The sequence below is a fragment of the Uliginosibacterium sp. sgz301328 genome (assembly GCF_041807905.1).
Classification (GTDB): Bacteria; Pseudomonadota; Gammaproteobacteria; order Burkholderiales; family Rhodocyclaceae; genus JBGVSA01.
Genome location: NZ_JBGVSA010000004.1, coordinates 173,015 through 228,894 on the forward strand (window position 1 = coordinate 173,015; position 55,880 = coordinate 228,894).

A 55,880-nucleotide genomic window follows, 5' to 3' on the forward strand; every position below is an offset into this window, starting at 1 on the left:
CGAGGGGCACATCATTAATGATGACTATCGTGTGCCCCTACGGTGTCTCTCCGACATTTTCACCCCCGTCTTGGGAGTAGAATCCGCCCCACAAGAATTTCAACCCATCTACCCAACTCATCCAGGAAACCGCGATGCCACTCGTTTCGATGCGCCAACTCCTCGACCATGCGGCCGAAAACACCTACGGCCTGCCCGCCTTCAATGTGAACAACCTTGAACAGGTCACGGCAATCATGGAGGCGGCCGCCGAATGCGATAGCCCGGTCATCATGCAGGCATCGGCAGGCGCCCGTAAGTACGCCGGCGAGCCGTTCCTTCGCCACCTTATCTCGGCAGCGGTGGAAGCCTATCCGCACATTCCTGTCGTGATGCATCAGGACCATGGTCAGAGCCCCGCTGTGTGTCAGGCCGCGATCCGTTCCGGTTTTTCGTCGGTGATGATGGACGGTTCGTTGAAGGAAGACGGCAAGACGCCGTCGGATTACGACTATAACGTTGCCGTCACGCGCGAAGTGGTCAAGTTCTCGCACGCCATCGGCGTGACGGTGGAAGGCGAACTGGGTTGCCTCGGCTCGCTGGAAACGGGCATGGCCGGCGAAGAGGACGGCATCGGCGCGGAAGGCGTACTGGATCACTCGTCCATGCTGACCGATCCGGAGCAGGCCGCCGACTTCGTCAAGCAGACCCAGTGTGACGCGCTCGCCATCGCCATCGGCACCTCTCACGGCGCCTACAAGTTCACCCGCAAGCCCACCGGCGACATTCTGGCGATCAGTCGCATCAAGGAAATCCACGCCCGCATCCCAAATACCCATCTCGTGATGCACGGCTCGTCCAGCGTTCCGCAGGAACTGCTGGCGGTCATCCGTGAGTTCGGCGGCGACATGAAGGAAACCTACGGCGTGCCGGTCGAAGAAATCGTCGAAGGCATCAAGTACGGCGTGCGCAAGGTGAATATCGACACCGACATTCGTCTGGCGATGACCGCTGCTATCCGCAAGTACCTGGCGGAAAATCCCAGCAAGTTCGATCCGCGCGATTATCTGAAGCCTGCCCGTGAGGCAGCCAAGCTGATCTGCAAGGCGCGCTTCGAAGCTTTCGGCAGTGCCGGCCAGGCAGCCAGGATCAAGCCGATCAATCTGGAAAAGATGGCCGCCCGCTATAAGGCGGGCGAACTGGCCCAACAGGTCAAGTAAGGTCCTGGGCGCCCGCGGAGGCGCTCAACCGCTGTTTTCAGGGCTCCACTCGTGGGGCCCTGATCGTTTCCGCCATGCCGGTTAGCCGCAGGATGGCAATACGGACCAGCCCGCTTTGTGCAATCATCGGCCCTTGGTGCTCCAGGGCGGATTTGCCACGGGGTTCGCAGCCATCACAAAGAACGCGCCGGCTTGAGCGCGAGCAGTGGAGGAGTTAAGTGGGAGAACGGGAACTGGTCCGGCGCGGCCCCAAGGGTTTGGGGTACGAAGTGCCGAAATCCACGGCGGCCCTGCTGCACGACGAACTGCGGCGCGCCATCATCGAAGGCCGCTTCAAGGCAGGGCAGTCCTTGTCCGAGTCGGATGTCTGTCGCCACTACGACGTCAGTCGACAACCGGTCCGCGAGGCGTTTGCCAAGCTCGCATACGAAAACCTCATTGAAGTGCTGCCCCAGCGCGGCACGTACGTGCGTCGCATTTCTGCACGCCAGGTGATGCAGGCACGGTTTGTCCGCGAGGTGATCGAGGTGGCCGTCGTGCAGGAACTGGCCTCGCATGCCGGTCGGGCCGACATCGTGGTCAGGCTGCGCGGCATCCTGCGCGAACAGGCCTCGGTTGCCGATGATGACCGGGCCGCCTTCAACGCACTCGACGAAGCATTTCACCAAGCCCTTGCGAACGGTTGCGACCGCGACTTTGCGTGGCAGGTCGTTGAAGACGTGAAGGCGCAGATGGACCGCGTCCGCTACCTGAGCCTGGAGCGCGAGACCCCGTTCAATCTGCTGGTCGACCAACACTCACGTATCGTCGATGCCATCGAGCTGGGGGATCCGGCCGCAGCGGGCGAAGCTGTCCGCGCCCACCTCCGCGAAATCTGGCGCACATTGCCCGAGATTGCCAAGCAACATCCAGAAGCCTTCGAGCCTGACGAGGCAGCACCGCAAGGCTGATCGGGGCAAAATGGCGCCGCACATCGAATGTGCGGCGCTGCGTGTCATCTGGCGGATCGTCAGACCAGCTGCGTGTCGATCTCGATATGCCCCGTCAGCGTCCGGTGGATCGGGCAGCGGTTGGCGATCCCGAGCAGGAACTCGCGCTGCTCTTCGCTCCGGTCGCCCACCAGCTCTATCCGGCGATCCATGGTGTAGACGCCGTCCCCCTCCTTGTGCGAGATGCTGACCCTTACGTCCTGCAATGGGATCTGCCGTCGCTGCGCAACCAACGTAACCGTCAGTGCAGTGCACGCCCCCAAGGCTGCATCGAGCAGCGCATGCGGGTCCGGCGCTGAACCGTCACCGCCATTTCCGGCTGCTGTATCGGCGAACAGCGTGTGGCCGTCCGCATCGATCTGTTGGCGAACCTTGCCGTCTTCGGCTTTGCGCACGTGAATCATGGTCGTCCTTTGTCGGGGTCAGACTGTAGAAAACTAGGGAATTCTCATTCTTTCTTAAGAGTTCGGGAGGTCTCTCCTAGGTACTGTCTTGGCTTGGGCCAGGGGGCACATCTTCTTACGCAATTCGTCCTATCTACTTGATCGATAACGTATTGACGCTGGGGCCGATACGCCACTATGCGCGTTCTTTCAGGGAGAAATCACTCTTTAAGGACGACGCATATGAAACCCTCCACCCTAATGTCTTCGCTGCTTGCCGTCTCGGTGAGCCTGTTCGCTCCTCTTTCCGGCGCTCAGACGCCGGCGCCTGCGCAGAAGGCCGCTACGGCACAGGCCCCGCAGACCGCTCAGGCCGTCAAGGCAGAACCGCTCTACATCCTCATGACCTCGCCGAAGGAAGTCAAAGGCTGGGATCGGACCACCGTCGGCACGGACACTGTCTATATCAACCCCAAGCCCTTACTGGGCAGCGCCGACCTGACCAACATCGATCCGATGGCGAATAAGGACGGCCAAGGTTTCATCGGACTGTACTTTAACGACGCCGGCAAGGCGAAGCTCGCCGACGTCAGTCGCGCGAACAGCGGAAGTCGTCTCGCCGTGGTCGTGGGGCAGGACATCGTGGCGATGCCTCTGCTCAAGGACCCTCTGCCCGATGGCTTCATGATGTTTGGTGTTGTGTCGCCGCAAGCTGCGCAGATCATCGCCCACAAGGTCGCAGGCCAGCCGCTGCCGCAGTAAGAAAACCCCTCTTCCACAGGGAAACGCCCGCCGTCACGTCAGTGAGGCGGGCGTTGTCGTTTGTGGCGCCCGATACCGCGGAGTTGACGTTTTGGAACTGCACGTATATCTTGCGATATACATCGTAAGATATAAAAAGGTAACGTCATGTTCAGATCAATTTTCCACTCCGCTCGCCCTCACAACGCTTTCCATTGCATGCCGGGCAGTCATGGAGGTCGTCGCGGCGGTTTCTTCGGGGGTTTTGGCGATGACGCCATGGGCTTCGGCGGGCGCGGATTCCCCAAGGCGCGAAAGCTGGCGTCGTCCGACCTGCAACTCCTCCTGCTGGCGCTGCTGGAACGCAAACCTTCCCATGGGTATGAACTCATCAAGGCGCTCGAAGAGCACTCTGGTGGCTTCTATGCGCCCAGCCCGGGCATGGTGTATCCGGCGCTCACCTACCTCGAAGAGATCGGCTATGCCGAGGTGAGTGCCGAGGGCAGCAAGAAGCAGTACAGCATCACCGACACGGGCCGTGCCCATCTCGAGGCCAATCGCGGCAATGCAGACGAGATGTTGCAGCGGCTTGGGCACATCGCCCGCAAGCTGGACCGTGTGCGGAAGTTCTTTGCAGGCGAGGCCGAAGAAGGCCCGACTGAAGGCACTCCGGAACTCGCCCAGGCCCGCCATGCAGTCAGATCCGCCGTACACGAAGCCGCCCACGCCGACGCCGACGAGCAGCGACGCGTGGCCGAGATCCTCATGCGTGCGGTGGAAGAAATCCGCCGCGGCCGAGAAGACACCCCGGCATAAGAAGTGCGGCAGACAACAACAACAGCACCCCAACGGAGTATTTATCGATGTTCCATATACACGACGACGAAGGCGCTGGTATGCGCCGTCCGGCTTCGCCCCCTGATCCCGCAATGCTGAGCGGCCTGCTTGACCGCCGTTCGGTCAAGCGTCTGCGCGCGCCTGTGCCGAGCGACACTGAACTGGACGCCATACTCGATGCCGCCGTGCGAGCGCCCGATCATGGGCAGTTGCGCCCGTGGCGTTTCGTGGTGATTCGCGACGCCGCCCGTCAGACGCTGGCGGACCTGTGTGCCGAGTCTGCTCGCATGGGCGAGCCCGACATTACGCACGACAAGCTCGAGCGCACACGCGCCAAGATTCTGCGCGCGCCAATGCTGATTGCGTTGGGCGCTCATCTGACCCAGGGCCACAAGGTCCCGGAATTTGAACAACTCATGTCCGTAGCCGCGGCGGGCATGAACATTCTCAATGCAGCGCATGCCTTGGGATATGGCGCTTTCTGGGTGACCGGCGCGCCGAGTCAGGACCCGCGCGTCGCGCACGCGTTGGGGTTCGACGCACCCGATCGTCTGCTGGGCTTTATCCATCTGGGTACGCCTGTCGACGTGTCCGAGCCTGTCCAACGACCGCCAGGCCGGCAGTTTGCACGCGAGTGGCCCTGAAAGTCCGGAGAGCGCGGCGCGGGGCATTCTGAAGGCATTTCTTCCGTTCTTGGCGGCGCTCGCGGCTTGCGAACGAACACCAAGGCAAGCGTGCGGCGCTCATCGGCGCCGAGTGGTGATGTTGTCAAGCAGCGACACAATGTCGTCTGCGATACTGCTGCCCTCCACCTATCCGATCCAGAGCTCCCGTGCCTCTCCATACTTGGCTCGCATTCTTCGTTGCAAGCTGGCTGATCAGCCTGTCGCCCGGCCCCGGCGCACTGTCATGCATGACGGCCGGATTGCGCTACGGCTACAGGCGGGCGGTGTGGAACATCTTTGGTCTGCAGGCCGGCGTGGTGATGTTGGTGACCGTCGTGGCGGCGGGGCTTGGCGCCATTCTTGCCGCGTCGGCGGTTGCTTTCGACGTCGTCAAATGGCTGGGCGCGGCCTATCTCGTCTGGCTCGGCATCCAACAGTGGCGGGCAAGTGCTGGCAACGACCCGCTCGAAGCCGAGGTGGCGGATTCATCCCGACGCAATCTGGTGCTGCGCGGTTTCCTGGTCAACGCCAGCAATCCCAAGGGCATTCTATTCATGCTCGCGGTGTTGCCGCAGTTCATCGATCCCAATGCGCCGCAGTGGCCCCAGTACGCGATCTGCGCGGCTACGCTGGTCGCGACCGACATGGTCGTGATGAGCAGTTACACCTTGTTGGCGTCGCGGGTCCTGCGCGCGCTGCGCGGCCGCCATGCGCGGGCCGTCAACCGGATGTTCGGCGGACTTTTCATCGGTGCCGGCGTGCTGCTGGCAAGCTTCCGCCGAGGCTAAGTTGTACGGCGCCAACAAGGGATTGCGTGCAAGCCTGCTGATTCTCGCGATCGCGTTCGCAGGTTGCGCCACGCCACCTCCGCCTGCACCCGAACCCGTCCCCGAGGTGGTCGAAACGCCAGTGCTTCCGCCGCCCCTTCCGCCGTCGGCGCCTGCCCCTGAACCGGCAAGGCCGGCGCCGGCCAAACCCGCGAAAGTTCCTCCTGCCAAGCCGATCACACTGGCTGCGGATTGCCATTTCCTGCGTGACAGCGGCGAAAGCGGCGATGCCACGCTGGAGGTGCGCGACGGAACGGTACGCCGCATGCGCACCGTGATCCAGGCGCCGGGCCAGGGCCAATGCGTATTCGAGCTGGCCGACATGAAGCAGACCCGCTCACAGCCTTACGTTGAATTGAGGGGGCGCCAGACCCGCTGTGTCGCTCGCATTCGCGACGACGGCAAGGGCGGCGTGACCATCACATTCACCAACTGCGCTGAACGTTGCACGCCGCCGTCCGTGTTCAGCAAAGTGCGACCGATCCGTTTTGACGGCCGCGGCTCGCGTTGCGAGTAGTCTTTTCGCGCCTGACTCATCCTCCTGAACTGCGCTATCGTGTCGGGTGTCGACACCGGGGCGTGCCCCGGCATGAACCACGACAGGAGACCCCATGCTCATCACTTTCAAATCGCGCGCCGCTGGCGACGTCATCATGTTCGGCAAGGTTGCGGAACGCATGCTCGACGCCATGGGCAAGGACCCCAACGACAGACGCGGCATCGTCACCGTAGAGCAGTTGCCGGCCGCGATCGCGGGGCTGCGCGCCGCTGTCGAAGAAGACCGCCGCGCCAATCCGCCGGAAACCGACGAGGACGATGACGATGAAGACAAACCGCGCGGCATGGCTGCCGCAGTGAGTTTTTCGCAGCGGGCGGCGCCCTTGCTCGACCTGCTCGGCTATGCCCAGCGCGACAGTGAGCCCGTCATCTGGGAGGGCTGAGCGATCGATACACAAGCTGCCCCTTCCGCGCCCCGCGTCGTACTGGTGACCGGCGGCGCCCGGCGCGTCGGCGCTGCAATTGTCCGCCGGCTGCACGAGGCAGGTTGCCGGATGGCGATCCATTGCCACGGATCGGTCGCGCCAGCGCACGCCCTGGCGGAAGAGCTCAACAGCGTACGTCCGGATTCTGCGGACGTTTTTCCCGCCAATCTGCTCGACGTGCCACTGCTGGCTCCGTTGGTCGGTGCGGTGGTGGCGCGTTTCGGCCGGCTGGACGGTCTGGTCAACAACGCGTCCACCTTCTATCCCACAGCGTTGGGGCAGGTCGATGAAGCGGCCTGGTCGGACTTGGTCGGCACCAATCTGAAGGCGCCACTCTTTCTGACCCAGGCTGCGGCACCCGCCTTGCGTGCTTCGGGCGGCGGGGTGATCAACATTGTGGACATCCACGCCGAACGGCCGATGCCCGGCTATCTGGTGTACTCGGCGGCAAAGGCCGGCCTGCTCGGCCTGACGCGGGCCCTGGCAATCGATCTTGCTCCGGCCGTGCGCGTCAATGGCGTGGCGCCGGGCCCCATCGAATGGCCGGAGGATGATCAGTTCCCGGCTGCCGAGCGCCAGCGGATCGTCGACCATACGCTACTGCGACGGACCGGCTCCCCGCGGGATATCGCCGATGCCGTGCGCTTTTTGTTGCTGGATGCGGGATATGTCACCGGGCAGGTGCTGGCCGTCGATGGTGGCCGCAGCGCACACCTGTCATAAACAGAGGTTGTTGCATGGCATTGGAATACAAAATCGTCCCAGTCACCGCATTCATGCAGAATTGCACCATTCTCTGGTGTACCGAAAGCATGGAGGCGGCCGTCGTCGACCCTGGCGGCGACCTGCCGCGCATTGAAGCGCAACTGGCCGCTACCGGCGCGCGGCTGACGAAGATCCTATTGACACACGGGCACATCGATCACGCAGGCGCCGCGGCTGAGTTGGCCGAAAACGCCGGTGTTCCGATCGAAGGGCCGCAGGAAGAAGAGCGCTTCTGGATTGAAAAGCTCGCCGACCAGAGCCGCATGTTCGGTCTGCCACCGTCGCGCTCCTTCGAGCCGAACCGGTGGCTCGATGACGGCGACACCGTCACGGTTGGCCGCGAGGCGCTGCAGGTGCTGCATTGCCCGGGCCACACGCCGGGGCACGTGGTGTTTTTCCACGCGCCGTCCAGGCTGGCCGTGGTGGGGGATGTGCTTTTCGCTGGGTCAATTGGACGAACGGACTTTCCGCGCGGCGATCACGCCGCCCTGATCGGCGCAATTCGTGGCAAGCTCTGGCCCTTGGGGGATGATGTTGATTTCATACCCGGCCATGGGCCAATGTCATCTTTCGGCGTCGAGCGTGCCTCCAATCCGTTCGTGGGCGACCGCGTGAGCGGAATGTGAGCGACTCAGTGGCGGCGCGCTAGAATCAAACAGAAGGACCATGGCGTATCCCAGCCCGGCCGGCTGCAGAATCGGGCAAGGACCGCCATGGAATACCAACTCCCATAGAGGTGACCAGCATGCGCATCGCACTGCTTGAAGACGATCCGACCCAGTCGGCGTTGTTTACCGCTTGGTTGAAGGATGCCGGCCACGACGTTCATAGTTTCGGCCTCACGCGCGACCTGCTTCGCTTCGCCTCGCGCGAGAGCGTCGACCTGTATCTTGTGGACTGGATGGTGCCGGACCTTTCCGGCGAGGCATTCGTGCGCTGGCTCCGCGATGAGCGTCGCGACCAGACCCCGGCGATCTTCGTGACCGCCCGCGAATCCGAAGACGACATCGTTGCCGGCCTGCAGGTGGGGGCGGACGACTACATCGTCAAACCCGTCGCGCAGCGGGTGTTGCTGTCGCGCATCGATGCCGTGTTCCGGCGCATCAAGCCGCGGGGCGTGGATGAGCCCATCGAAGCGCCCCCCTACGTCATCGATCTCCAGGCCAAGCGCATCAGCCTCAACGGCGAACCGGTCGAGCTGACCGAAAAGGAGTTCGACCTGGCGGTCTTCCTGTTCCGCAACATCGGTCGCCTGCTGTCGCGCGGACACTTGCTAGAAGCGGTGTGGGGCCGCAACCCCGACCTGGCGACGCGCACGGTCGACACCCACGTCTCGCGCGTGCGGGGCAAGCTGAAGTTGCGGCCCGAGAACGGCTATCGTCTGGCGCCGACTTACAACTACGGCTATCGACTCGAGAAGATCGAGCCGACCGAAGCGGCGGCCGAGTCGTCTGCCGATTCGTCCGCTGATGTGGACGACACCGACGCAGACGCAGAAAAGGACGAGTGATCGAATCCGGGGAGTCTTTTTCTTCTCCCAATGCATCACCCTGGCGCGTCGATGTCTCCTCCAAACGGAAAACATCGGCGCGCTGTCTTTTCCTATTCTGCCGCTCCACGCGGCGTAGTCCCCTGCGAGGGATATGGCGACGCATGTTTTCTCGTTTTTCCGGCGTCTAGTTAAAAACCCTTACATCGCTCTCGGAGTTGACCTGTTCGCTGTCGCGGCCCGCACAAGGGGGGTTGAATGGATGTCGATACATGTGTCCGCATGTATCGAACGACATAGGAGACAGGTTGATGATCGCAGGTCAGCTCAAGCACGCCATGCGCTATACCGCAGTGCACCCCCGATTGCAGAAGGCGTTTGAATTCCTGATGACGCAGGATCTGGAATCGCTCGCCCCGGGGGCCTATCCCATCGATGGCGTCAACATCGTCGCCCTGGTGCAGGAGTACACGACCGCAGCGCCCGACGTGGCCGAGTGGGAAACGCACGACTACCACATGGATGTGCAGTACCTGGTGCGAGGCAAGGAGCGCATCGGCTACGGTCGCCGTGACGGGACCATACCCGTCAAGCCATACAACAAGCTCAATGATTACGACATCATCGAGCCTATCCAGGGCAACTACTACACGCTCGAAAAGGACGGATTCATGGTGCTCTTCCCTGAAGACGCCCACCAGCCGCGCGTGTTTGCCGACGCACCGCAGGCCGTCAAGAAGATCTGCATCAAGGTCCTCGTGTAATCCTGCCTGGAAGTCGCGGGTCCGGCATCAAATCGTGGGCGCAGTCATCTGCGCCCTTTGCTCTTTTCTGGGGAGGCTCGAGTCATGAAACAACAGGACTGGTCCGTCAGGATGGCTGACGCCACCTTGGCCCGATGGCCGGCTCTGCCGCCGGCGTGGTCGCATGAGTACGGGGTTTTATTCAAGGCGCTGATGGCCGTGGCACGCAGTACCGGCACCACCCGCTATGCTGATTACGTACAGCAGCATGTGGACGCCGTCGTGGATCAACGCGGGCATATCCGCGGCTATGAGCGCGAGCACTACAGCCTCGATGAGCTCAACAGCGGCCGGCTCCTGTTTGAATTGTTCGACCGTACCGGGCAGTCGCATTACCTGAATGCTGCCGCCACGCTGCGTCTGCAGCTCGACACGCATCCGCGCACGCGGTCGGGCGGTTTCTGGCACAAGGCCAAGTATCCCAATCAGATGTTCCTCGATGGCATCTACATGGGAGCGCCCTTCTATGCCGAGTATGCGATTCGCAAGGGTGACGCTGCGGCGCTCGATGACGCCGTGTCGCAGGTATTGATGCCACGGGCAAATCAGCGTGACGACGAAACGGGCCTGTACTTCCATGGGTGGGACGAGTCGCGCGAGCAGTTTTGGGCCAATCCGCAGACGGGGTGTTCCGCTTCATTCTGGAATCGCGCCACCGGCTGGTATGCCATGGCGATCGTCGATGTGCTGGAACTGCTGCCTTCGAACTACCCTCGTCGCCAGGCATTGATCGATCTGCTCGGCGACCTGATGAAGGCACTGCTTGGCGTTCAGGACGAGAAAACCCGGCTATGGTGGCAAGTGCTCGATCAGGGCCCCCGCGAAGGCAATTACCTGGAGGCGTCGGGGTCCTGCATGATCATCTACGCGCTGGCCAAGGGCGCTCGCCTGAGATACCTGCAGGACGAGGCGTTCCACGTTGCCGCGCACCGCGCCATGGACGGGGCTGTCCGTCACCTCGTGACGAGCGAGGGTTCGATGGCGAGCATTCGCGACGTCTGCAAGACCGCAGGCCTGGGCGACACACCGCGCCGCGACGGCAGTTTCGATTACTACATCAGCGAGCCGCGGGTGGCAGACGACTACAAGGGCGTGGCGGCGTTCATGCTTGCCGCCGATGAGGTCGAACAGCTCGCGCGCGATTGGGCGGTGGCACCCGTCTGACGTTGCCCCGCGATGCGCCGTTCTTCGCGAGCGGCGCATGCATCGCCGCGCTCAGTGCGCGGAGGCCGGGCGCTGCGCGATCTCGGCCGAGAGATCGTCCCACCAGTATTTCTCGCTCAAGGGGGCGAGCGCAGACAGTTCCGGGTTGTCGAAGCGCAGCACGCGCCTGCCGGCAAGGCTGACGTTGCCCAGGACGAGCTTCTTGTAGGCCTGATAACGACGCTCGAACTCACCCGTGGCGACCAGCCGCATCAGCCCGTCGCGGATGCGTGCGGCCATGCGTTCGCCTTCGGGCGTGCGCGGCACGAAAAAGTACCGGGGCATCGGGTATTGCAGCATCAGGCCGCGTTCGACGGTCAGCCCCTTGATCTTGTCGCGATGCGCGAGCCATTCGGGTTCGATCTCGTTCACCCCACGCGAAAACAAATCGAAGCGGTGCGCACCGAGCATCTGGAACAGCCCTTCATAGTCTTCCGCCGTGACCACATTCAGACCTGCGCTGCGCAGCACTGTCACATCCGTCCACGTCGATGCCTGCCCGATCGAGAACGCCCGCAGATCCGCCAGCGTGCGCACCCTGTCGATACGCGCCTGCGTGTCCGGCATGATCAATAGCAGTCGATTGCCAAGCAGCCCCTTGTCGAGCGGGATGGGGATCGGCAGCAGCCGCTTTTCGAGTTCCAGATTGGTGGCGCGTGCAACGATGTTGACGCGCCCCTTGCCGGATTCCACTTCGGCCACTGCGCGCGGGAAGGTCATGGGCGCAGTGTAGGGGCGGGCCACATAGTCGCCGTACTTGTCGCGATTGGCGGCCAGTGCGGCTTCGAGCAATTGCCAGTAGTAGAGGTGTCGCTGGTCGCTGCCTGTTTCGGGCGGAGGGTAGATGAACGCGGCGGGCTGCGACGCATGGGCGGCAGCACAGCAGACAAGCAGGAGTGCAGCGAAGAGACGGCGCATCATGTTTCGGTGATGAGTGGCTCGCCGCTGCAACATAGGCGAGGCACTCGCCTCCAGGAATGCGTGCAAACCCCATTTCCGACGCGCGGTATCACATTGTTGCGATACCGCTCGCGCCAGGCGGACTACTTCGTCGGCGGCACGTAGCCGGCGGCAACATCGGCGCCCGCACCGAAGAAGTGGCGTTCCATCTGTTCGGCCAGGTACTTGCGGGCTTTCGGGTCCATCATGTTGAGCCGGTTTTCGTTGATCAGCATGGTCTGCTGACGTTGCCACTGAGCCCAGGCTTCCTTCGAGACGTTCTCGTACAGGCGCTTGCCCAGCTCACCCGGCATCGGCGGGAAGTCCAGGCCTTCGGCTTCGACGCCGAGCTTGATGCATTTGACGGTACGCGCCATGGCGTGATTCTCCTGTGATCAATCCGCCATTCTACTGCGCTGTCCAGCCGCCATCGACAGACATCAACGCACCGGTCACCGAGCGTGCGGCGTCCGATGCCAAGTAGCCCACCATCGCGGCGATCTCTTCGACCGTGACGAATCGCTTGGTCGGTTGCGCGGCCAGCAACACGTCGCGCTCGACTTGCTCGCGGGTGAGATTGCGCGCCTTCATGGTGTCGGGAATCTGGCGCTCCACGAGTGGCGTGCGCACGTAGCCGGGGCAGATGGCGTTGACGGTCACCCCGCTCTGGGCCAATTCCAGCGCGCACGACTTGGTAAAGCCGGCGATGCCGTGCTTGGCCGCCACGTAGGCGCTCTTGAAAGGTGAGGCAACCAGTGCGTGAGCGGAGGCAATGTTGATGATGCGTCCCCAGCCACGCTGGCGCATGCCCGGCACAGCGAGTCGGGTGGTGTGGAAAGCGGAGGACAGGTTGATCGCGATGATGTCGTTCCACTTGTCGAGCGGGAACTCGTCGACCGGCGCCACATGCTGGATGCCCGCATTGTTGACGAGGATGTCCACGCCTCCAAATTCGGCCTGCGCCAAGTCCATCATGGCCGCTATCTCGTCCGGCCTGCGCATGTCGGCGGGGTGATGCAGGGCACGCCCACCGTGGCTGCGGGCGGTGTTCAGCAGCGCATCGATGTGGTCCGCCTCGCCGAATCCGTTGAATACGATGTTGGCACCTTGTGCCGCCAGCGCTTCGGCAATGGCTTGGCCGATGCCGCTTGTCGACCCCGTGATGAGTGCGGTTTTTCCTTGGAGCATGTTCGGTTCTCCTTACGTGGGTGGGCGCACGTTGCCGCGTCGGACCCTGTTGCGCAATGCCTGTTTTCTCCAGTACCGCGCGGATTGGCGCCGCCAGACGGTAAAATCGCCGCTTGCTCAGGAAAAACACCGCATGACCGATCGTTACGCCGTAATCGGCAACCCCATCGCCCAAAGCAAATCGCCGCTCCTGCAGATGGCTTTCGCCCGTCAGACAGGGCAGGACATGAGTTACATCAGCCTGCTCGGGCCGCTCGACGGATTCGTGCCGACGGTGCGCGAATTCCAGCGCGCTGGCGGGCGCGGCATGAACGTCACCATGCCGTTCAAGCTTGAAGCCTTTGCATTGGCGGATGAACTGACGCCGCGCGCGCGCGCGGCCGGCGCCGTCAACACCCTCGTTTTCCGTGCGGACGGCTCGGTGTTGGGCGACAACACCGACGGTATCGGCATCGTGCGCGATATCAGCATTAATCTTGCCCGTCCGCTGGAAGGAGCGCGCGTGCTCATCGTCGGCGCGGGCGGTGCAGTGCGTGGCACGTTGTTGCCCGTGCTGGCCGCCAAGCCTCGCCAGGTCTTCATTGCCAACCGTACGGCTGCGCGTGCCGCCGAACTGGCCGCCGCGTTCGCGGACGACGCCGACGGGGTGCAACTGGAAGGCGGTGCGTTCGATGAAGCACGCGGTCATTTCGACATCATCATCAACGGCAGCGCATCCAGCATGAGCGACGATCTGCCGCCGTTGCTGCCCGAGGTGTGGGACGCCTCGACCCTCGCCTACGACATGGCATACAAAAGCGAGCCCACGCCCTTCATGCGCCACGCGCGTGAATGCGGTGTCCGGGAGTGCTCGGACGGCCTGGGCATGCTGGTTGAGCAGGGGGCCGAGAGCTTCTTCCTGTGGCGCGGCGTCCGCCCGGATACCGCCCCCGTGATTGCCGCGCTGCGCGTCGCGTAAGGAGCCTCAATGTCTGCTCCCGACCGTCGCCCCGCCCGTGCTGGGGGCAAGCCCCGGCCTCCTGCATTGCCTCCGCTGCCTCCCGACTCGCTGGCGGCCAGTCTGACTGCCGCCGCCGAAGCACTCGCCACCGTGCGCAGCGGCAGTGCGCTCAATGACGGCCTTGCCGGCCTGTGGCGGGCGCATCCCGAATTCGACGCGCGTGCGCGTGGCGCCGTCCAGGACATGCTGTTCGGCACCTTGCGAGACTACGGGCGGGGGGAGTGCATGGTGGGCGTGTTGATGCGCCAGCCGCTCACTGAACCGACCATCGACGCGCTGCTGAGAATCTGCCTGCATGAGCTTGAAGTGCGGCCGGATACCGCCCACACCCTTGTCGATCAAGCTGTCGAGGCTGCCGCGCGCATTGCGTGGGGAGGGCTTAAGGGGCTGGTCAATGCAGTGCTGCGCAATGCGCTGCGCCAATGGCCGCAATTGGTGTTCGAGTGCGAACGCAACGAACAGGCCCACTGGCGCCACCCGCAATGGTGGATCGATGCGCTGCGCCAAGGGCATCCGGACCATTGGCAAGCGGCGCTTATCTCGGGCAATCAACATCCGCCGATGAGTGTGCGGGTGAATCGGCGCCGCAGTTCGGTCGATGAAGCACAGGCCGCGCTGGGCGCCGCGGGCATCCAGACCCGGCGGCTGGGCGAAATGGGGCTTCTGCTCGAACATGCAGTGCCCGTGGCGCGTCTGCCGGGCTTCGCGGAAGGTCTGTTGTCGGTGCAGGATTGGGGCGCTCAACAAGCTGCCCGACTGCTCGACTTGCACGATGGGCAGCGCGTGCTGGATGCGTGCGCCGCGCCGGGCGGCAAGACGGCGCACATGCTGGAGTGTGCGGACATCAATGTCGTCGCCCTCGACGCCGATGCCCAGCGCGCACAGCGGGTATCCGATCAACTGACGCGACTGGGTCTGAGCGCCACGGTGCGGGCAGCGGACTGTCGCGACCCGGCCGCATGGTGGGACGGCCGGCCGTTCGATCGCATTCTGGTCGACGTGCCCTGTTCGGCTTCTGGCGTGGCACGTCGCCATCCGGACATCAAATGGTTGCGTAGATCAGACGATGTTGCGAATTTTGCAACCGTTCAGCGGGAAATCCTGAACGCACTTTGGCCCCTGCTGGCGCCAGGCGGCAAAATGCTTTATGTGACGTGTTCGGTCTTCCCGCAGGAGAACGGAGCACAAGTGGCACGCTTCGTCGAAGGACGGCCCGATTGCCGTCGGCTGCCATGGGCGGACGGAACGTTCGAACAACATTGGCTTCCCGCACCGGACCATGACGGTTTTTTCTTCGCGCTGCTCCAAAAGCTCGGCTGAGCGCCTGAATCCGTGGCTGGCCATGGCAATGGCCTGCCTCGTGGCGCTATTGCTCGTCCTGCCGCGCCCGTCGGCCGGTCAGGGGCGACCGACACTGGAGTTCATCTACACCGAAGTGGTGCCGTCCGAGTCGCAGTACGTGGTCAACGCTGCCGTGACCATGAGCGCCAACCCCCGCGTTGAAGAACTGGTCAACGCGGGCGTGGCGGTGCCGTTCGTGGCCGAATTCGTCCTCACCCGTTCGCGGTGGTACTGGTTCGACGAATCCATCGTCGAGCGCGTCATGGATTTCCGTCTTTCTTACCATGCGCTGACCCGTCAGTACCGGCTGACGGTGGGCAGTCTGCACCGTAGCTTCGACAGCTACGACGAGGCCCTTTCGGCGATGCTGTCGATCCGCAACTGGGCCGTGGTGGATCGCTCGCGCCTGCGGGGGGGCGAATCCTACGACGCCGCGCTGCGCTTCCGGCTCGATCTGAGCCAGTTGCCCAAACCGTTCCAGGTTGCCGCGCTCGGCAGTCGCGACCTCGACTTGTCCACCGGCTGGACAAACTGGACTTTCCTGGCCGCCTCACGCTGATGCGACGTCTGGTCATCATTACCTCGGCGCTGGGCGCGATCCTGCTGTTCCTGCTGGCGTCGGCGGGCGCCAACACCTCGCTGTTCGCGCACAACTATCCGCTGCTGTTGGGCGCCAATGGGCTGCTGGCGCTGGCGTTGGCGATCCTGGTCGGCGTCCAGGTGCGCGTGCTGTGGCGCGAATACCGCGAACGCCAATTCGGTTCGCGGCTCAAGCTCAAGCTGATGGCGATGTTCGTACTGCTGGCCGTCGTGCCCGGCAGCATCATCTACTTGGTGTCGGTGCAGTTTGCCGTGCGCTCGATCGAGTCCTGGTACAACGTGCGCGTCGACACGGCGCTCGAATCCGGCCTGACGCTCGGCCGCAGTGCGCTCGACGCGCTGCTCGATCAATTGGCCGATCGGGCACGAGACGAGGCTTTCGAACTGGGCGACCAGGGGGGCACCCCGAGCTTGCCAGCGTTGTCGCGCGCTCGCGACCGCATGAGTGCTGATTCGGCCACCATCCTGTCGGCCACCGGCCACGTGCTGCTGTCGACGGGCGACCATTACGGCAGCCTTGTGCCAGACGTGCCCTCCGCCAATCAACTGCGGCAGGCGCGTGCCTCGCGAGGCTGGAAGGCCGTCGAAAGCGATGGCGCCGACGGCCTGGTGCTGCGCGTGGTGATCCCGATTCCGAGCCGCCACTTCACGGCCGATCCGCCGCTACTGCAAGTGATGTCGGCCGTGCCCGAAGGCCTGGCTCGCAGCGCCGAGAGCATCCAGAACCTGCACCAGGAATACCAGGAACTCCTGCAGGCGCGCCAAGGGCTCAAGCGCATCTACCTGATCACGCTTACGCTGGCTTTGCTGCTGGCGATGTTCACCGCCATGGCGATCGCGTTCGTGTTCGCGCGCGCCTTGTCCGCACCATTGTCGATCCTGGCCGAAGGCACGCAGGCCGTGGCGCAGGGGGACTTTTCTCCGCGCCAGGCCCTGCCGGCACGCGATGAGCTGGGGGTGCTGACACAGAGCTTCAATCGCATGACGCGTCAGTTGCAGGACGCGCGCGAGCTTGCCGACAAGAACCGCGCAGCGGTCGATACCGCGCGGGCCTACCTGGAAGGCGTGCTGACCAATCTTTCTGCCGGCGTGCTGGCATTTGCGCTCGACGGAACCCTGCGCGCGGCCAATCGAGGTGCATTGGTGGCGCTGCGGGACGAACTCGCGGGCTACGAATCCGTTCCGCTCAAGGATTGGTCCACCCACATTCAATTCCGTGATGCCGTGCTGGCAGGCTTCGCCGAGAACGAAGGCGACTGGCATCGCCAGATCGAGATCGAGCACGAAGGTGGGCACAAGCAGACGCTGTTGCTGCACGGCTCGCGTTTGCCGGAAGGCTCCAACGGCGGCTTCGTGGTCGTGTTCGACGATATCTCGGAACTCATTTCGGCCCAACGCAACGCCGCATGGGCAGAAGTCGCTCGCCGCCTCGCGCACGAAATCAAAAACCCGCTCACTCCAATCCAGCTTGCCGCGGAACGGCTGGAGCACAAGCTGTCGGATCAGTTGGCCGAGCCCGAGCGCGCCATGCTGGCGCGTTCGACACAGACCATCGTCAATCAGGTCGAGGCGATGAAGAACCTCGTCAATGGCTTCCGCGATTACGCGCGCCTGCCGCTGCCGACGCTCGCGGCGCTCGACCTCAACGAGCTGATCCGCGAAGTGCTGGTGCTCTACGAGAGCAGCCGCTGCCCGATCCACGCCGATCTGACGCCGGGGCTCCCTACCGTGCAGGCCGATTCCAGCCAATTGCGGCAAGTCATCCACAACCTCCTTCAGAACGCGCAGGACTCGGTGCAGGACATTGCCGACCCGCACATCGAAGTCGTCACGCGATGGGACGGCAAGCGAGTGGAACTGTTGATCGCGGATAACGGACCCGGCTTTCCTCCGGCTATCCTCTCTCGCGCCTTCGAGCCTTACGTCACCACCAAGAGTCGCGGCTCCGGCCTTGGTCTGGCCATCGTCAAGAAGATCGTGGAAGAGCATCGCGGCGACATCGCGCTGTCCAATCGCCCCGAAGGGGGCGCCCAGGTCAAAGTCCGGTTGATTTCCGGTGAAGGAACGGTCGCTACAGTAGTAGCAAAATAACAACAGTCTGCTAGTCTCTGCGCATGGCAAAAATTCTGGTTGTTGATGACGAAATCGGTATCCGCGAATTGCTGCGGGAGATCCTCGCCGATGAAGGTCACGATGTCGTTCTGGCTGAAAACGCGGCGAGCGCCCGTCATGCGCGGCAGGCGGGCAAGCCCGACCTTGTCCTGCTCGATATCTGGATGCCCGATACCGACGGCGTCACGCTGCTCAAGGAGTGGGCCGCCAACGGTTCGCTGACCATGCCTGTCGTGATGATGTCCGGCCACGGCACCATCGACACCGCCGTCGAAGCCATCCGTTTTGGCGCCATGGATTTCCTCGAAAAACCCATCGCGCTGCAAAAGCTGCTCGCCACCGTCAAGCGGGGCCTGCAGCGTCAGCCGCCCAAGGCGCGTGCGCACCTGACGCTGGCTGCGTTCAGCCGCTCCGGTCCGCTGCGCGATCTGCGCAAGCGCCTCGACCAGATTCTCGACAAGTCGCGCGTACTCACCCTTCGCGTCGGTGCCGGTTCGATCGCCGAACTGTGCGCACGCAGCCTGCAAGCCGCCGGCAGTCCGTGGCTCGATCTCGGCACGCTGACCATGCCGATCGAAATCCAGGCGCTTGAAAGCGCGCGGGGCGGCCTGCTGTTCATCGAAGAGCTTTCGCAATTGTCGCGCGCGCAGCAGAAGAACCTTGCCTTCGCGCTGGATCGGCTCGACCGCTACGAATTGCGCCTGGTGGCTGCCTCCAATCGCGCTGCGGAAGAACTGCTGGAGGAAGGGTGGGACCCGGTCGTTCTCAAGCGCTTGTTCGAAGTCTCGCTCGTCCCGCCGTCCCTGCTTGAACTGAAGGACGAGGTCCCGGAAATGGCGAGCCAGTTGCTGCTCCACCTGTCCGAAGCGGGCGAAGTGCCGCTGCGTACGCTGTCGACGGGTGGCCTCAACGCGCTGCGCAATTGCCCTTTCCCAGGTGGATTCGCCGAACTGAAGGCAGCCGTCAAATCGCTGGCGCTCGGAGCGCTGGACGAAACGATCAGCCCCGAAGAAGTCATCCGCCTCATGAACAAGGCGTCCACGGCAGCGCTGGCGTTGCCGCTGGATCTGCCGCTGCGCGAGGCGCGCGAGACCTTCGAGCGCTTGTACTTTGAGCATCATCTCCAGCTTGAATCCGGCAACATCACGCGGCTGGCCGAAAAGACCGGCCTCGAGCGTACGCACCTCTACCGCAAACTGAAGCAACTGGGCATTCCGTTGGGGCGGCGTTCGGAAGCCTGAGACTGCGTGGCGGCAGGCTTGCTGAGCCTCCGCCGCGTACGTCGTCACCACTCACACCACGTACGTCTCCAGGCAGGCGCGACCCGTCGCCCGGCCTCGATGGGAGCGGCCCTTTTGCACAATTGCACATTCCACGCCGGACCGCCGACGACGCCCGTCCGCGTCACACACCGCTACGTCGTTGGCTGCGTCACTTGGGCGCTTTGTTGACGAGAAAATGGGCCCCGGTGCGTATAATTTTGTCGGTTCAGATCTTTGGCAAAAGTTGGTCGCGTGGAATCCCAGACATTGACCGCTCACAAGACAGTGGCGGAACTTTCGAATTCGGTTGAGCGCCTGCGCAAGTGGCTGTTGCGTCGGGTCGGCCAGGCCATCAGCCAGTACGACATGATCTCCGACGGCGACGTCGTGATGGTCTGCTGCTCGGGCGGCAAGGATTCATTTACGCTGCTGACGCTGCTGCTGGCACTGCGCGAGCGCGCTCCGATCGATTTCCGCATCGTGGCGATGAATCTTGACCAGAAGCAGCCGGGATTTCCAGACCACGTCCTGCCCGATTACTTCGACTCGATCGGCGTCGAATACAAGATCGTCACGGAAGACACCTATTCGATCGTCAAGGAAAAGATCCCCGAGGGGAAGACGACCTGCTCGCTGTGCTCGCGCCTGCGTCGCGGCATCATCTATCGCACGGCCCGCGAACTCGGCGCGACGCGCATCGCGCTCGGCCACCATCGTGAAGACATGGTCGAGACGATGTTCCTGAACATGTTCTTCGGTGGCAAGCTCAAGGCCATGCCGCCCAAGCTGGTGAGCGACGATGGTCAGCACGTGGTGATCCGCCCGTTGGCGCTGTGCCCGGAAGCGGACATCGCCAAATTCTCGCGTGCGATGAACTACCCGATCATCCCGTGCAACCTGTGCGGCTCGCAAGAAAACGCGCAGCGCAAGCAGATCAAGGCCATGCTCGCGGACTGGGAGCGTCAATGGCCGGGCCGCGTGGAATCGATCCACACTGCCCTTCAGAACATAGTGCCCAGTCACATGGCCGATGGCAGTCTTTTCGATTTCAAGGGCCTCACACGCGATACGACCGTTGCCGAAGGGGACACGGTGTTCGACCCACCGGAGGTGGGCGACATCGCGCGGCAGGCGCCGGCGCAGCCGGTGGCGTGGATGCCTTGGGAACCGCAGTCGCAGTAACAGATAAATCACTACAACAGCTGGACCGACAGCTAGCGAGACAACATGACGTCGAGCGCCGAAAACTGCGTATTGGTCGCCGAGATCATCGGCGACGGACCTCTCGTCCAGAAGCTCGGGCAAGTGGAGGCAAACCGGGCAATAGAACGCTGCCTGGCGAGAGCGGAGCGCTCCATCTCGGGCAACAGCGGAACGATCGTTTCTTCACAAGGCAGGCGATTGGTGGCGACCTTCGCCGACAGTGAAGACGCCGTGCTCGCCGCGCAGGACATCCGCCAGCGCGTGGCCCAGTTGCCGCCGGTGTCCGGCGTGCTGCTCTCGGTGCGCAGCGGCATTCATGCGGATGCGGAAGGCGCGGGCGCGTTGATCGACGGCGCCGTCTCCGGCGACATCCTGCTCAGCTCGGCATCTGCAGAGGGCCTGCCCGACACCTTGCGCACCGTGCTCAATGAATACGGCGGCCCGCGCCCGATCGCCGCCCCCGAAGGCGTTGTTTTCCAGTTCAGGGCAGGCGCACAGACCTTGCGCGAGACCACGCGCCAACCAGCATCGCCGCCGCCACAACGGTCGGCGGTGAATACAGCGCCCAAGGTCGCGCCCGGGCGTGGTCGGATGATGCTGCGTCATCAAGGCAGCAGTTTCATCATCAGCGAGTCGCACCCAGTCTTGCTGGCCGGGCGCGAAGAAGGCAACGACGTCGTGGTGGTCGATCGTCGTGCATCGCGCCAGCACGCGCGCATCGAATGGCGCGCCGGGCGCTACATGCTCGTCGACAGCAGCACCAACGGCACGTATCTCGTCGATGGCAGCGGGACTGAAACCATCCTGCGTCGCACCGAGTGTGAACTGCCTGCGACCGGGCGGATCGGATTCGGCTATTCGCCGCAGGAACTGGGTGTCGAGATGGCCATGTTCGACATCGGGCAGCGCTGAAGCTGCGTCGCTTCCATCGCAAACAAAAGGGCGCCCGCGGCGCCCTTTTTCATGCGTTCGCTCAGGGATGCTCAGTAATCGAGCTGGTCGTCCTGATCGATGGCGCTGCGCTGGCGCGCAACGAACTCCTGCGTGGAGTCGATGCCGCGCAATTGCAGGATCGTGTTGCGCACGGCCGCTTCGAGCAACACGGCGAGGTTTCGACCGGCCGCCACGGGCAGCACCACGCGGCGGACGGAAACGCCGAGCACCTCTTGCGCCTCGTCGTCGAGTGGCAGGCGCAAGGGCTCATCGTGTCCCGGGTTGCGTCGTTGCAGATGGACGATGAGCTTCAGCTTCATCTTCCGGCGACACGCCGTTTCGCCAAAGATCGTCCGGATATTGAGAATGCCCAGGCCGCGTACTTCGAGGAAGTCCTTGAGCATCTCCGGGCAGCGGCCTTCCAGCACGCCGGCGGCCACCCGGGAGATTTCGACCACGTCATCGGCAACCAGCCCATGGCCGCGCGAAATGAGTTCGAGGGCGAGTTCCGACTTGCCCGCACCGGAGTCGCCGGTGATCAGCACGCCGACGCCGAGCACGTCCATGAACACGCCGTGGAGCGACACGCGTTCGGCAAGCTTGCGGGCGAGATATCCGCGCAGCACATCGATCACGCGGGCCGATTCGACCGGTGAAGCCAGCAACGGCACCCCGGCTTCTTCACAGTGGCGGCGGATGAGGTCGGGAACCTCGCAATCGTCGGCGACGATGATGCCCGGCGGCGACGCGGCCAGGATGCCGAGCAGATGATGTTCGAGCTTGTCGCGTGCCTGTCGGCGCGCCCAGGCGAATTCGGTTTCTCCCATCACCTGCAGGCGATTGGGGTGAATCAGGTTCAGGTGGCCGACCAGGTCGGCCGGCCAGGCCCGGTTGTCGAGAATGGTGAGATGCGTGTCCAGCCTGCCCGCCACATGGCGGAGGCGCAGCGCGGCGCGATTGGCCTCAAATAGCTGCGCGACGCTCGTTCGCCGCATTCGCGTTCCAGTCGTTGAACAACTGCTGGACGGCAGCAGCATCCGGAGCCGCGATCAGGTCATCGCGGAAAGTGCGATCGCTGAACATCTGCGCCAGTTCGGACAGCAGCCGCAGGTGCGACTCATTGGCCTGTTCCGGCACCAGCATGAAGAAAATCAGATTGACCGGCTTGCCGTCCGGCGCGTCGAAACCGATGGGTTCGACGGTGCGGAAGAAGGCGCCGCGCGATTCCTTCAGGCCCTTGATGCGGCCATGCGGAATGGCGATGCCCTGACCCAGACCGGTCGAGCCGAGTTTTTCGCGCTGCGTCAGAGCATTGTTGATGGTCTTGGCCGACAACCCATGCTCGGTCTCGAACAGTCGTGCAGCCAATTCGAACAGCACGGACTTGCTGGCGGCCTGAACGTCGACGGCGATGTTGGCCAGCGGCAGGATGTTGGAGATGAGGTTCATGCAAATGAGACAGCAGGTTGCCAGTATTGTGCCAGTAAACGATTAATCGCTTGTGCCGCCTTGTTTCACAGGTGGGACTCACGCCATCGCGAATGGTTTGGCAAGACTCCTGAAGAATCCGAAACGTTACACCAAGCGCGGATGGTACAGCGATTATGGGTACGAAAGCACCACCCGTAGTGAGAACCTTTTCGCGGTTCGATCACAAGGCCCGGATGATGGGACGATTTGACGTGTTGCAGTGCGGGGGAGCGGCGGGAAGTGCCCCGCCCGGGGGCCCGGGCGGAGGATGGCTCAATCAGCGCCGGTCAGCTTTCGATGTGCTTGATCGAATCGCGGGTGTGGTCGTTCTGCTTCTCCTTGTACTTGACCATCTGGCGATCGAGCTTGTCGACCAGGGCATCGATGGCGGCGTACAGATCGTCATCGGTGCTTTCCACGAACAGGTCCTTGCCAGGGACGCGCACCGTGACTTCAGCCTTCTGCTTGAGCTTTTCAACAGAGAGGGTCACTTGTGTAGCCGTCACGTGATCGTAGTGGCGGACCACCCGATCAAGCTTGCCCGTGACATAGTCGCGCAGGGCAGGGGTCACCTCAACGTGATGGCCGGTGATATTCAGGTTCATGATCTTCTCCTCTCTTAGATCGATTTGCGCTGACTGACCGGCGGGATATTGAGTGATTCGCGGTACTTGGCAATGGTACGGCGAGCCACCACGATACCCTGCTGGCCCAACATTTCGGCAATCTTCGCGTCGGACAACGGTTTTTTGCCGTCCTCGGCGCCGACCAGCTGGCGAATGAGCGCTCTGATCGCCGTCGCTGAACACGCGCCACCGGTATCAGTGGACACGTGGCTACCGAAAAAGTACTTCAATTCGAAGATCCCGCGCGCGCTTGCCATGTATTTTTGCGTTGTGACGCGCGAAACCGTCGATTCGTGCAGTTCAAGCTCTTCGGCGATCTCGCGCAGCGTCAGCGGACGCATGGCGACTTCCCCGTAGTCGAAGAACTGGCGCTGGCGGTCCACGATCGCCTGCGATACACGAAGGATCGTATCGAAACGCTGCTGCACGTTCTTGATCAGCCACTTGGCTTCCTGCAATTGCCCCGACAGTGAGCTGCTCATGCCCCGGTTCTGCTGGAGAATGTCAGCATACACGCGATGGATGCGCAGTTTGGGCATCGCCTCGGGATTGAGGCTCACCGTCCACGCGTTGCGCACCTTTTTCACCACCACGTCCGGGATGATGTAGCGCGTGTCGGTCACGGCGTACTGCGCGCCGGGCCGAGGATTCAGGCTGCAGATCAGGTCCTGCGCGGCGCGCAGTCCGTCGTCCGAGCATCCCAGCCTGCGCTTGAGCTTGGTGAAGTCGCGCGACGCGAGCAGCTCAAGGTTGCCATCGACGACGGCCAGCGCAAGGTCGCGCGTTCCGCCGGCCGGCAGGGCCTTGAGTTGCAGGGTCAGACATTCTTGCAGGTTGCGCGCACCGACGCCGGTCGGGTCGAGGTTCTGCACGTGCCGCATGGCGATGATCAGCTCTTCGGGCTCGACTTCCCACTCTTCCGGGATCAAGGGCAGCAGATCTTCCAGCGGTTGGGTCAGATAGCCATCGTCGTCGAGCGATTCGATCACCAGCCGCACGAGTGCGCGGTCGCGATCGGACAACTGCATCAGTGCGACCTGGCTGGTCAGGTGATCGTTCAGTGAGGTTTCGGCGGCCTGGAATTCCTGGAAGTCGGCATCGTCGTCATCATTGTTTGATTTGCCGCTGCCGGCCTCCGAGCGCCATTCGGCCGCTTCGCCGATGTCGTCGTCCGATACCGAATCGTAGGCTTCGGAGATGTTCTCGGGCATCGCCGGCTCGGGCGCCTCGAAGTCTTCTTCGGCCGCTGCCGTCGCGGTGTGCTCCGGGATGGCGACTTCCTCCGGCGGCGCTGCCTCGGCGGCCGATGCGATCTCCGCAGCCGAGGGCGTTTCGTTGTCGTCCTCGCGTTCGAGCATCGGATTGTCGAGCAGCATGCGCTCGATCTCCTGGTTCAACTCGAGCGTCGACAACTGCAGCAGCCGGATCGACTGCTGCAACTGGGGCGTGAGAGCCAGTTGTTGAGAAAGGCGCAGTTGCAGCGAAGGTTTCATCTTGTTCTGTCGAGTGGGCTTCGGCTCGAATACGTCGTTCAGAGCCTGAAATGTTCTCCCAGGTACACCTGCCGCACCTGGTCGTTCTGCACGATCTCGTGCGGTTGGCCTGCAGCCAGGACTTCGCCTGAGTTGATGATGCAGGCGTGGTCGCAGATACCCAGTGTTTCGCGCACGTTGTGGTCGGTGATCAGCACGCCGATGCCACGCGCCTTCAGGTATCCGATGATCTTCTGGATATCCAGCACCGCGATCGGGTCGACGCCGGCGAACGGTTCGTCGAGCAGGATCAGGCGCGGCTGCGTGGCCAGCGCGCGCGCGATTTCGACGCGGCGGCGCTCGCCACCCGACAGGGACATTGCCGTGGCGTCGCGCAGATGGCCGATGTTCAGCTCATCGAGCAGTTCGTCCAGCCGCTTGGCAACGGCGGCCTTCGAGAGCTTCTGCAGCTCGAGCACCGCCATGATGTTCTCGGCCACCGTCAGCTTGCGGAATACCGAGTTCTCTTGCGGCAGGTACGACAGGCCCATGCGCGAACGCTTATGCATGGGCAGGTGCGTCAGGTCGGTGGCGTCCAGGTGGATGGTGCCGCCATTGGCCTTGACCAGCCCGACGATCATGTAGAAACACGTGGTCTTGCCCGCGCCGTTGGGGCCGAGCAGACCCACGACTTCGCCGCTGCCGACCTGGAAGGACACGTGCTTGACGACGGTTCGCGCCTTGTAGCGCTTGGACAGTCCGTCAACTCTCAGCAGACTCATCGAAGGGTTCTTTCAACAGCTTGCGAATGATATCGACCGGGAACCCCCGGCCCTGAAGGAAGCGCGCCTGCTTCGCCCATTCGCGTGCATCAGCGGGCGCCGCGGCGAATTTTTTCTGCCACACCGCGCGGGCGCGGCTCATTTCGTCATCGGGCAGGGCCTCGGCCAGCGCCTCTTCTGCCATGTCGGGGCTCACACCCCGTTCGGCAAGCTCACGACGCAAACGGGCCGAACCGACGCGACCCGAGCGCGAACGCACATAGCTTTCGGCAAAGCGCTCATCGGATTGCAGGCCGGTTTCGCTCATGCGGTCGAGAACGGCTTCGACGTCGTCACCCTCCTGTGCGCGCGAGTTGAGCTTGCGCCGCAGTTCGGAGCGCGAATGCTCGCGCGTGGCGAGCAATCGCAAGGCATGGGATTTCAGATCGCCCGCCATGCCGTCCTCCGTTGCCGGATTTACTCGGCCGCCTCGGCTGCCGGCGCACCCATCTCGGCGATGCCAAGGGCCGCGCGCACCTTGTTTTCGATCTCGCGCGCGGTGTCGGGATTGGCACGCAGGAATTCGCGCGCGTTGTCCTTGCCCTGACCGATCTTCTCGCCGTTGTAGGCATACCAGGCACCCGACTTTTCGACGATGCGATTGTTCACGCCCAGCTCGATGATTTCGCCTTCGCGCGAAATGCCTTCGCCATAGAGAATGTCGAAGTTGGCCTCGCGGAAGGGGGGCGAGACCTTGTTCTTGACGACCTTCACGCGGGTTTCCGAACCGATCACCTCGTCCGACTTCTTGATCGTGCCCGTGCGGCGGATGTCCAGGCGCACCGACGCGTAGAACTTCAGCGCATTGCCGCCGGTAGTGGTTTCGGGGTTGCCGAACATCACGCCGATCTTCATGCGGATCTGGTTGATGAAAATGACCAGCGTATTGGTGCGCTTGATGTTGGCGGTCAGCTTGCGCAGCGCCTGGCTCATCAGGCGGGCTTGCAGGCCCGGCAACTGGTCGCCCATTTCGCCTTCGATTTCGGCCTTCGGCGTGAGCGCCGCTACCGAGTCGATGACGATGATGTCCACGCCGCCCGAACGGACCAGCATGTCGGCGATTTCCAGCGCCTGCTCACCTGTGTCCGGCTGCGAGATGAGCAGATCGGCCACGTTCACGCCCAGCTTGGCCGCGTAGCTCGTATCAAGGGCATGCTCCGCGTCGATGAACGCTGCCGTGCCGCCCAGCTTTTGCATTTCGGCGATGACTTGCAGCGTCAGCGTGGTCTTGCCGGACGATTCCGGGCCATAGATTTCGACCACGCGGCCGCGCGGCAGGCCGCCGATGCCCAGCGCGATGTCCAGCCCCAGCGAGCCGGTCGAGACGGCCTGGATGTCCTCTTGCTGCCCGTCGCCCAGGCGCATGATCGAACCCTTGCCGAACTGCTTCTCGATTTGAGCCAATGCGGCGGCGAGGGCTTTCGCCTTGTTGTCGTCCATTCTGTGTGTTCCCCGTAGTGATTGCGCCAAATTATGGCATAGACCTTGCGTGTGACGGCGACTTCTCCGCGACCGAAGGTCGTCGTTGGCGACATGGAGCATCACCGCCTCCAGTCGCTCGTGTCACCGGTCATTGCAGTACCGCGCGAGGAGGAAAATTCCTGTTGCCGCGCGCACTTGTGTCAGCTCACAACACTTGTTGCGCTGTTCGCCGACGATGCTCAACGGGCCGTGCAATTCGTCCCGGATGTTTTTCCTCCATACGCCCCCTTTCTGCCTTGTGCGGAGCGGGGGCGTCCTCGTTTGTGGGCCGTGCCCGTGTTCAGAACATCGCCTCGGCCAGCTTGTATTCCTCTTCGATGACCGAGCGCAGCGTATTCGGGCCCGGGCGGCCCGCCGCGTTGCAGTCGATGTCCGGCCGGCAGCCGGAAAGCAGAGGGCAACCGCTGAACAGTTCGGCGACCCAATCCACGAACGCCCGCACCTTGGGCGACAGATGGCGGTTGTGCTGGTAGACCACCGAGATCGGCATCGGCGAAGGCTGCAGACTGGCCAGCACGCGCTTGAGGGCGCCGGAGGCGAGGTGTTCCATCACCATGTAGCCGGGCGCCTGGATCAGCCCGAATCCCTGCAGTCCACAGGTCAGGTAGGCGTCGGCGTCGTTCACCGACACGCAGCCGCGCATCTTCACCTCGGTGCTTTCGCCATCGACCACGAACTCCCATTCGATCGTGCGCCCCGTCCGCCCCGAAAAGTAGTGCACCGAATGGTGGTTGAGCTGCAGGTCTTCCAGGTCGCGCGGCTCGCCGAAGCGTTCAAGGTAGGCAGGAGCGGCGCAGGTCAGGCACTGGAAGGTGCCGATGCGACGCGCCACCAGTGATGAGTCCTGCAAATCGCCGACGCGGATCACGCAATCCACCGCCTCGCGGACCATGTCGACCGGGCGATCGCTCATGCCGATCACCAGTTCGACCTCCGGATTGCGGCTGTGGAAGTCGCACAGGCTAGGAATCAGGATACGGCGCCCGATCGATGGCGGCACATCGATGCGCAGCCGTCCGCGTGGCACGCGAGCCACGTCGCGGAAGGCTGCCTCGGCGTCTTCGAGATCGGCCAGGATACGCTGGCAGCGCTCGTAGTACGCCGCGCCATCCGTGGTCAGCGAGAGCTTGCGCGTGGTGCGATTGAGAAGCCGCACCTGGAGATGCTTTTCCAGGTTCTGGATGGTCGTGGTGACCGTCGTACGCGGCAAGCCGAGGCTGTCGGCGGCCTGCGTGAAGCTGTTGGCGTCCACGACGCGCGTAAAGACCTGCATGGCCTGGAAGCGATCCATACGACCTCCCGATCGATCTGTGATGCGGCAAATACCGTAGTGCGCAGTCTAGACCTGATTGTTCGGAATAGACAAACAGTATTGCCGCGCCAAGCCTGTTTATCCCGACCGGGCAAACATTCATGATGCACTGCATCCCGACAACAACAGGCCTCTGCCCCGTGTCCGCACAACCCGCTGTCCGCCGCGTCTTTCTGCATCCGGCCGTTCGTGCCGTGCGGCTGGCTGCGTGTTGGCGGGGCTGAACACCGCCGAGGGATGGCGCCCGCCGGCGCCGCGTCGCAATCCCATAAACCCCAGGGGAACCATCATGCCCATGTCCCGTACCCGTTTCGCCCTCATCGCCACCGCCGTACCCGTCATCCTCGTCGCCGGTGGTCTGTTTGCGCTGGGCGTTCATGCCGATGCCGGCAAGAGCGTCGCGCCTGCCGGGCCGCCCGCGGCCGCCGTCGATGTCGCCACCGTGGTGACGCGCAGCATCACCGACTGGCAAAGCTATTCCGGGCGGCTCGAAGCCGTCGACCGCGTAGAGATTCGCCCACTTGTATCGGGCACGCTGACTGCCGTGCACTTCAAGGACGGGGCACGGGTCGCCAAGGGGGACCTGCTGTTCACCATCGATCCGCGGCCATATGCGGCCGAGGTCGACCGTGCGCGCGCCCAGTTGGCGGCCGCCGAAGCTCGCGCCGCCTACACCGCCAGCGACCTGGCGCGCGGCCAGCGGCTGCTGACCGAAAACGCCATTGCGCGCCGCGACTTCGAAGAAAAGCAGAACGCCGCGCGCGAAGCGTCCGCCAACTTGCAGGCCGCGCAGGCCGCACTCGAAGCGGCCCGGCTCAATCTCGAATACACCCGCATCACGGCGCCCGTGGCGGGCCGCGTTTCGCGGGCAGAAGTCACCGTCGGCAACGTGGTCGCGGCCGGCGCATCGTCGGCGCCGCTGACCACGGTGGTCAGCGTGGCGCATATGTATGCATCGTTCGACGTCGACGAGCAGAGCTTCCTCAAGTACATCAACCCGGGGCGTGCGCAGACCGAACGACAGGTGCCGGTGTACCTCGGGCTGGCGAACGAAGAGGGCTACTCGCGCCAGGGGCGCATCAGTTCGGTCGACAACCGGCTCGACACGTCGTCGGGCACGATCCGCGTGCGCGCCGAATTCGACAACCCGGACGGCATGCTCGTACCCGGCCTGTATGCGCGCATCCGTCTTGGCGGCGGAGCGCCGCGCGACGCCGTGCTGATCGACGAGAAGGCCATCGGCACCGATCAGGACAAGCGCTTCGTGCTGGTGGTGGATGGCAGCAATCGCGCCAACTACCGCGAAGTCCACCTGGGTGCCACGCAGGGCGACATGCGCGTGGTCGAGGCGGGTCTCAATCCGGGCGAGCGCATCGTTGTGAACGGACTGCAACGCACGCGACCGGGCGAGCCCGTGTCGCCGCACGATGTTTCGATGAGCGACGCGGCCAGCGGAGGTCAGCCGCAGCCGGCCGCCGGCAAGATCATCCGCGCTTCGAACTGAACGGGGGGATGCCATGAACATTTCCCGCTTTTTCATCGACCGGCCGATCTTTGCCGGCGTGCTGTCGATACTGATCCTGCTCGCAGGTCTGTTGTCGGTATTCCAGTTGCCGATCTCCGAATACCCGGAAGTCGTGCCGCCTTCGGTCGTGGTGCACGCGCAATATCCGGGCGCCAATCCCAAGGTGATCGCCGAAGCGGTCGCATCGCCGCTGGAAGAGTCGATCAACGGCGTCGAAGACATGCTCTACATGCAGTCGCAGGCCAACAGCGACGGCAACCTCACGCTCACCGTCAACTTCAAGCTCGGCGTCGATCCGGACAAAGCGCAGCAACTGGTGCAGAACCGTGTCTCACAGGCGCTGCCGCGTTTGCCGGACGACGTGCAGCGCCTGGGCGTCACCACCATCAAGAGTTCGCCCACGCTGACCATGGTGGTGCACCTCATCTCGCCGAACGACCGCTATGACATCACCTACCTGCGCAACTACGCGGTGCTCAACGTCAAGGATCGCCTGGCGCGCATCTCCGGCGTGGGCGACGTGCAGTTGTGGGGCGCGGGCAATTATTCGATGCGCGTGTGGCTCGACCCGCAGAAGGTCGCGCAGCGCGGGCTGACGGCCGGCGATGTGGTGCATGCCATCCGCGAACAGAACGTGCAGGTGGCCGCTGGCGTGATCGGTGCTTCGCCCACGCTGCCGGGCGTGCCGCTGCAACTATCGGTCAATGCGCAAGGGCGGCTCAAGAGTGTGTCCGACTTCGAAGGCATCATCCTGAAGTCATCCGTCGACGGCGGCGTCACCCATCTTGGCGACGTGGCGCGCGTGGAACTGGCCGCCGCCGAATACGGCCTGCGCTCGCTGCTCGACAACAAGCCGGCCGTGGCGCTGGGCATCATGCAGTCGCCGGGGGCCAATGCACTGTCGGTGTCGGACCAGGTGCGCGCGGCGATGAAGGAACTGTCGGCGGACTTTCCGCCGGGCGTCGAATACCGCATCGTGTATGACCCCACGCAGTTCGTACGCGCCAGTATCGAGGCGGTCGTCCATACGCTGCTCGAAGCCATCGCGCTGGTGGTGCTGGTGGTGATCGTGTTCCTGCAGAGCTGGCGCGCCTCGCTCATTCCGCTGCTGGCGGTGCCGGTATCGATCATCGGCACCTTCTCGCTGATGCTGGGCTTCGGCTATTCGATCAACGCGCTGTCATTGTTCGGCATGGTGCTCGCCATCGGCATCGTCGTCGATGACGCCATCGTGGTGGTCGAAAACGTGGAGCGCAACATCGCCGCCGGCCTCAGTCCGCGCGACGCCACCTATCGCGCCATGCAGGAAGTGAGCGGGCCGATCATCGCCATCGCCCTCACCCTGGTGGCAGTGTTCGTGCCGCTGGCATTCATGACCGGCCTGTCGGGCCAGTTCTACAAGCAGTTCGCCATGACCATCGCCATCTCGACGGTGATCTCGGCCTTCAACTCGCTGACCCTGTCGCCCGCGCTGGCGGCGATGCTGCTGCGATCGCACGATGCGCCACCTGATTGGCTCACGCGTGTCATGAACCGTGTGCTCGGTGGATTTTTCGCGCGCTTCAACGCGATCTTCGGCCGCGCTTCGCACGACTATTCCATCGGGGTGTCGCGCGTCATCACGCACAAGGCTTCGGCCTTCGGGGTCTACGCAGTATTGCTGGGGCTGACGGCACTGGTGGCCTACGTGGTGCCGGGCGGCTTCGTGCCGGCACAGGACAAGCAGTACCTCATCAGCTTTGCGCAATTGCCCAACGGCGCATCGCTCGACCGTACGGAAAACGTCATCCGGCGCATGACCGACATCGCGCTCAAGGAGCCGGGTATCGAAAGTGCCGTGGCATTCCCCGGCCTGTCGATCAACGGCTTCACCAATAGTTCGAGCGCGGGCATCGTCTTCGTCACGCTCAAGCCATTCAAGGAGCGCCGCGGCAAAGCGCTGTCTGCCGGCGCGATCGCCAACTCGCTCAACCAGAAATACGGCGCGATCAAGGATTCGTTCATCGCCGTCTTCCCGCCGCCGCCAGTGATGGGGCTCGGGACCATGGGCGGCTTCAAGCTGCAGATCGAGGATCGCGCCGGGCTCGGCTACGCCGAACTCGACAAGGCCGCGCAGGCGTTCGTGCAGGCCGCAGCCACGACACGCGAACTGGGGCCGACCTTCTCGGCCTACCAGATCAACGTGCCGCAGCTCAATGTCGATCTCGATCGCGTCAAGGCCAAGCAACTGGGCGTGTCGGTGACCGACGTATTCGAGACCATGCAGATCTACCTGGGATCACTGTACGTGAATGACTTCAACCAGTTCGGACGCGTGTACCAGGTGCGTGCGCAGGCCGACGCGCCATACCGCGCGCGGCCCGAGGACATCCTGCAACTGAAGACGCGCAACGCCGCGGGGGAGATGGTGCCGCTGTCATCGCTGGTCACCGTCAATCCCACGTACGGACCGGAGATGGTCGTGCGCTACAACGGCTATACCGCCGCCGACATCAATGGCGGGCCGGCGCCCGGGTATTCGTCGGACCAGGCGGAAAAGGCCGCCGAGCGCATCGCTGCACAGGTGCTGCCGCGCGGCATCAAGTTCGAATGGACGGACCTCACGTATCAAAAGATTCTGGCGGGCAACGCTGGCATCTGGGTGTTCCCGATCAGCGTGCTGCTGGTGTTCCTGGTGCTTGCCGCGCTGTACGAAAGCCTGACGCTGCCGCTGGCGGTGATCCTCATCGTGCCGATGAGCATTCTTGCCGCGCTGGCCGGCGTGTGGGTCACACGGGGAGACAACAACATCTTCACGCAGATCGGCCTGATGGTGCTGGTGGGGCTCGCGTCGAAGAACGCCATCCTGATCGTCGAGTTCGCCCGCGAACTGGAACTGCAGGGCGCGACGCCCGTGCAGGCCGCGATCCAGGCCAGTCGCCTGCGGCTGAGACCGATCCTGATGACCTCGATCGCTTTCATCATGGGCGTGATTCCGCTGGTGACGTCCACCGGCGCAGGCGCCGAGATGCGGCATGCAATGGGCGTGGCGGTGTTCTTCGGCATGCTGGGCGTGACGCTGTTCGGCCTGTTCCTCACCCCGGTGTTCTACGTGCTGCTGCGCTCGCTCGGGCGTGGCCGCCAGTTGCACACCGCCAGCCCGCATGCCGCGCCTGCGACGCTGCCGCAGGCCATCGAAGGATGAACCGCACATGACACATAGAACCATGCTCAAACGGCGCATTCCGCGCATCCCGCTCCTGTTGGCGAGTCTGCTGGTGATGGCCGGATGCTCGCTGGCGCCGACCTACGAGCGTCCGGACGTCTCCGCGCCGGCCACCTTCAAGGAAGCGCTCGACCCCGCACAGCAGGGCAAATGGAAAGTCGCGCAACCGTCCGAAGCGATTGCGCGCGGCCAATGGTGGACGATCTTCGGCGATGCCACCCTCAACGCGCTCGAAGACCAGGCGCTGGCCGCCAACCAGGATCTGCGCGCCGCCGCCGCCCGCGTTGCACAGTCGCGCGCCTTGCTCGGCACTGCACGCTCCGAGCAGTTCCCGCAGGTCAACGCGGCCTTCGGGCCGACGCGGCAACGCGATTCCGCTGTAGCGCAAGGCGTGGCGCCCGCCGATGCCGCCGGCCCGTCGACGACGTGGCGCGCGCAGATCGGTATCGGTTATGAGGTCGACCTGTTCGGCAGGGTCGCCAACAGCGTCAGCGCAGCGCAGGCCGACAGCGCGCAGAGCGAAGCACTGTTCGAATCGGTGCGGCTCGCTCTGCAGGCCGACGTGGCGCAGGCGTACTTCCTGGTCCGTCAGCTCGATGCCGAACAGGAAATCTACGTCGGTACGGTGGCGTTGCGTGAGCAGACGCTCAAGCTCGTACAGCGTCGCTTCGACGAAGGCGACATCAGCGAACTCGATGTGGCGCGGGCGCGTACCGAACTGGCTTCGGCGCAGTCCGAGTCGATGAGCATCGCGCGCCGTCGTGCAGCGGCCGAGCACGCCGTGGCGACGCTGCTGGGCAGCGCGCCCGCGGCGTTCTCGCTCCCGGCGCAACCGCTCGCAAGGGTCTCCGTCATCGTGCCGGCGGGCTTGCCCTCGGCCCTGCTCGAACGCCGTCCCGACATCGCGGCGGCTGAACGGGCGATGGCTGCCGCCAATGCACGCATCGGCGTGGCACGCTCGGCGTTCTTCCCCAGCCTCGTCATCACCGGGGCCGCCGGGTATGAATCGGCCCAGTTGTCCGATCTATTCGAATGGTCGTCCCGCGCCTTCCTTATCGGGCCCATCGCGGGTGCCATGCTGTCGATGCCGATCTTCGACGGTGGGCGCCGGCAAGCCGGTGTCGATCGCGCGCATGCCGTGTACGAAGAGGACGTCGCCCGTTATCGCCAGACCGTGCTCAACGCGTTCCGCGAGGTCGAAGACAGCCTGGCCAACCTGCGCATCCTGGCCGACCAGACCGAGGCGCAGGATACGGCTGTCAACGCATCGTCACGCGCGGCGCAGTTGTCGCACTTCCAGTACCGGGAAGGCTCGATCAGCTATCTCGACGTGATCGACGCCGACCGTAGCGTGCTGACCCAGAAGCGCGTCTCCGTGCTGCTCGATGGTGAGCGTGCCCGCAGCGCGGTCGACCTCATCCGGGCCATCGGTGGAGGATGGTCGCCCACGGCTGTGAGCGACGACCGCCGTCCGGCCGACACCCAGCTCGCGGCCGGCAGCGCGCGCTGATCGGATCGCAGTCCAGCGCGGGACGGGGCGCCGCGCCGGACACCGCAAGACCTTGTGCATCCCCCATTTTTACGATGCACACAAATCAACTGTCATATCTGCTGTAAAGCTATCCGACACTTCACGCGTCCTTACGGGAAAATCCGTACGACCGAAGGGTACTTCGAGGTTGCGTTTCATTTGCCCCCGGCTAGAGTGCAGCATGCTACAGCGTGCGCCGCGGCACCGGACGGCGCTTAGGTGGCCTTGAATCACAAAAAGCGGCCACGCTCCGGGCTCGTTCCGCACCCAATCCCCAACGCCGTCGTTGTCATGCGAACGGACGGAGCGGTTTGCGCCGTGCGTGGCGATTTTTCATTGCCGCAGAGGTGGGCTGCGACATGGCACAACGACAAGGCGTCCTGCTGGATCACCGCGGCGCCATTGCCAGACAGATCGGAGACATGGCCCGGCCGGAGTGGTCCTTCCACGTCCACGCCTCGCTCGATGCCATGCGCACGGCGCGCGCGCCGCCAGTGGGCATCGTGGTGTTCGATCGCTCGCACGTCTGGCCGCACGATGAACTCGAATTGCTCACCGCCCGGCATGACATCGAATGGATCGCCGTCGTCGAACGCGACATGGTCCACAACGGCATGATCGGCACGACCACGCTGCGCAACTTCCACGACTTCCATTCACTGCCGATCGACCGCGACCGTCTTCTGCTGACGCTCGGGCATGCCTGGGGCAAGGCCATGATGTGGGTGGCTGATGCCGCCGCGGCGCCCGTCGAGCGCTACCAGATGGTGGGCAACAGCCCCGTCATGCAGGCGCTGTATCGGCAGATCGACAAGATCGTGGCGGTGGATGCACCGGTGCTCATCGGCGGTGAGTCGGGCGTTGGCAAGGAGCTCGTGGCGCGCGCCATTCACCAGCACTCGCGGCGCGCTGGCGGTCCGTTCATCGCGATGAACTGCGGCGCCATCCCGCCGAACCTCATCCATGCGGAACTGTTCGGCTACGAGCGCGGCGCGTTCACCGGCGCTCACCAGCGCAAGATCGGCAACATCGAAGCGGCCGACGGCGGCGTGCTGTTCCTGGACGAGATCGGCGATCTGCCGCTGGACATGCAGGCGAGCCTGCTGCGCTTCCTGCAGGAGAAGACGATCGTGCGTGTCGGCGCCACCGAACATGTGCGCGTCAACGCGCGCGTGATTGCGGCCACGCACGTCGATCTGCGACAGGCGATGGAAGAGGGGCGCTTTCGCGAAGACCTGTACTACCGCCTCAACGTGGTCCACGTGAAGGTGCCGCCGCTGCGCGAACGCGCAGGCGACGTTGTGCTGATCGCCAATGAAGTGTTTGCGCGCAACAGCGACCAGAAAAGCCCTCAGGTACGCGGATTTTCGCGCGAGGCGCTGCTGGCGATGGCATCGCACGGCTGGCCCGGCAACGTGCGCGAACTCATCAACCGCGTGCAGCACGCCATGATCATGAGCGACCACCGTCTGATCACGGCGGCCGACATGGGGCTGGCCGATGAGACTTCGGCGGGCACTACCGTGCGCACGCTCGACGAGGTGCGCGCGAGCGTGGAGAAGGAGTTCATCGAGTCGAGTTTGCAGAAGCATCAATACAACATGTCGGCCGTTGCGCGGCAGCTTGGCGTGTCGCGCGTGACGCTGTATCGCCTCATCGAAAAGCTGAAGATCATCATCTGATGCGCGGCGACGCGCCGGAGGCAGGATCGATGCGTAATGCGCAATGCATGGAGTCAAGCGGGGTCGCCTTGTGCCGGTTGTCGGCCGCGGCGCTTGCCGTGTCGGCGTCATTCGGTGCCGTTGCCGCCGATCCACCGGCGGCCGGGCCGTCGCTCGACGAATTGCGCGGACGGCTGACCGAGCAACAGCAACTGATCGAAAAGCTCAAGCAGGACATCCAGCGCCAGGAGCAGGAACTGTCGCGCCTGCGTCAGCAGATCGACGCCGCCAGCGGCGGAGCCAAGCCCGCTGTTGCACAGCCATCGCCCGCCCAGCAGGCCACACCACAACCGCAGCGCGCGGCGGCACCTTCGGCGGCACCTGCCGCCGCGGCTGGTGCTGCGGCCGGTGCCGCAACGGCGCAGTCAGGGCAGAACACCAACGCGCAGCAGGCGCAGGCGCCCGCGCCACAGCGCACCGGTACGCCGCCGCCCGCGCAGACCGCGTCCGCCGATGACTACGTCGCGCCACCGGCAGTGGCTCCGATCTTCGAGGGCCCCGGCGTCCTTACGCCCAAGGGCAAGTGGGTGGTCGAACCGTCGTACGAGTACTCGTATGCTTCCAGCAACCGCATCGCGCTGGTGGGCTACACGGTGATACCGGCGATCCTGATCGGGCTCATCGACGTCCGCGAGGTCAAGCGCAACACCATGATCGGGGCATTCACGGTGCGGCGCGGATTCACCAATCGCTTCGAAATGGAAGCGCGCATTCCGTACGTGTACCGGTTCGATTCATCGGTCAGCCGCGAGGTGTTCCAGGGCTCCGCCGTCGACAGCGTGTTCGATGCCAACGGCAAGGGCATCGGCGACGTGGAGGTGGTCGGCCGCTACCAGTTCAACAACGGTGGCATCGACAAGCCGTTCTACATCGGCTCGCTGCGCTTCAAGAGCCGCACCGGCAAGGACCCGTTCGAAGTCGAAACCAATCGCACGCTGCCCGGCGGGCGCGGCACCGGCCTGCAGACTGAACTGCCTACCGGCACCGGCTTCTATTCGCTGCAGCCGACGCTGACCGTCCTGTACCCGTCCGACCCCGCGGTATTCTTCGCCAACCTCAGCTACCAATACAGCTTCAAGCGCAACAACGTGCAAGCCAAGACCGACACCGGGTGGGAAGAGATCGGCTCCGTGCAGCCGGGCGCCATCTGGGAGTTCGGCTTCGGCATGGGCATGTCGATCAATGAGCGCGCTTCGTTTTCGATCGGCTATGACCAGCAGTCCGTCGGCAGGCTCAAGCAAAATGGCCAGGCGGCGCCCGCATCGGTGCGCGTGCAGTTGGCCAGCCTGCTGCTGGGCTTTTCGTATCGCCTGACCAGCGCCACCACGCTGAATATCTCGCTCGGTGCCGGCTTGACCAGCGATTCGCAGGATCTGCAACTCACGGTGCGACTGCCCATCATGTTCTGACGATCCGCATCCGCCGCACATCGAGACGACCCGCGCAGCCGCGCGCTGGAACGCATTCGCATCACTTCACGCGGAAGCCGATCTTCAGCGTGACCTGGAAGTGTGCGACCTTGCCGTCGACCACATGGCCGCGCGTTTCGACCACTTCGAACCAATCGATATGCTCGATGGTTTCGGCTGCTTTCGCGATGGCGTTGCGGATGGCGGCGTCGCAACTGTCGGGCGAGGTGCCGACGATGTCGACGAGCTTGTAGGTATGTGACATACGCGCCTCCTGATTCTTGATGTTCGGGTGATCCGCCGGGTTGGCGGATCACTTCATCATAGGCAGAGGCGCGCGGTGCCGCCGTCAGCGGGCGATGTTCTCCGAGCCCTCGTTCTTCATGAGGGTCTTTACTTCATCGGCGCTGACGAGGTTGAAGTCACCGTAGATGGTGTTCTTGAGCGTTGCGGCGGCGATGGAGAATTCCAGCGCGGCGGCGTCGTTGTCCGGGTAATTGATGAGCCCGTAGATGATGCCGGCGACGAAGGCGTCGCCCACACCGACGCTGTCGACCACGTGCTGGATGCCGTAAGTATGGCCGCGCGTGAGCTTGCCGTCGGCGTACATCAGGCCGGTGAGGATGTGATGGTTGGCGTCCAGCGTGTTGCGCAGGGCGACGAACAGCTTCTTGCCCGCCGGCAGCGCGGACTGCACGTGCCTGAAGAAGGTCTCGTAGGCCGGCAGGTCGATGGCTTCCTCGGTGTCGCGCACTTTGTACGGCACCGGCTCGCCGCCGAACACCACCTTGTATTCGCTGCCCGTGCCGAACAGCACGTCGCATTGCTCGAGCAGCGGCTGCATGATTTCCTGTGCCGACTTACCGTATTGCCACAGCGTCTTGCGGTAGTTGAGGTCGCACGACACCGTCAGGCCCAGCCGCTTGGCCGCCTTGACGGCCGCCAGCGTGGTGTCGGCCGCGTCCTGCGACAGGCCCGGGCCGATGCCGGACCAATGGAACCACGTTGCGCCTTCAAAGACCTTTTCCCAATCGATCATTTCCGGGCGCAGCGACGAGAACGACGAGTTGGCGCGGTCGTAGACGACCTTCGACACGCGCTGTGCCGCGGCATTCTCGAAGTAATACAAGCCCAGCCGATCGCCGCCGCGCGCGACGTTATCGACGCGGATGCCGTGCGAGCGCAGCTCCATCAGGCAGGCTTCGGCAATGTCGTTGCGCGGCAGGCGCGTGACGAGTTCCGTCGCCAGGCCGAAGTGCGCCAGCGACACGGCGCAGTTGGTTTCGCTGCCGCCAAAGGTGGCTTCAAAGGTATTGGTCTGCGACAGTTTGAGATAGCCGGGCGGCGTGAGGCGAAGCAACACTTCGCCGAAGGTGACGATCCTGGGTTCCATATTTATAGATATCCAATTCGTAAGGGGAGTCGATGCTTTGTGGGGCGCATCAGCATTCTTTGTAGCATCCGCCACCGTTTCGGCGAGTGGAGCGGCGTCAGGATGTTCTCAGATAGTTGAGAAAAATCTGAACTTCGTCACGCACTGCCCATGGACACGCCGTCCGTTCGGTGCTTTGGCCGACAATGGCTGCCGACGTCCAATCTTTCGATATTCCATGACTTCCATGTTTCTTCGTCGGGTTACGCGGCGCGTGGCCGCCTGCGTCGCGGCGGCGGGCTTGCTTGCAGGTGCGGCGCCGACCGAGATGGCGCAGGCGGCGCCTTTTGAAATCGCCATCGGTCCGTTGCGCTCGGCCGAGGGCAACCTGCGTGTGGGCATCTACCGCGATCCGGCGAGCTTCCGTAAGGAAGCGCAGGCGCTCAAGGTGATCACGTTGCCCGCGCGCACGGGCCGGATGGTGATCAAGGTCGATGATCTGCCGCCCGGCCGCTACGCTGTGATGGCCTATCACGACGAAAACGGCAACGACAAGCTCGATCTGCGGCTGGGCATGTTCCCCATCGAAGGGTATGGCCTGTCGAACAATCCGAAGGTGATCGGTCCGCCTGCGTTCGACGACAGTGCTGTCGCCACCGACCATGCCGGGCAGCGCGTCGATATCGAAATGCGCTATTGAGCCGCGGCACATCGCGTGCGCCAATGTGGCGCGGTGGCGCACCGCGATCGGGCCAGTGGCGTGCGACGAAGCGTAGCGGAGTCGTTGCCTCGCATGACGCTGCATACGGCGCAGAAGTGCAGGGGGCCGTCATGCGCGTCGCATCGGACATTGGCGCCGATCCTTTCGATGGCTACATGCGGGTGCCAATTCCATGCCATGCGGATTGCCCGGCAAGCCCTTGTATCGTCATCGATTCCGCACCTTGCGGCCGGACGACAACGATCGTCCGCTTGAGCGCCGTATTCTCAAGACAAATGCCAATGGCATGTGCGATTCGCATGCCGACCAGTCGTTATACGAAAACACGCATGGTCATCATCGGCGCTTACTGTCATCCGTAAACGCCCTTCCGGGCATGGTCGTTGCAATGAGGGAGCCGCAGTACCTGTCTCCCCTCAACACGGATAGCAACGACAATGACCCCTCTCTCTGCAAGCAGCTTTCCCCGTGGCGCCCGTCTTTCCCTCAGCCTGATTTTCTGCGCGGTGCTCGCCGCGTGCGGCAGCGACAACGGCAGCGACGCATCGAACGACGCCGATGCGCCTCATCCGGTTACGCTCAAGACCGATCGCAAGCCTTTTGCGCTGGTCGAGGCCACCGTCGATGGCTTTCAGACCGCGATGAAGAACGGTGACGTCTCTTGCCACGACATCGTGCAGGGCTATCTCGAACGCATTGCCGCGTATGACGCCGAGCCCTCGCCCAACTATCCGTCGAGTCCGGCGCTGCACGCTGTCATCGCCACCAACGCTGCGGCTGCGCTGGCCCGTGCCGATGAGCTCGACAAGCAGTTCTTCAGCACCGGCAAGATGGTCGGCCCGATGCACTGCGTGCCGGTGCTGGCCAAGGACAACTTCGACACCTACGACATGAAGACCACCGCCGGTTCGCTGGCGCTGGCCAATAACCAGCCGCCCGACGATGCGTTCGTCATCAAGCGCATCCGCGATGCAGGCGGCATCATCATTGGCAAAGCCAACCTCGATGAGTTCGCATTCGGCTTTACCGGCAGCTCTTCCGTCGGCGGCAAGACCAAGAACGCGTACATCCCGGGCAACAGTGCGGGCGGTTCATCGTCAGGTACCGGCACGGCGATCGCGGCCAGCTTTGCGATGCTGGGGCTGGGGTCCGACACGGGCGGTTCGGTACGAGTGCCGTCGGCGGTGGAAGGCCTGTACGGCCTGCGCCCCACGCTGCGCCTGTTGTCGCAGGACGGCATCGTGCCGCTGGCGCACGGTCAGGACACCGCCGGCCCGCTGTGCCGCCAGGTGCAGGATTGCGCGCTGGTGATGGACGCCATGGTCGGCTTCGACGGCACCGCGCACAGCGGCCAGCGCACCGACAAGGCTTGGGACGCTCCGCTGGTTGCCAGTGCCGCTGCCTACAACACCATGATCGGTGCGCCGGCGAGCTACCTCACAGCGCTCAAGGCCGACGGCTTGAAGGGCGCACGCATCGGCGTGGTGCGCGGCATGTTCCCGACGGCAACGGCTGCCAACCAGGGCTTCATCGATACGCTCAATGCCGCGCTCGACAAGATGCGCGCTGCGGGCGCCACCGTGGAAGACGTCGACATCTCCGACCGCACGACGATCCTCGGCACGTACTCGTCGCTGTCGTCCTTTGAGTTCCGTGACGACCTGACCTCGTATCTCGGCTCGTGGCCCTCGTCGCTGGACAATCACCTGCGCACGACGGAAGACGTGGCGACCGCGCTGGTCACCCTGGAGCCGACGCGTTCGTCGGGCTTCAACAGCTACGTCACCAATGGCACCAACAAGGAAGCCAACGCCACCTATCAGAAGAACCTCAAACCGCGTGACGAATACGTCATCCCGCGCGTGACGGCTGCGCTGGACAACAAGGACTTTGCCACCGGCGTGAGCAAGGGTGCCGCGTATGACGTGCTGATCTACCCGGTGCTGCAGGGATTCAACGGCACCAGCGTGAACTCGGGCAGCAACAACCGCCTGAGCCCCTTCACCGGTTTTCCGGCGATGGCGATTCCCGCTGGTTTCGTAAAGGCCACGGACACGTCGAGTTCGGTCGAGCCGGTGGGCTTCGAAATTCTCGGCCGTGCATTTGCTGAACCGACGCTGTTCAAGCTGGCCTATGGCTGGCAGAAGACGACGGGCGACCGCGTTGCCAGCCCGCTGGCACCTGAGCTGAGCGCCAAGTAATCAGCGGAGCGTCGCGCAGGAAACAACGGGCGCTTGCGAGCGCCCGTTGTCGTTGGGCGATGCCTCAGCCTTCGCCGTTGGCGATGCGATTGCGGCCGAACTGCTTGGCGCGATACAGACGGCGATCCACCGTTTCGATGAAGTCGGCGGCGTTGTCTTCGTGTCCCGGCGTGTGCGTGCCCACGCCGAGGCTGATGGTCAGTATCTGGCTGACCGGGGATGACGCGTGCGCGATCTGCTCCTTGAAGATGAGATCGCGACAGCGTTCGGCAATTTTCTGCGCGGCCTGCGCAGGTGTTTCCGGCAGTATGAAGACGAACTCCTCCCCACCAAAGCGGGCCAGAAAATCGCGCGATCGGGTCGCTGCGCGCGACAGCGCCCTGGCGACGCGCTTGAGGCATTCGTCGCCCTGCAGGTGGCCGTAGTGATCGTTGTATTGCTTGAAGTAGTCGATGTCGAGCAGGATCGCGGAGAGCGGTTGTCCCGTGCGTCGCGCCTGGCCCCATTCCTGTTCGAGGATCGAATCGAACATGCGTCGGTTGGCCACGCCCGTGAGCCCATCCTTGAACGAGAACTCTTCGAGCTTTTTCTGCAGCGTGATGAGTTCTTCTTCGGTGCGCTTGCGCTCGGAGATGTCGAACATGAATCCGACCAGCGCTTCGACCTCGCCCGCTGCGTCGCGCAGCACGTGCACCACGTCGCGTATCCACACGTAGGTGCCGTCGCGCGTAAGTGCGCGGTAGTCTGCTTCGTGGTCGACGCCGGCCTTCGATTGCGAGATGCAGAAGTTGACCACGCGTTCGCGGTCTTCCGGATGGATGCGCTCGGCCCAGTCCTGTGCGCTGACCCAGCTATCGGTGGTCCAGCCGAGCAGCGGCTCGATCTGCGGGCCGATGTAAGCGAACTGCATGCTGCGCCAGTCGATCTTCCACGGGATCGCGCGTGTCGATTCGAGCAAGGTCTTGTAGTCGGGGCTTGTCGGGTCGGGCGAGGCGGTCGTCATGGCGGCGCGGCTTTTGAGAGTTCTCGTTGTCGGGGCTTTCCAAGGCATATTAGATAACGCCCCGGAGCCTGACCATCGCGCCGGCGTGACGCCGTGCACGAACCTGTGCAATGAGCGGACGCACCGGCCGGCAATTGACCGTCGTGCCACCTGCCCGTACGCTGCACGGCCTTCCGCTCCCTCGCAGCCGTCTCATGAGCATAGCCGCCTGCGGTATCGACTTCGGTACCTCCAACTCCACCGCCGCCGTTCACACGCCCGATGGGCCGCGCCTGATCGCGCTGGAAGACGGCAGGCCCACGCTGCCCTCTGCCGTGTTCTTCAACCTCGACGAAGAGCGGCAGACCTACGGCCGCGCGGCCATCGCCGAGTACCTGGAAGGTTACGAGGGGCGGCTGATGCGGTCGATGAAGAGCCTGCTCGGCAGCGGCCTGATGGAAGCCGGCACCGAGATCGGCGGGCGTTTGTTGCCATTCCGTGCGCTGGTCGGTGACTTCATCGGCACCATCAAGCACCGTACCGAAGCCGCGTGTGGTCATGCGTGCGATGCGGTCGTCGTCGGGCGCCCGGTGCGCTTCGTCGATGAGGACGACGCGGCCGATCGCCTGGCGCAGGACACGCTCGAACAAATCGTCCGCGGACTGGGTTTTGCCGAGGTCAGCTTTCAGTTCGAGCCCATCGCGGCGGCGCACGCGTATGAGCAGGACATCACGCGCGAAGAGCTCGTGCTGATCGTCGACATCGGCGGCGGCACATCGGATTTCTCATTGGTTCGCCTGTCGCCCGAGCGTCGCGCATTGGCGGATCGTTCGGCGGACCTGCTGGGCAACACCGGCGTGCACATCGGTGGCACGGATTTCGACAAGCGTCTTTCGCTGGCCTGCGTGATGCCCGAACTCGGGCTGGGCGACACGCTCCGCAACGGCGCACCGATTCCCAACAGTGTCTATTACCTGCTGGCAACCTGGCACACCATCAATCAGGCCTACCAGGGCAAGGTGTGGTCGGGGTTCCAGGAAATCGCCCGCAACCTGGCCGAACCGCGTCGCTTCGAGCGACTGCTCAATGTCATCCGCAAGCAGGCCGGTCATCAACTGGCGATGCAGGTCGAAGCCGGCAAGATCGATCTTTCCGCGGCGGACCTCAGCACGCTGGCGCTCGACGAAGCCGAAGACGGCTTGCGCATCGCACTCAAGCGCGGCGAGTTCGAAGCGGCGATCGCAGGCGAGATAGAACGCATCGGCGTTGCCGCGGAAACGTGTCTGGCGCAGGCGGGCGTGGCACCTTCGCGCATCGACACGCTTTTCTTCACCGGCGGGTCGTCGGCCGTGCCGGCATTGCGTCAGGGGCTGGCGCAGCGTTTCCCTGCTGCGCGTGCGGTGGAAGGTGATCTGTACGGCAGCGTGGGCTGCGGCCTGGCGGTGGTTGCCGGCCAGCGCTACGGCTAGGTCGCTTTGCGCGACAGCGTGGGTGAGCCGGAGTCGCCGGCCAGGATCTTCGGGTGTTGTTCAGGCAATCCTTGGGCGGGCATTCTTCGATTCCTCCTGCGCGAGGACGGTCTTGCCTCGGATATGTCTTTGTCGTGATCGCACCGCGCCGCGCATTGCGTGCGATCAGGTCAATCGTGAGGCAGGCGCCGACATCATGCGCGGCCCCGAATCCGCCGCACGCGTTCGTTGAACGTTCATCGCGCGCATTCGCGCAGGTTCGACGATTCCTCCGGAATACGCGACGAATGCGGCGATTGCGCGGTCGATTCTTCTTGTGGAGAAAGGGCGGTCATTCCGGTCCGCGGGATGCCCGCCGATGAACGAGGCTTGGTGGTTCCGGGCGATACGTTCATGACAAGGAGATTCCGATGGTCCGATGGCAGGCACTTTCCCGCGTGGCATGTCTGGCGCTGATCGCCGCGAGCATGCATGGTCCGGCATGCGCGCAGGTGAGCGGCGACGATGTCAAATCCGCAAACAATCCTCTTCAGCCGATCTTCGGCTTCAATTTGCATGACCAATACGTCGGCGCCTACGACGGTCTCGACGACAAGGACTCCAACGCTTTCATGCTGCGCGCCATCTTGCCGCACAAGGCGTTCGGTCGCCCGCAGATCATGCGGGCGACCATGCCGGTGGTGACCTCGCCCGACGTCGCGCCAAACGGACGCAAGACCGGTGCGGGCGACCTCAACCTGTTCGACATATTCCTGTTCAAGGCAGGCGGCATCGAGATCGGTGTCGGGCCGCAATTGACCGCGCCGACCGCGAGCGACGACGCACTGGGCACGGGTAAGTGGCAGGCAGGCCTGGCCGGGGCGGTGATCGCGCCGCAGTCCTGGGGCCTGCTGGGCGCGCTGGTGACCTGGCAGACATCGTTCGCCGGCGATAGCGACCGGCGCCGACAGAACAACGCCACCGCGCAGCCGTTCCTGATCTACAACCTGTCGAAGGGCTGGTTCGTGCGCAGCACCGCCACCTGGAGCTTCGACCTGGAAACCAACTCGCGTTACATCCCGGTGGGCCTGGGAGCGGGCAGGGTGTGGAAATCGGGCGGCATCACCTACAACCTGTTCGTGGAGCCCCAGTGGACGGTGATCTCGCATGGCAGCGCGGTGCCGCAATTCCAGGTGTTCGCCGGACTGAACCTGCAATTCCCCCTGTAAGCCAGCCCGGACGAGTGCCGTTTCGCGGGCCTGCGCAAATGCCATGAGCGGATTTGCGTGGGCCCCGACTTGAAATCCCGATACCTCGCACCTATCATTAGCACTCGCCGGGGGGGAGTGCTAACAAAACTCCTGCCTCCAAACGCTTTCTTTTGTGCGGGCGCACTGCGCCCACCAACGTTTTGTCCGACAGGAGTCGATATGAAAATCCGTCCTTTGCACGACCGTGTGATCGTCAAGCGCATCGAAGCAGAACGCACCACCGCCAGCGGCATCGTCATCCCCGACAGCGCCGGTGAAAAGCCCGATCAGGGCGAAGTCCTGGCCATCGGCAACGGCAAGCTGCTCGACAGCGGCGAAGTCCGCAAGCTGGACGTCAAGGTTGGCGACCGCGTGCTGTTCGGCAAGTACGCCGGCCAGACCGTCAAGGTCGAAGGCCAGGAAGTCCTGGTCCTGCGCGAAGAAGACATCCTGGGCGTGATCGAGGCCTGAGTCCGCGGCGCCCCTGTCTGAGGGGCGCACGACCGACTTCGCCGCGAATCCGCTGCATTCCGAATCAATCAATACCTGGAGTATCAAATGCCCGCCAAGCAAGTTCTGTTTGCCGACGACGCACGTTCCAAGATCGTCAATGGTGTCAACGTCCTGGCCAACGCCGTCAAGGTGACCCTGGGCCCGAAGGGCCGCAACGTGGTGCTGGAGCGCTCGTTCGGCGCCCCCACCGTGACTAAGGACGGTGTTTCCGTCGCCAAGGAAATCGAACTGAAGGACAAGTTCGAAAACATGGGCGCCCAACTGGTCAAGGAAGTCGCATCCAAGACCTCGGACAACGCCGGTGACGGCACCACCACCGCGACCGTGCTGGCCCAGGCCATCGTTCGCGAAGGCTTCAAGTACGTGGCCGCCGGCTTCAACCCGACGGACCTGAAGCGCGGTATCGACAAGGCTGTTTCCGGCATCGTTGCCGAGATCAAGAAGAACGCCAAGCCGACCACCACCTCGAAGGAAATCGCCCAGGTCGGCTCGATCTCCGCCAACTCCGACGAATCCATCGGCCAGATCATCGCTGAAGCCATGGACAAGGTCGGCAAGGAAGGCGTGATCACCGTCGAAGACGGCAAGTCGCTGGAAAACGAACTGGACGTCGTGGAAGGTATGCAGTTCGACCGCGGCTACCTGTCGCCGTACTTCATCAACAACCCGGACCGCCAGATCGCCGTTCTGGAAGCCCCGTTCGTGCTGCTGTACGACAAGAAGATCTCCAACATCCGCGACCTGCTGCCGGTGCTGGAAGGCGTGGCCAAGGCCGGCCGTCCGCTGCTTATCATCGCTGAAGACGTCGAAGGCGAAGCCCTGGCGACCCTCGTGGTGAACAACATCCGCGGCATCCTGAAGACCGTTGCCGTCAAGGCCCCGGGCTTCGGCGACCGTCGCAAGGCCATGCTGGAAGACATCGCCATCCTGACGGGCGGCACGGTGATCTCCGAAGAAGTCGGCCTGTCGCTGGAAAAGGCAACCCTGCAAGACCTCGGCCAAGCCAAGCGCGTCGAAGTCGAAAAGGAAAACACCACCGTCATCGACGGCGCTGGTTCGGCTGACCAGATCCAGGCTCGCGTTGCCCAGATCGACGCCCTGATCGAAGGCGCGACCTCCGACTACGACCGCGAAAAGCTGCAAGAGCGCAAGGCCAAGCTGGCCGGCGGCGTGGCCGTGATCAAGGTTGGTGCTGCGACCGAAGTCGAAATGAAGGAAAAGAAGGCCCGCGTGGAAGACGCGCTGCACGCAACCCGTGCCGCCGTTGAAGAAGGCGTCGTGGCCGGTGGCGGCGTGGCGCTGCTGCGCGCCCGTGCCAACGTGGCCGTCAAGGGCGACAACCCGGACCAGGAAGCCGGCATCAAGATCGTGCTGCGCGCGATCGAAGAGCCGCTGCGCCAGATCGTCGCCAACGCCGGCGACGAGCCCTCGGTGGTCGTGGCCAAGGTGCTGGAAGGCAAGGGCAACTACGGCTACAACGCCGCCAACGGCACCTACGGTGACCTGGTTGAGCTGGGCGTGCTGGACCCGGCCAAGGTGACCCGCTCGGCGCTGCAAAACGCCGCTTCCGTCGCCGGCCTGATCCTGACGACCGACTGCATGGTGGCCGAACTGGCCGAAGACAAGCCGGCTGCCGGCATGCCGGGTGGCATGGGTGGTATGGGCGGCATGGACATGGGCATGTAAGTCGAAGACTCCCGTCTTCGGCTGTCCCATCGACAGCAGTCAAGAAAAAGCCCCGCAGGTGAAAGCCTGCGGGGCTTTGTTTTGGCATGCGTATTGTGGTCGTCGAAAACGCTAGGCCTCGCCGGTTCGCGGAAGGATGAGCGTTGCGCGCAGACCTGACGGCTCGACGTTTTCCAGCAGCAACTCGCCACCATGCAGAAGAGCGACGTCCTTGACGATGGACAGGCCGAGACCTACGCCTCCGGTCGCTGGATTGCGCGCGGCATCGGGACGGTAATAGGGCGCTGTCACCTTGGCCAGCTCTTCCTGAGGTATCCCCAAGCCGCGATCTTCGATCACGATGCGCAGTTCTGCGGCTTCATCGCAAATTCGAACGTGGGCACAGCCACCGTATTTGATGGCGTTGTCGATCAGGTTCTGGACGGCGCGCGTCAGCGCCAGCAGCTTGCCGGGATAGGGCCATCGCGCCGAGCCATCGAGCGTCGCATGTTTACCGAGCCGAGTGGCGTCTTCCACCAGGCTTTGCAGCAATCCGTTGATGTCGATACGCCGGATTTCTTCCGGGTCGTGCAGGCTTCTCAGGTAGTCGAGGGTGGTATCGATCATCTGACGCATCGCGTCGACATCCGCCGTGATCTGTTCGCGCAGGTCGCCGTCGTCGATAAGCTCTGCGCGCAGGCGCAGGCGGGTCAACGGAGTCCGCAAGTCGTGGGAGACAGCGGCCAGCGCGCGCGCCCGTTCAGTGACAAGCCGGCGGACGCGCGCCTGCATGCGATTGAACGCGCGCGCCGCGCGCCGCGTTTCCGCCGAACCCTTCTCAGCCAGGGGCGGCGCGGCCAGGTCCTGTCCCAGCATGTCCGCGGCCTCCGCCAGCGTGTGCAGCGGTTTGCTGACCTGGCGCAGCGCAAGTAGCGTCAAGCTCGTCACCACAGCCAGCGAAATGAACAGATGTGCGATCAGATCGGTGGGCAAGGCGGGGGCCTGTTCTTCGGGCGCTGCGCTTACCCGTATCCATTGCCCGTCCTGGAGCAGCACATCAAAGCTGCGTGCCTGGCCGCCACGTTGATACATGCCTGCCGACCGGATCTCGCGACCCGAGCCCAGCGCTGCGGCAAGATGCGAGCGGATCTGCCCCCGCGGCACGCTGGGCGACGCCTGGTCGGCATCGATCAAGGTGATGTCCAGACCGTTCGATTGCAGGGCTCGGGCGGTTGCGGGCCGGCGTTCGGCGCCTGTTGCTTCCAGTACCTTCACAGCACGGGCGATCTGTCCGGCAAAGTCTGCGCCGCGTGCCCGCATCACCACGACCGCCCGCTCGTCTGCCTGCAACCAGAAGCTGACCGCCTGCGCCGTCAGCAGACCTGCCAGCGCAATGACCGCCAGCCTTGCAAAGAGGCTGTTCGTCATGTGGGCGAATGGCTTTTTTCGATGGCCGAAGCCAGAACGTAACCTTCGTTGCGGACGGTCTTGATGAGCGACGGCTCTTTGCTGTCATCGCGCAAGCGCTGTCGCAACCGGCTGATCTGTACATCGATGGCCCGGTCATACGGGCCGGCGTCGCGACCGTGGATCAATTCGATCAACTGGTTGCGATTGAGCACCCGGTTGGGGTGGTCCGCGAGTATGCGCAGCAGTCGATACTCCGCGCCGGACAAGGGTGTCGTCACGCCCTGTTCATCGACCAGCAAGCGCGTTGCGGTATCCAGGCACCACCCCGCGAACTTCAGATATCGCGCGGTCTCCGGTCGCAGGTTTGGCGGCAATGCGCGCGTGCGGCTGAGGATTCTCTTGATGCGGGCGAGCAGCTCCCGAGGGTTGAAGGGTTTGACGAGATAGTCGTCGGCTCCCATTTCAATGCCGACAATGCGGTCGGCTTCCTCGCCGCATGCGGTGAGCATCAATACCGGTATGTTCGATTTCATGCCGATGTCACGACACAGTGTCAGACCGTCCGCATCGGGCAGCATCAGGTCCAGCACGATCAGATCGATCGCGTGGCGTTCGAGCTCCCGCCACATCTCGCGCCCGTCCCGAGCGGCCACCGCCTTGAAGCCATTACGGACCAGATAGTCGACCAGCAGGCGACGGATTTCCGGGTCATCGTCGACGATCAGGATGGAGTCCTTCTCTTCCATGTCCATCATTGCCTCCCGTTTTGGCGCACGTACAGCCAGGCTCTCGCTCATCCCGCACGTCGCGGCGTTCATTAGACACGCACTCCATGGCCTCGACGGGTTTCCGTGTAACGCACTGTGTCCACTTGCGAGTCCGTTACGCAGCGATGCAAAACCGGCGCGCCAGGACACGCGCCGCTCACATCGAAGATCTTAAATCGACGCCACGGGGGCCGTGATGACGCTGCCCCGGTAATGTGATCAATCGCTCAGGAGACCAATCATGAAAATTTCACCCGCGCGCAAGCGCATGGCGCTCATCGCAATTACCTCGGTGGTTCTCGCTGTTCCGGCTGTGGCGCAGACGGCGCCCGGAGCAGGCGGTCCTGGATTCGGTCGGCAAGGATGGGGCCAGTACGAACAGGGTGGGCAACGGATGGGACGCGGCATGGGCGCGGCCGGAGGCCGGGCGCCTGCAGCAATGCTGATGACGCCGGAGGAACGATCTGCGCACCTTGCCAGAATGCGCGAGGTCAAGACCTACGACGAATGCCGTCAGATCCAGACGGAACATCGGGCGCTCATGGTGTCGCGTGCGCAAGAAAGGGGCGTGTCGCTGCCCGCTCCGAGACAGAACGGCTGCGACAACATGAAGGCCCGCGGTTTCATCAAGTAGACGAACCCCGGTGGCCGCTGTCGGTCGTGTCGCAAAGCCCCGCAGAGGTGAGCCTGCGGGGCTTTTTCGTTGATGGTCCGGTGTTGTGGTGCCAGCCCTGTTTCAGGGCGCCGGTGCTTCGAGCGGGGCTGGGCTCGACGGCAGGGACATCGCGGCACGCTGCGCGCGATACCACTTGAGCAGGTCTTTCGAGAGGGTGTCGGCGCAGCGCTCGAGCACTTCGCAGGACCCCTTGAAGCCGCCAAAGGCGCCGCCCATGGAGTCGCGCATGCCACTGAAGTTGGCAGCTTTCTGGCCGTCGATATACAGCACGGCCTTCAGGCGTACCATCTTGCGATGGCCGATGAACGCATTGCCGCCGGAGTAAGCGTCGTCGATGAGGGGAACGAGATAGGCGCCTTTGGCCGGCACTTGCACGCCATCGATCGCGGCCACTTCAATGTCCGCCGCAGCGAAGGCTTGCTGGATGGCCTTGGCCTGATATTCGGGCAAAGAGCACTCGGAGCGGACGTTGAGTGCGATGCGTTCGATATCGGAATACGCTGCCGTCCTGGGCATCGATACCACGTCGGCGGCCTGCGCCGAGATGGCCGCAAGGCACAGCGCCGCGCAGATGGGTCTGATCATCATGGAAGTAGGTCCCCCGTCATGTTGTAGTGGTGAAGCGCGAGCAGTGTTCCACAGGCGCCCCTTCATGCTGTTGACCCGGCCCATCCATCCGCACGGCTTGCGCGGCGCGGCGCGCTCTGTAATGCTCTGTTCGCCTCGCCATCCGTACAAGCCCATGAAGTCTGTCGCCCGCTTCGCCAAGCGCGCCCTCGTCGCCGTCCTGCTGCTGATCCTCGCCTATCACCTGTGGCTGCTCGGCCAGATTCTCTGGTGGAAGTGGATGCCGCCTCAGCAGACCAGCTTCATGTCGCTGCGCCTGGATGAGCTCCGCGAAAAGGACCCGAAGGCGCAGCTCAAATATCAATGGGTGCCCTACGAGCGCATTTCGGTGAACCTCAAGCGCGCCGTGGTCGCTGCGGAGGACGACCGTTTCGTCGACCACGACGGCTTCGACTGGGACGGCATCCAGCGGGCGCTCGAAAAGAACGAGCGCCGTGGCAGGGCCGTGGCCGGTGGATCGACGATCAGCCAGCAACTGGCCAAGAACCTGTTCCTCACCCCCAATCGCAGTTATCTGCGCAAGGGGGAGGAGGCCATCATCACCGTGATGATCGAGGCGCTGTGGGACAAGCGTCGCATCCTCGAGGTGTACCTGAACGTGGTCGAGTGGGGCAACGGCATCTTTGGCGCCGAAGCCGCCGCGCGCCGCTACTACAACATCTCCGCCGCGCAGTTGTCGCCACAGCAGGCCGCGCACATTGCCGTGATGCTGCCCAATCCGCGTAAATTCGAAAGAAGCTATTCGGCGCGTCTGTCAGCGCATGCCGACCGAATACAGGGGCGCATGCGCTACAGCGAAGTACCTTGATGAGAGCGCCTGGGGGAGGGTTCTTAATGTGGGCGTCATCATCGTAGCGTCTGCTGTATCGCTGCTGGCGCCAGGTTTGACAGTCCCCTTTTTTCCGGCGGTGCAGCAAGCATCCGCCGGACCGGGTTAAACTCCCGCCTCCGTTCCACCGCAGCCTGGTCATATGACTCATGCAGACGACCGAGCAATCCGTCCAACACCACGATGATGTCCTGCGCACCCTGAAAGAGGTGGAGGAACTGCTCGTCCGTCAGCGGCGCGAAGAAGAGCTGGTCCATCGGCAGGAGATGCCCAAGCACGATCTGGTCGAGTCGCTCGTCCACAAGCAGAACATGGCGCGGCTCACCGCCAAGCTATCCAGCCTGCACCCCGCCGACATCGCGTATGTGCTCGAATCCTTGCCGCTGGACGACCGCCTGTTCATCTGGGAACTGGTGCGCGGCGAGAACGACGGCGAGATCCTGCTGGAACTCTCCGATGCCGTCCGGGAATCGCTCATCGAGACGATGGACCGCGAAGAGCTGGTCGCCGCGGCCGAACAGCTCGACGCGGACGAACTGGCCGACCTTGCGCCCGACCTGCCCAAGCACGTCATGGAAGACGTGTACCTCGGCCTGGATGCCGAGGAGCGCGAACAACTGCGCGCGGCCATGTCGTACGACGAGGACGCCGTCGGGGCGCTGATGGACTTCGACATGGTCACGGTGCGCGAGGACGTTACGCTCGAAGTCGTGCTGCGCTACCTGCGTCGCTTCGATGAACTGCCCGACCACACCGACCAGCTATTCGTGATCGACCGCGAAGAGAACCTGCGCGGCGTGCTGACCCTGTCGCGCATGTTGGTCAGCGATCCAGAAGAAACCGTGAGCGCGGTGATGATCACCAACATGCTCACGCTCCATCCCTCCGACCATGCCGATGAGGCCGCCCAGGCCTTCGAGCGTTACGACCTGGTGTCCGCGCCAGTGGTGGCGCACGACGGCCGCCTGCTCGGACGCGTGACGGTCGAGGCGGTGCTCGACTTCATCCGCGATCAGGCCGATGCGGAATTGCTGAGCCAGGCCGGTCTGCGCGAAGAGGAAGACATCTTCGCATCGGTGTGGCATTCGGTGAAGAACCGCTGGGCGTGGCTGGCGGTGAACCTGGTGACCGCCTTCATCGCGTCGCGCGTGATCGGGGTGTTCGAAGGCTCGATCCAGAAGCTCGTGGCGCTGGCCGCGCTCATGCCCATCGTGGCCGGCATCGGTGGCAACTCCGGCAACCAGACCATCACCATGATCGTGCGCGCCACGGCGATGGGACAGGTCAAACCCGAAATGCTCCACCGCCTGTTGCGCAAGGAACTCGGCGTGGCGCTCATCAACGGATTGGTATGGGGCGGACTACTGGGCTTTCTTGCCTGGTGGCTGTACCGCAGCGCGTCGCTGGGCGCGGTGATGACCGGAGCCATGACGCTCAACCTGCTGCTGGCCGCCACCATGGGCGTGTGCATCCCGATCTTCATGATCAAGCTCGGGCGCGACCCGGCGCTCGGCTCGTCGGTACTCATCACGGCCTGCACCGATTCCGGCGGCTTCTTTATCTTTCTCGGACTGGCCAGCCTGTTCCTGATGTAACGGCAGGCGAGCCGCGACCAACAAAAAGGGCAGCCGAAGCTGCCCGGATAAAGACGCGAGCCGTCCTCAACGCCGGCGTCGCGTCCACGCCAGCAGACCCAGCCCCAGGCCCACCAGTGTGAAAGACAGGGGTTCCGGTACAGCCGTCACCGCTTGCGGCGCCACGTCGATCTGCGGCGGCTGTTCACCACCCGGCGGCAGCGGGGTTTCGGTGTCGATGTTCTGCGTGAAGAAGAAGCCGAACGCGGCGAAGAGGTACGAATTTGCCGGGTCGGGGTTGAATGCGCTGCCAAGGTCGGCGTCACCGGCAAACAGGCCGCGCGAGTACAGCTCACTGTCGGACACGCCGATGTTGCCGGCCACCGCCCATTGCGAACACAGCGTGAGCGCGCCGATCGCTACGAGTTCATGCCATTTCATGAGAGCCTCACCAAGAAAACCGTTGTGCTCTCATTAGCAATAGATTTGCCAGTCTTTGCAAATCAACGCTCTACGGACGATTGTGGCAATACGCAGGACGTTTCCGTAAAAAATATCGACACATCAATGACTTGGCTTCGTGACAAATGTCACGCGAATGGCCGCCCGGCCTGCCTCAGCCCATTTCGACGCGATTTTTGCCTGCGCGCTTGGCGCGGTACATCGCGCGGTCGGCCCGGTCGATGGTGCGTTGCGGGTCTTCTCCGGCCTCGAAAAGCGAGACCCCGGCGCTGAACGTGATCAGCACCCGCTGGTTGTCGTGCAGGAAGAAGCGCTTGGTCAGTTCGCGCTGCAGGCGGGTCAGCGCCTGTACGGCGTCTTCGTGTTCGGTGTCCGGCAGCAGGATGAGGAATTCCTCGCCGCCGTAGCGACCGCAGGAGTCCTGTGGCCGCAGCGTTTCGCGCACCACGTCGGCGAGGTGGCGCAGCGCGTCGTCACCGGTGGCGTGACCGTAGGTGTCGTTGAGTTGCTTGAAATTATCCACGTCGAGCAGCGCGACGCACAGGCGCGTGTTGCGGCGCTGCGAGCGGGCGATCTCGCGCGCCAGCGTCTCATCGATGCCTTTGCGGTTGAGCGCCCCGGTGAGCGTGTCGTGACGCATCAGATCGCTGGCCTGTTGCAGCTCGGATTCGAGTCGTGCGATTTCGCGATGCGCCTGGTCCACGGTCGAGCGCAGGGAGTGGAGTTCTTCCTGCGAACGGCGGGCATGGCCTTCGACGACGCGGGTTTCCTGGATCACTTCCGAAATCAGGCCGGCCAGTTCGTCGGCGCCATTGGCGGTTGCCACGCGCGTGGCGAACTGTTCCATCTTGGTGTGATAAGCGCCGGTCGATTCGGCCAGCTCTCCGAGGCGGTCGATGAAGCTTGCCAGCAGGTCCCGCAGGCGCTCGTGCGCATCCGACAGGTTGCGCTTGAGCGTGCCTTGCTTGTAGATCACGTCGCGCAGCCGGTCGCCCAGCTCGGTCAGCATCTTCTTGTCGAGCGGGCGCGCGAAAAGCTGGAGCACGGCATCGAATTGCCCGCGCATCCATTGGTCGTCGACCACCAGTTCGCTGATGTTCTCGATGATCAATTGCAGCAGATTGAGCAGCGCCTGACGGATGTAGCTCTGGTCCTGCGCCACCCATTGCAGCTTGTAGGCGAAGTCGCGCAGGCGCTTCTCGAAAGTGGCTTCGCTGCCGGCGTCGGGGTCGCGCATGATGCGCGCCAGTTCGGTCGCTTCCGTCGCCAGCTCCGGCGTGTCGATGAGCAACATGCCGACGGCCGTTTCCATGACCTGCGCCATCAGTTCGCGCCAGGGCTTCGGGG

The 55,880-nt window shown here is 63.7% G+C and carries 54 protein-coding genes (1 of these 54 cut by a window edge); 34 read left to right on the plus strand and 20 right to left on the minus strand.

The features are described from left to right. The first annotated feature begins 134 nt into the window (after positions 1 to 134). Both fba and ACDA63_RS04710 read left to right on the plus strand, forming a co-directional pair. Positions 135 to 1,199 carry a class II fructose-bisphosphate aldolase gene (gene fba / locus ACDA63_RS04705; protein WP_373662029.1) on the plus strand — a complete coding sequence of 355 codons (1,065 nt, stop codon included), beginning with the start codon at positions 135 to 137 and terminating at the stop codon, positions 1,197 to 1,199. A gap of 218 nt (positions 1,200 to 1,417) precedes the next feature. After that, on the plus strand, positions 1,418 to 2,149 hold the full coding sequence (locus ACDA63_RS04710; protein ID WP_373662030.1) for a GntR family transcriptional regulator: 732 nt from the start codon (positions 1,418 to 1,420) through the stop codon (positions 2,147 to 2,149). Between the two features lie 59 nt (positions 2,150 to 2,208). Here ACDA63_RS04710 and ACDA63_RS04715 read toward each other — a convergent pair whose 3' ends face one another. Further along, on the minus strand, positions 2,209 to 2,592 hold the full coding sequence (locus ACDA63_RS04715; RefSeq protein WP_373662031.1) for an OsmC family protein: 384 nt from the start codon (positions 2,590 to 2,592) through the stop codon (positions 2,209 to 2,211). A gap of 222 nt (positions 2,593 to 2,814) precedes the next feature. Here ACDA63_RS04715 and ACDA63_RS04720 point away from each other — a divergent pair, with 222 nt between their 5' ends. The 11 genes from ACDA63_RS04720 to ACDA63_RS04770 all read left to right on the plus strand — a co-directional run bounded on the left by ACDA63_RS04720 (position 2,815) and on the right by ACDA63_RS04770 (position 10,845). Further along, the gene (locus tag ACDA63_RS04720) at positions 2,815 to 3,333 is read left to right on the plus strand and encodes a hypothetical protein (RefSeq protein ID WP_373662032.1); all 519 of its coding nucleotides are present in this window, start codon (positions 2,815 to 2,817) and stop codon (positions 3,331 to 3,333) included. A gap of 147 nt (positions 3,334 to 3,480) precedes the next feature. After that, entirely contained in the window at positions 3,481 to 4,128 is a 648-nt protein-coding gene (locus ACDA63_RS04725) for a PadR family transcriptional regulator (RefSeq protein WP_373662033.1), read from the plus strand. A 47-nt stretch (positions 4,129 to 4,175) separates the two neighbouring features. Then, on the plus strand, positions 4,176 to 4,793 hold the full coding sequence (locus ACDA63_RS04730) for a nitroreductase (RefSeq protein WP_373662034.1): 618 nt from the start codon (positions 4,176 to 4,178) through the stop codon (positions 4,791 to 4,793). A 188-nt stretch (positions 4,794 to 4,981) separates the two neighbouring features. Beyond that, positions 4,982 to 5,602 (plus strand): homoserine/homoserine lactone efflux protein, encoded by a 621-nt coding sequence (gene rhtB / locus ACDA63_RS04735; protein WP_373662035.1) that lies wholly within the window; start codon positions 4,982 to 4,984, stop codon positions 5,600 to 5,602. 1 nt (position 5,603) lies between these two features. Next, on the plus strand, positions 5,604 to 6,158 hold the full coding sequence (locus ACDA63_RS04740) for a hypothetical protein (protein WP_373662036.1): 555 nt from the start codon (positions 5,604 to 5,606) through the stop codon (positions 6,156 to 6,158). 94 nt (positions 6,159 to 6,252) lie between these two features. Then, positions 6,253 to 6,582, plus strand: coding sequence for a DUF1840 domain-containing protein (locus tag ACDA63_RS04745; protein WP_373662037.1), 330 nt, complete (start codon positions 6,253 to 6,255; stop codon positions 6,580 to 6,582). A gap of 3 nt (positions 6,583 to 6,585) precedes the next feature. Next, a complete protein-coding gene (locus ACDA63_RS04750) occupies positions 6,586 to 7,347 on the plus strand; it encodes a pteridine reductase (protein ID WP_373662108.1) in 762 nt (253 codons plus the stop codon). Positions 7,348 to 7,361: 14 nt separating this feature from the next. After that, positions 7,362 to 8,015, plus strand: a complete 654-nt coding sequence (locus tag ACDA63_RS04755) for an MBL fold metallo-hydrolase (RefSeq protein WP_373662038.1) — start codon at positions 7,362 to 7,364, stop codon at positions 8,013 to 8,015. A 119-nt stretch (positions 8,016 to 8,134) separates the two neighbouring features. Beyond that, entirely contained in the window at positions 8,135 to 8,899 is a 765-nt protein-coding gene (locus ACDA63_RS04760; RefSeq protein ID WP_373662039.1) for a response regulator transcription factor, read from the plus strand. Positions 8,900 to 9,189: 290 nt separating this feature from the next. Then, positions 9,190 to 9,642, plus strand: a complete 453-nt coding sequence (locus ACDA63_RS04765; RefSeq protein WP_373662040.1) for a YhcH/YjgK/YiaL family protein — start codon at positions 9,190 to 9,192, stop codon at positions 9,640 to 9,642. An 84-nt stretch (positions 9,643 to 9,726) separates the two neighbouring features. Further along, a complete protein-coding gene (locus tag ACDA63_RS04770; RefSeq protein WP_373662041.1) occupies positions 9,727 to 10,845 on the plus strand; it encodes a glycoside hydrolase family 105 protein in 1,119 nt (372 codons plus the stop codon). A gap of 51 nt (positions 10,846 to 10,896) precedes the next feature. Here the strand turns inward: ACDA63_RS04770 and ACDA63_RS04775 are convergent, their stop codons facing one another. The 3 genes from ACDA63_RS04775 to ACDA63_RS04785 form a co-directional block, all read right to left on the minus strand. After that, a complete protein-coding gene (locus ACDA63_RS04775) occupies positions 10,897 to 11,805 on the minus strand; it encodes a hypothetical protein (protein WP_373662042.1) in 909 nt (302 codons plus the stop codon). Positions 11,806 to 11,927: 122 nt separating this feature from the next. Further along, positions 11,928 to 12,200 carry an oxidative damage protection protein gene (locus ACDA63_RS04780; RefSeq protein WP_373662043.1) on the minus strand — a complete coding sequence of 91 codons (273 nt, stop codon included), beginning with the start codon at positions 12,198 to 12,200 and terminating at the stop codon, positions 11,928 to 11,930. A gap of 31 nt (positions 12,201 to 12,231) precedes the next feature. Continuing rightward, positions 12,232 to 13,011 (minus strand): 3-hydroxybutyrate dehydrogenase, encoded by a 780-nt coding sequence (locus ACDA63_RS04785; RefSeq protein ID WP_373662044.1) that lies wholly within the window; start codon positions 13,009 to 13,011, stop codon positions 12,232 to 12,234. Positions 13,012 to 13,144: 133 nt separating this feature from the next. Here ACDA63_RS04785 and aroE point away from each other — a divergent pair, with 133 nt between their 5' ends. The 7 genes from aroE to ACDA63_RS04820 all read left to right on the plus strand — a co-directional run bounded on the left by aroE (position 13,145) and on the right by ACDA63_RS04820 (position 21,441). Continuing rightward, positions 13,145 to 13,969: a shikimate dehydrogenase gene (gene aroE / locus ACDA63_RS04790; protein ID WP_373662045.1), complete on the plus strand. Its 825-nt coding sequence runs from the start codon at positions 13,145 to 13,147 to the stop codon at positions 13,967 to 13,969. 9 nt (positions 13,970 to 13,978) lie between these two features. Beyond that, the gene (gene rsmB / locus ACDA63_RS04795; protein WP_373662047.1) at positions 13,979 to 15,331 is read left to right on the plus strand and encodes a 16S rRNA (cytosine(967)-C(5))-methyltransferase RsmB; all 1,353 of its coding nucleotides are present in this window, start codon (positions 13,979 to 13,981) and stop codon (positions 15,329 to 15,331) included. Continuing rightward, complete coding sequence (locus tag ACDA63_RS04800; protein ID WP_373662048.1) at positions 15,291 to 15,911, plus strand: DUF4390 domain-containing protein; 621 nt, start codon at positions 15,291 to 15,293, stop codon at positions 15,909 to 15,911. Before rsmB ends, ACDA63_RS04800 begins: the two co-directional genes overlap by 41 nt. Then, the gene (locus tag ACDA63_RS04805; RefSeq protein WP_373662049.1) at positions 15,911 to 18,043 is read left to right on the plus strand and encodes an ATP-binding protein; all 2,133 of its coding nucleotides are present in this window, start codon (positions 15,911 to 15,913) and stop codon (positions 18,041 to 18,043) included. Before ACDA63_RS04800 ends, ACDA63_RS04805 begins: the two co-directional genes overlap by 1 nt. 23 nt (positions 18,044 to 18,066) lie before the next feature. Next, positions 18,067 to 19,305 (plus strand): sigma-54-dependent transcriptional regulator, encoded by a 1,239-nt coding sequence (locus ACDA63_RS04810; RefSeq protein WP_373662050.1) that lies wholly within the window; start codon positions 18,067 to 18,069, stop codon positions 19,303 to 19,305. 273 nt (positions 19,306 to 19,578) lie between these two features. Next, the gene (gene ttcA, locus ACDA63_RS04815) at positions 19,579 to 20,508 is read left to right on the plus strand and encodes a tRNA 2-thiocytidine(32) synthetase TtcA (RefSeq protein ID WP_373662051.1); all 930 of its coding nucleotides are present in this window, start codon (positions 19,579 to 19,581) and stop codon (positions 20,506 to 20,508) included. A 45-nt stretch (positions 20,509 to 20,553) separates the two neighbouring features. Then, a complete protein-coding gene (locus ACDA63_RS04820) occupies positions 20,554 to 21,441 on the plus strand; it encodes an FHA domain-containing protein (protein ID WP_373662052.1) in 888 nt (295 codons plus the stop codon). 71 nt (positions 21,442 to 21,512) lie between these two features. On the opposite strand, the gene hprK is transcribed toward ACDA63_RS04820, so the two are convergent. From hprK to ACDA63_RS04860, 8 genes are all read right to left on the minus strand, one after another. After that, positions 21,513 to 22,457 carry an HPr(Ser) kinase/phosphatase gene (gene hprK / locus ACDA63_RS04825; protein WP_373662053.1) on the minus strand — a complete coding sequence of 315 codons (945 nt, stop codon included), beginning with the start codon at positions 22,455 to 22,457 and terminating at the stop codon, positions 21,513 to 21,515. Beyond that, positions 22,426 to 22,911: a PTS sugar transporter subunit IIA gene (locus ACDA63_RS04830; RefSeq protein WP_373662054.1), complete on the minus strand. Its 486-nt coding sequence runs from the start codon at positions 22,909 to 22,911 to the stop codon at positions 22,426 to 22,428. Before ACDA63_RS04830 ends, hprK begins: the two co-directional genes overlap by 32 nt. A 308-nt stretch (positions 22,912 to 23,219) precedes the next feature. Then, positions 23,220 to 23,537 carry a ribosome hibernation-promoting factor, HPF/YfiA family gene (hpf, locus tag ACDA63_RS04835; protein WP_373662055.1) on the minus strand — a complete coding sequence of 106 codons (318 nt, stop codon included), beginning with the start codon at positions 23,535 to 23,537 and terminating at the stop codon, positions 23,220 to 23,222. Between the two features lie 14 nt (positions 23,538 to 23,551). After that, positions 23,552 to 25,051 (minus strand): RNA polymerase factor sigma-54, encoded by a 1,500-nt coding sequence (locus ACDA63_RS04840; protein ID WP_373662056.1) that lies wholly within the window; start codon positions 25,049 to 25,051, stop codon positions 23,552 to 23,554. Between the two features lie 38 nt (positions 25,052 to 25,089). Then, positions 25,090 to 25,812 carry an LPS export ABC transporter ATP-binding protein gene (lptB, locus tag ACDA63_RS04845; RefSeq protein WP_373662057.1) on the minus strand — a complete coding sequence of 241 codons (723 nt, stop codon included), beginning with the start codon at positions 25,810 to 25,812 and terminating at the stop codon, positions 25,090 to 25,092. After that, positions 25,793 to 26,248, minus strand: a complete 456-nt coding sequence (recX, locus tag ACDA63_RS04850; RefSeq protein ID WP_373662058.1) for a recombination regulator RecX — start codon at positions 26,246 to 26,248, stop codon at positions 25,793 to 25,795. The genes lptB and recX overlap by 20 nt, the downstream gene beginning before the upstream one ends. A 20-nt stretch (positions 26,249 to 26,268) precedes the next feature. Beyond that, a complete protein-coding gene (gene recA / locus ACDA63_RS04855; RefSeq protein WP_373662059.1) occupies positions 26,269 to 27,291 on the minus strand; it encodes a recombinase RecA in 1,023 nt (340 codons plus the stop codon). Between the two features lie 322 nt (positions 27,292 to 27,613). Further along, complete coding sequence (locus ACDA63_RS04860) at positions 27,614 to 28,624, minus strand: LysR family transcriptional regulator (RefSeq protein WP_373662060.1); 1,011 nt, start codon at positions 28,622 to 28,624, stop codon at positions 27,614 to 27,616. A 316-nt stretch (positions 28,625 to 28,940) separates the two neighbouring features. Here ACDA63_RS04860 and ACDA63_RS04865 point away from each other — a divergent pair, with 316 nt between their 5' ends. The 5 genes from ACDA63_RS04865 (at position 28,941) to ACDA63_RS04885 (ending at position 38,036) form a co-directional block, all read left to right on the plus strand. Next, positions 28,941 to 30,149, plus strand: coding sequence for an efflux RND transporter periplasmic adaptor subunit (locus tag ACDA63_RS04865; protein ID WP_373662061.1), 1,209 nt, complete (start codon positions 28,941 to 28,943; stop codon positions 30,147 to 30,149). A gap of 13 nt (positions 30,150 to 30,162) precedes the next feature. Continuing rightward, complete coding sequence (locus ACDA63_RS04870; protein WP_373662062.1) at positions 30,163 to 33,354, plus strand: efflux RND transporter permease subunit; 3,192 nt, start codon at positions 30,163 to 30,165, stop codon at positions 33,352 to 33,354. 7 nt (positions 33,355 to 33,361) lie between these two features. After that, complete coding sequence (locus tag ACDA63_RS04875) at positions 33,362 to 34,885, plus strand: efflux transporter outer membrane subunit (protein WP_373662063.1); 1,524 nt, start codon at positions 33,362 to 33,364, stop codon at positions 34,883 to 34,885. A gap of 380 nt (positions 34,886 to 35,265) precedes the next feature. Next, positions 35,266 to 36,588 (plus strand): sigma 54-interacting transcriptional regulator, encoded by a 1,323-nt coding sequence (locus ACDA63_RS04880; RefSeq protein WP_373662064.1) that lies wholly within the window; start codon positions 35,266 to 35,268, stop codon positions 36,586 to 36,588. Between the two features lie 98 nt (positions 36,589 to 36,686). Beyond that, positions 36,687 to 38,036, plus strand: coding sequence for an autotransporter outer membrane beta-barrel domain-containing protein (locus ACDA63_RS04885; protein ID WP_373662065.1), 1,350 nt, complete (start codon positions 36,687 to 36,689; stop codon positions 38,034 to 38,036). 61 nt (positions 38,037 to 38,097) lie between these two features. Here the strand turns inward: ACDA63_RS04885 and ACDA63_RS04890 are convergent, their stop codons facing one another. Next, positions 38,098 to 38,301 (minus strand): dodecin, encoded by a 204-nt coding sequence (locus tag ACDA63_RS04890; protein ID WP_373662066.1) that lies wholly within the window; start codon positions 38,299 to 38,301, stop codon positions 38,098 to 38,100. Positions 38,302 to 38,385: 84 nt separating this feature from the next. Continuing rightward, a complete protein-coding gene (locus ACDA63_RS04895; protein ID WP_373662067.1) occupies positions 38,386 to 39,429 on the minus strand; it encodes a PfkB family carbohydrate kinase in 1,044 nt (347 codons plus the stop codon). A 217-nt stretch (positions 39,430 to 39,646) separates the two neighbouring features. Here ACDA63_RS04895 and ACDA63_RS04900 point away from each other — a divergent pair, with 217 nt between their 5' ends. Further along, complete coding sequence (locus ACDA63_RS04900) at positions 39,647 to 40,108, plus strand: DUF2141 domain-containing protein (protein WP_373662068.1); 462 nt, start codon at positions 39,647 to 39,649, stop codon at positions 40,106 to 40,108. Positions 40,109 to 40,566: 458 nt separating this feature from the next. Beyond that, a complete protein-coding gene (locus tag ACDA63_RS04905) occupies positions 40,567 to 42,330 on the plus strand; it encodes an amidase (protein ID WP_373662069.1) in 1,764 nt (587 codons plus the stop codon). A 64-nt stretch (positions 42,331 to 42,394) separates the two neighbouring features. Here ACDA63_RS04905 and ACDA63_RS04910 read toward each other — a convergent pair whose 3' ends face one another. Further along, positions 42,395 to 43,333: a GGDEF domain-containing protein gene (locus tag ACDA63_RS04910; protein ID WP_373662070.1), complete on the minus strand. Its 939-nt coding sequence runs from the start codon at positions 43,331 to 43,333 to the stop codon at positions 42,395 to 42,397. A 194-nt stretch (positions 43,334 to 43,527) separates the two neighbouring features. Between ACDA63_RS04910 and ACDA63_RS04915 the strand changes: the two genes are divergently transcribed. The 4 genes from ACDA63_RS04915 (at position 43,528) to groL (ending at position 48,209) form a co-directional block, all read left to right on the plus strand. Then, positions 43,528 to 44,781: an Hsp70 family protein gene (locus tag ACDA63_RS04915; protein WP_373662071.1), complete on the plus strand. Its 1,254-nt coding sequence runs from the start codon at positions 43,528 to 43,530 to the stop codon at positions 44,779 to 44,781. 410 nt (positions 44,782 to 45,191) lie between these two features. Further along, the gene (locus ACDA63_RS04920) at positions 45,192 to 45,989 is read left to right on the plus strand and encodes a hypothetical protein (protein ID WP_373662072.1); all 798 of its coding nucleotides are present in this window, start codon (positions 45,192 to 45,194) and stop codon (positions 45,987 to 45,989) included. Positions 45,990 to 46,190: 201 nt separating this feature from the next. Then, positions 46,191 to 46,481 carry a co-chaperone GroES gene (groES, locus tag ACDA63_RS04925; protein WP_373662073.1) on the plus strand — a complete coding sequence of 97 codons (291 nt, stop codon included), beginning with the start codon at positions 46,191 to 46,193 and terminating at the stop codon, positions 46,479 to 46,481. A gap of 87 nt (positions 46,482 to 46,568) precedes the next feature. Next, positions 46,569 to 48,209 (plus strand): chaperonin GroEL, encoded by a 1,641-nt coding sequence (gene groL, locus ACDA63_RS04930; RefSeq protein ID WP_373662075.1) that lies wholly within the window; start codon positions 46,569 to 46,571, stop codon positions 48,207 to 48,209. A gap of 111 nt (positions 48,210 to 48,320) precedes the next feature. Here the strand turns inward: groL and ACDA63_RS04935 are convergent, their stop codons facing one another. Beyond that, on the minus strand, positions 48,321 to 49,616 hold the full coding sequence (locus tag ACDA63_RS04935) for an ATP-binding protein (RefSeq protein ID WP_373662076.1): 1,296 nt from the start codon (positions 49,614 to 49,616) through the stop codon (positions 48,321 to 48,323). Next, positions 49,613 to 50,344, minus strand: a complete 732-nt coding sequence (locus tag ACDA63_RS04940; RefSeq protein WP_373662078.1) for a response regulator — start codon at positions 50,342 to 50,344, stop codon at positions 49,613 to 49,615. Before ACDA63_RS04940 ends, ACDA63_RS04935 begins: the two co-directional genes overlap by 4 nt. Positions 50,345 to 50,606: 262 nt before the next feature. Between ACDA63_RS04940 and ACDA63_RS04945 the strand changes: the two genes are divergently transcribed. Further along, complete coding sequence (locus ACDA63_RS04945) at positions 50,607 to 50,999, plus strand: hypothetical protein (protein WP_373662080.1); 393 nt, start codon at positions 50,607 to 50,609, stop codon at positions 50,997 to 50,999. A 102-nt stretch (positions 51,000 to 51,101) separates the two neighbouring features. On the opposite strand, the gene ACDA63_RS04950 is transcribed toward ACDA63_RS04945, so the two are convergent. Further along, positions 51,102 to 51,629 (minus strand): hypothetical protein, encoded by a 528-nt coding sequence (locus tag ACDA63_RS04950; protein ID WP_373662081.1) that lies wholly within the window; start codon positions 51,627 to 51,629, stop codon positions 51,102 to 51,104. 154 nt (positions 51,630 to 51,783) lie between these two features. Here ACDA63_RS04950 and mtgA point away from each other — a divergent pair, with 154 nt between their 5' ends. Then, entirely contained in the window at positions 51,784 to 52,476 is a 693-nt protein-coding gene (gene mtgA, locus ACDA63_RS04955) for a monofunctional biosynthetic peptidoglycan transglycosylase (RefSeq protein WP_373662082.1), read from the plus strand. 170 nt (positions 52,477 to 52,646) lie between these two features. Further along, entirely contained in the window at positions 52,647 to 54,092 is a 1,446-nt protein-coding gene (gene mgtE, locus ACDA63_RS04960) for a magnesium transporter (protein WP_373662083.1), read from the plus strand. A gap of 66 nt (positions 54,093 to 54,158) precedes the next feature. Here the strand turns inward: mgtE and ACDA63_RS04965 are convergent, their stop codons facing one another. Both ACDA63_RS04965 and ACDA63_RS04970 read right to left on the minus strand, forming a co-directional pair. Beyond that, positions 54,159 to 54,512, minus strand: a complete 354-nt coding sequence (locus ACDA63_RS04965) for a PEP-CTERM sorting domain-containing protein (protein ID WP_373662084.1) — start codon at positions 54,510 to 54,512, stop codon at positions 54,159 to 54,161. A 175-nt stretch (positions 54,513 to 54,687) separates the two neighbouring features. Then, positions 54,688 to 55,880: the 3' portion of a GGDEF domain-containing protein gene (locus ACDA63_RS04970; RefSeq protein WP_373662085.1), read on the minus strand. Its footprint extends 334 nt past the window's final position; the window shows 1,193 of its 1,527 coding nt (coding positions 335-1,527); its start codon lies off the right edge, out of view; its stop codon occupies positions 54,688 to 54,690.

Excerpts from the sequence above, each read along its gene's own strand:
- fba (WP_373662029.1), top strand. The coding sequence starts at position 135 with ATGCCACTCGTTTCGATGCGCCAACTCCTCGACCATGCGGCCGAAAAC.
- ACDA63_RS04715 (WP_373662031.1), bottom strand. The coding sequence starts at position 2,592 with ATGATTCACGTGCGCAAAGCCGAAGACGGCAAGGTTCGCCAACAGATC.
- ACDA63_RS04720 (WP_373662032.1), top strand. The coding sequence starts at position 2,815 with ATGAAACCCTCCACCCTAATGTCTTCGCTGCTTGCCGTCTCGGTGAGC.
- ACDA63_RS04725 (WP_373662033.1), top strand. The coding sequence starts at position 3,481 with ATGTTCAGATCAATTTTCCACTCCGCTCGCCCTCACAACGCTTTCCAT.
- ACDA63_RS04730 (WP_373662034.1), top strand. The coding sequence starts at position 4,176 with ATGTTCCATATACACGACGACGAAGGCGCTGGTATGCGCCGTCCGGCT.
- ACDA63_RS04745 (WP_373662037.1), top strand. The coding sequence starts at position 6,253 with ATGCTCATCACTTTCAAATCGCGCGCCGCTGGCGACGTCATCATGTTC.
- ACDA63_RS04755 (WP_373662038.1), top strand. The coding sequence starts at position 7,362 with ATGGCATTGGAATACAAAATCGTCCCAGTCACCGCATTCATGCAGAAT.
- ACDA63_RS04760 (WP_373662039.1), top strand. The coding sequence starts at position 8,135 with ATGCGCATCGCACTGCTTGAAGACGATCCGACCCAGTCGGCGTTGTTT.
- ACDA63_RS04765 (WP_373662040.1), top strand. The coding sequence starts at position 9,190 with ATGATCGCAGGTCAGCTCAAGCACGCCATGCGCTATACCGCAGTGCAC.
- ACDA63_RS04770 (WP_373662041.1), top strand. The coding sequence starts at position 9,727 with ATGAAACAACAGGACTGGTCCGTCAGGATGGCTGACGCCACCTTGGCC.
- ACDA63_RS04775 (WP_373662042.1), bottom strand. The coding sequence starts at position 11,805 with ATGATGCGCCGTCTCTTCGCTGCACTCCTGCTTGTCTGCTGTGCTGCC.
- ACDA63_RS04780 (WP_373662043.1), bottom strand. The coding sequence starts at position 12,200 with ATGGCGCGTACCGTCAAATGCATCAAGCTCGGCGTCGAAGCCGAAGGC.
- ACDA63_RS04785 (WP_373662044.1), bottom strand. The coding sequence starts at position 13,011 with ATGCTCCAAGGAAAAACCGCACTCATCACGGGGTCGACAAGCGGCATC.
- aroE (WP_373662045.1), top strand. The coding sequence starts at position 13,145 with ATGACCGATCGTTACGCCGTAATCGGCAACCCCATCGCCCAAAGCAAA.
- rsmB (WP_373662047.1), top strand. The coding sequence starts at position 13,979 with ATGTCTGCTCCCGACCGTCGCCCCGCCCGTGCTGGGGGCAAGCCCCGG.
- ACDA63_RS04800 (WP_373662048.1), top strand. The coding sequence starts at position 15,291 with ATGACGGTTTTTTCTTCGCGCTGCTCCAAAAGCTCGGCTGAGCGCCTG.
- ACDA63_RS04805 (WP_373662049.1), top strand. The coding sequence starts at position 15,911 with ATGCGACGTCTGGTCATCATTACCTCGGCGCTGGGCGCGATCCTGCTG.
- ACDA63_RS04810 (WP_373662050.1), top strand. The coding sequence starts at position 18,067 with ATGGCAAAAATTCTGGTTGTTGATGACGAAATCGGTATCCGCGAATTG.
- ACDA63_RS04820 (WP_373662052.1), top strand. The coding sequence starts at position 20,554 with ATGACGTCGAGCGCCGAAAACTGCGTATTGGTCGCCGAGATCATCGGC.
- hprK (WP_373662053.1), bottom strand. The coding sequence starts at position 22,457 with ATGCGGCGAACGAGCGTCGCGCAGCTATTTGAGGCCAATCGCGCCGCG.
- ACDA63_RS04830 (WP_373662054.1), bottom strand. The coding sequence starts at position 22,911 with ATGAACCTCATCTCCAACATCCTGCCGCTGGCCAACATCGCCGTCGAC.
- hpf (WP_373662055.1), bottom strand. The coding sequence starts at position 23,537 with ATGAACCTGAATATCACCGGCCATCACGTTGAGGTGACCCCTGCCCTG.
- ACDA63_RS04840 (WP_373662056.1), bottom strand. The coding sequence starts at position 25,051 with ATGAAACCTTCGCTGCAACTGCGCCTTTCTCAACAACTGGCTCTCACG.
- lptB (WP_373662057.1), bottom strand. The coding sequence starts at position 25,812 with ATGAGTCTGCTGAGAGTTGACGGACTGTCCAAGCGCTACAAGGCGCGA.
- recX (WP_373662058.1), bottom strand. The coding sequence starts at position 26,248 with ATGGCGGGCGATCTGAAATCCCATGCCTTGCGATTGCTCGCCACGCGC.
- recA (WP_373662059.1), bottom strand. The coding sequence starts at position 27,291 with ATGGACGACAACAAGGCGAAAGCCCTCGCCGCCGCATTGGCTCAAATC.
- ACDA63_RS04860 (WP_373662060.1), bottom strand. The coding sequence starts at position 28,624 with ATGGATCGCTTCCAGGCCATGCAGGTCTTTACGCGCGTCGTGGACGCC.
- ACDA63_RS04865 (WP_373662061.1), top strand. The coding sequence starts at position 28,941 with ATGTCCCGTACCCGTTTCGCCCTCATCGCCACCGCCGTACCCGTCATC.
- ACDA63_RS04870 (WP_373662062.1), top strand. The coding sequence starts at position 30,163 with ATGAACATTTCCCGCTTTTTCATCGACCGGCCGATCTTTGCCGGCGTG.
- ACDA63_RS04875 (WP_373662063.1), top strand. The coding sequence starts at position 33,362 with ATGACACATAGAACCATGCTCAAACGGCGCATTCCGCGCATCCCGCTC.
- ACDA63_RS04880 (WP_373662064.1), top strand. The coding sequence starts at position 35,266 with ATGGCACAACGACAAGGCGTCCTGCTGGATCACCGCGGCGCCATTGCC.
- ACDA63_RS04890 (WP_373662066.1), bottom strand. The coding sequence starts at position 38,301 with ATGTCACATACCTACAAGCTCGTCGACATCGTCGGCACCTCGCCCGAC.
- ACDA63_RS04895 (WP_373662067.1), bottom strand. The coding sequence starts at position 39,429 with ATGGAACCCAGGATCGTCACCTTCGGCGAAGTGTTGCTTCGCCTCACG.
- ACDA63_RS04900 (WP_373662068.1), top strand. The coding sequence starts at position 39,647 with ATGACTTCCATGTTTCTTCGTCGGGTTACGCGGCGCGTGGCCGCCTGC.
- ACDA63_RS04905 (WP_373662069.1), top strand. The coding sequence starts at position 40,567 with ATGACCCCTCTCTCTGCAAGCAGCTTTCCCCGTGGCGCCCGTCTTTCC.
- ACDA63_RS04910 (WP_373662070.1), bottom strand. The coding sequence starts at position 43,333 with ATGACGACCGCCTCGCCCGACCCGACAAGCCCCGACTACAAGACCTTG.
- ACDA63_RS04915 (WP_373662071.1), top strand. The coding sequence starts at position 43,528 with ATGAGCATAGCCGCCTGCGGTATCGACTTCGGTACCTCCAACTCCACC.
- ACDA63_RS04920 (WP_373662072.1), top strand. The coding sequence starts at position 45,192 with ATGGTCCGATGGCAGGCACTTTCCCGCGTGGCATGTCTGGCGCTGATC.
- groES (WP_373662073.1), top strand. The coding sequence starts at position 46,191 with ATGAAAATCCGTCCTTTGCACGACCGTGTGATCGTCAAGCGCATCGAA.
- groL (WP_373662075.1), top strand. The coding sequence starts at position 46,569 with ATGCCCGCCAAGCAAGTTCTGTTTGCCGACGACGCACGTTCCAAGATC.
- ACDA63_RS04935 (WP_373662076.1), bottom strand. The coding sequence starts at position 49,616 with ATGACGAACAGCCTCTTTGCAAGGCTGGCGGTCATTGCGCTGGCAGGT.
- ACDA63_RS04940 (WP_373662078.1), bottom strand. The coding sequence starts at position 50,344 with ATGGAAGAGAAGGACTCCATCCTGATCGTCGACGATGACCCGGAAATC.
- ACDA63_RS04945 (WP_373662080.1), top strand. The coding sequence starts at position 50,607 with ATGAAAATTTCACCCGCGCGCAAGCGCATGGCGCTCATCGCAATTACC.
- ACDA63_RS04950 (WP_373662081.1), bottom strand. The coding sequence starts at position 51,629 with ATGATGATCAGACCCATCTGCGCGGCGCTGTGCCTTGCGGCCATCTCG.
- mtgA (WP_373662082.1), top strand. The coding sequence starts at position 51,784 with ATGAAGTCTGTCGCCCGCTTCGCCAAGCGCGCCCTCGTCGCCGTCCTG.
- mgtE (WP_373662083.1), top strand. The coding sequence starts at position 52,647 with ATGCAGACGACCGAGCAATCCGTCCAACACCACGATGATGTCCTGCGC.
- ACDA63_RS04965 (WP_373662084.1), bottom strand. The coding sequence starts at position 54,512 with ATGAAATGGCATGAACTCGTAGCGATCGGCGCGCTCACGCTGTGTTCG.